This window comes from Candidatus Poribacteria bacterium (assembly GCA_026702755.1).
In the GTDB taxonomy this organism is placed as follows: Bacteria; Poribacteria; WGA-4E; order WGA-4E; family WGA-3G; genus WGA-3G.
Genome location: JAPPBX010000087.1, coordinates 1 through 57,671 on the forward strand (window position 1 = coordinate 1; position 57,671 = coordinate 57,671).

The window sequence follows — 57,671 nt, forward strand, 5'->3', positions numbered from 1 at the left end:
CACGCATCAAACTCAACAAATTATATCCAGCAATATAAATGTGACAGACTACTAGAAGTCTGGGCTGGTAATGTTGTCTTTTCAACCGATAACCAATACATTGCTGCGGCTCGTAATGGAGAGGGAATGGTTTATCTCTGGGCTGCTGAAACCGGAAAACTAAGTGCAACGTTATCACCTGATCCTGAAATCACCACAGGGCTGATTAGGGTTGTCCCCCGTCCACTCTGTTTTTCTTCTGATGGGCAGATGCTTGCTTGTGTAAGCGCGATAAACACAGACGGTACGACAGTCGGCACCTCGGATTTCATCTCAGTATGGGATGTGAAGAGTGGCAAACAGATTGCCACTCTCAAAGGGCCTACGGCAGTTGTGCATGCCCTCGATTTCTCACCTTGTGGGCAGTTGCTTGCCGCTGGCGATGCAGATGGGATTTTACACGAGTGGGATATTGCCACCGAAAAACAGGTTCAAATGTCCTCTAAATATGCTGAAAAACCTCGAGAGACGTATGTCCCTTTACCGGTGGTCATCCCTGCCTATTCGCCATCAGGTGTCCTGCACAACATTGCGAGGAGTCAAAGTAAAACGCGAATCACCTTATGGAATGTGGAACGCTCTGAAAAATTGAACACGCTCAAACACCATCAAGACATCCGGAACATCTACTTTGCAAAGGGCATCACTTGGAATAGAGATTCCCAAAAACCAATTGTGGTTTTTACAAGTGTCAGGGACATCAACGTGTGGACTTTGGATAAACCAAATTCTATTGTTACGACTTCTATTGATACTGACAGTGTAGAATCTGTTGCATTCTCACCGGATGGACAAACACTCGCCAGTGTTAGTCGCGGCGGTTTTTCCACCTGTTGGGAGGTTGCCAAAAAACAGGTACGGCAGCAGCATCTTCCAGCAAAAGTGCATACGCATTTCTTCTTACCCAATGGAAATATACACGCATTGGGCAGCATCGAAAACAGGGTCTACATCTGGGATGTTGAAACCAGCGAAAGAATTGCTACCCTTTCAGAACATTCAAAAAAGGTAAATACCGCCGCGTATTCATACATAAGCAAGGTTTGGGCGACCGGCGATATAGCGGGAAACTTATATGTGTCAGACGGAAAGGGAAAACAGATAACTTTGTCCGGACATAGGAATTCAATAGAATCTCTGGCTTTCTCACCGAATGGTAGTCAACTGGTGAGTGCGTCAGGAGACAAAACGGTGCGCGTATGGGACATTCCATCTGGCAAAAAAGTCGCCTCGCTCCCATTAAACCAGTTAGATCCAGAATGGTATCTTGGTAACTCACATCAAAAACAGCGTCTTAGGAAAACACAACGTGCTAGGTCCGAAAGAGGAGATACAACACAGCCGCCTGTTGAAATTAAAGCTATCGCTTTTTCGCCTCGCGGGGACATCATTGCTGGTGGCTTAATTTGGGAGATTCGGTTATGGGATGCCGCCACCTATGACATCCGCGCGGCGATCCTTCTACCAAGGGAATGTCGGTGTCCGTATGCGTTGGCATTTTCACCGTGTGGTAGGTATCTTGCCTCCGGCTCCTGGTGGGCTGGAACAGAGAAAGTGTCCATTCGGTTATGGGACATCGCCACTTGTGAAAATATCCACACGTTCTGGGGTCATCCCACCGATGTTCAAGATCTCGCCTTTTCACCGGATGGTGCGCTTTTGGCGAGTGGAAGTGCTGATGGTACCATCCTGCTCTGGGATATGAAACCTTATTTGTAAAGTAATCGTGCCTTTTGCTGTTCGTATCGCGCTGTTAGTTCTCTTTTTAATTTTCATGGGTATCACTTTCGGAGTGTATCCTACTATACGGGCAGCACGGATGACACCCATTGACGCACTCCGAACGGATGCATAGGCGTGTCTAAATTGCTTTCAAACCTGAGATTGGAAGGGTGGAAAATTGGAAGGGTGGAAGATTAGAAAGGGAAGTTTTTTCGGTTACGCAACTCAAAAACATAAGGAGGCTCCTCCTCGGTTGGCAATACGCCTTCCGATTGTAATCAACACAATGAACTTTTACCAAAAAATCCTTTTATGTGCCATTGTGCTACTTGCCTGTTGGATACGCGTCCAAGGCGTATCCAGACTTCCCGATGGGCAGTTCACCTCTAACGATGCCTATCTCTTCGCTTCACAAGCACAAGAGATTGCCGAGCACGGAGTCCTCTCCGCACGCGATATGCAGCGTTGGCTGCCACACGGCAGAGATAACGGACAGATATTTCCACTCTACGCCTACGCCATCGCCTACACCCACAAAGCCATCGGTTGGGTGTCTCCAAAACTCACGCTTTATCATATCCAAGTCTATATCTCCGCTATCTGTTTCACACTCGGACTCGGTGTGTTGTGTTTCTTCCTTGCTCGCGTCTACGGTGTCACCTTCGCAGCAATTGCTGCGCTCCTTCTGGCAACGCTGCCGGGGAGTATAGAACGGAGCGCGGCGGGTTTTGGCGACAGGGATGCATGGTGCTGGATGCTCGGCATATTTGCCGTCATCAGTTATCTCTGGAAAGAAGGTATGGCACCTGGGCGACGTAGATGGATTGCGACCGCGATCGCTGGCTTTACCGTTTTCTTGGGTGGGCTGAGCTGGGAAGGCTTCGGGTTTTTCGTTCTGATGATTGTCGGGATAGAACTCTGGAAATTCTGTAGCACGGACACGGAACACGATCCAACTATGGACGGAAACCGAACGGAGTCTGCTTATTACCTTAAAGTGAACGGAAACCGAACGGAGTCTGCCTACTACCTTAAAGAATATCTCCTTTGGATGCTGATGTTCGTTCCGTGGCTTTATCTCATCAGTCCTGCCTATCGAAGCGGGTCGGGTTTCTCAACGCATGTCGCCTCGCTGATGCTACTTCCACCCCTGATGGTCTTTGTCCTACGCGGGGTTCGGTATCTGCTTCTCAAGTACGTTGAACAACTTCGTCCACATCCCCGAAAACTCGCGTGGGGACTAACGCTGTTGAGCATTACTGTGGGAGTCGGGTATATCTTCATGCAAGCCGGTACCTTTGCTGAGACAGCCTACCCATTCCGTGAAAGTCAACTCATGCAGGGTATCGGAGAATTAGGAGACCCGAATTTCAGATATTGGGCAGGGCGATACGGGGCAGTGTTTGTGTTAGGGAGCCTTGGCTTGATAACTACCTGCTTGTACTTGTGGAAGTGGAAGAGCCTCCCTCTGGTCATCTCACTTGTGCTGTTTGTTGGCACAACTTTCTTTCGCACGCAGGTCAACGGGTGGATAAGTGAGGACACGTGCAATACGTTATTCTTCATTTCGTTAGGGTTAACAGTTCTATCAATCGGTATTGCCTGCCTCCAAAAAGAGATAACAGAAAATGAGTTGGTGACACTCGCGATGCTCACATGGTTTCTTTTATGGGTGGGACTCGCGCGCGGCGGCAAACGGCACGACTTCTTTATCGGGCTGCCGATCGCTTATGGCACCGCGTGGCTCCTCTATTTTTCTCCTGTACATCTCATACAGAGACTCAAGGACGTAAAGATTCTTTATCCATCCGTTAGGGAAAAATGGGCGACTGCTACCTTTGCTATTATTGTGTTGGTCCCCGTTCTTTTTTGGACACCGATCGGCGGACATGCGAACAGGTCTATTCACGCTGCTGCACGCATGCGCCCACCTATCCCAGGACAAAATAGCAGGTCAGAGGCGTTTAAATGGATGCACGATACGCTTCCCAGAGAATCCGTGATTGCAGCAAATTGGGACTATGGCACACAACTCAATGTTCTCAGCGGTGTCAGGACTGTTGTTGATTCCGACCATTTTCTGCCGCACTGGATACACCTCTATTACCGACACGTCTTCAGCGCACAAGACACACGCGAGGCACTTGGATTTCTCAAAACACACAACGCCACGCATCTGATGCTAACGGAACGGGGTGTGACATCCAGTGCTCGGAGATATTCAAGCATGGGTAGCGATGAAAACGCTAATAGGCAGTTTGAACTCTATCAACTGACGCGAACGGAGACACCTATTGGTAAGCCCTACCGCATGCAACCGCGGGGGACAGGTACACCGTTAGACTTCATTGAAATCATCCGTACCACACCTGACACATTATCTATCACCGCGCACTTTAAAGACGAAAATGAGGGAGTCGATGTAGGAGAGTTGGAAAAAATCTTGCCAGATATAACGGTAGAAAGAACTGTTAACACTCCGACTTCTCAAATATCGGTGGATATTGAAAAGGGTGGACTCGTTTTGGACTTTGACGCTGAAAGCCGTTTGAACAGAACCTATTACATCCCGCCGATAGGTTGGAACAGTCTTGCTGTCAAGTTGTTCCTGCGCGGTGAGCACACGGATATCTTTGTCCCTGTTTATTCGACAGATGACAGTGCCGCGAAAGACATCAAAGTGTGGGAGATTCGCTATCCGCCTGATATACAGACTGATGAGAAATATCTGGCAACGGAGCCAGAGGTAGCGGGTAAAAAGTGAGAATAATGTTTCAAAGAGGCGAGGATACAATCCTCGCCAGCAGCAGTACGGACATTAATTAATATTGCCACCGATTTTGGAATTGGGTGACCATGGCTTCGGGTGCGCCGTGTTGTGCTAAGAAGTCCAAAAATGCTTGGTAAAGCCGACGCGCTTCTGCTGTGTCCGATTCAAATCGGTTATTCATCTGTTCGGGATCGGAAGGTAAATGGAACAATTGCTTCGGTGCTCCCTTGTTTTCTAAAAGCAAAGACCAAGTGCCATCGGTGATGTTACCGTGTGGACTTCCGCCGTCAGGGCTCCATCCACCGACCCACGCACCGTGCGTCACAGTATATTCACGTCCTGTGTCGGTATCTCCCATAATAATTGGGAGAAGACTGTTGCCTTCCACTTGTGCCCCTCGGTCTGCGCCGAATACGTCAATGACAGTGGGCGGGATATCGACGATACTCGCAAGCGCATCCGTCCGACGCGGGGTCGCCTCTGGATGATAAACCAGCAGCGGAATGTGGATAATCTCTTCATACATGCTAAGATTCTTGGCGAGCAGTCCGTGTTCACCCAATAGGAAGCCGTGATCCGCCATGAAAATCACCATCGTGTTTTCCATCAAGCCCATGTAGTCAATTTTCCGAAGAAGCTGCCCGATCCAATTGTCAACCAGCGATGCTTCTGCCCGGTAGAGCGCGTTGAGACGTTCCGTCTCGCGTTCATTCATCGGATTTGGACCGTAGGGTGGATAGATCGGTTCCGGTCCGTCGTAATCGCTCGAATCGAAACGCTTTAGATACCATTCGGGTGCATCCCACGGTTCGTGCGGATCGAAGGTGTCTACCATCAAGTAGAAGTTTTCGTGCTGATAGTTCCGCTCTAACCAATCGCAAGCCGTCTGCACAGTCTGTGCGACGAAGGTATCCGCCTCTGTCTGCCGAAAGTCGGTATTTCTAATGTGGTTGCCGAGTCCAGAGGGTAACTTATTCGGATGGGTTCGTGTATACTCACGATACCGCAATGAATCCTGTGATTCATAATCGTAAGGATGGGTTTCTAAGCAATCGCCTTCCTGCCCGCGAATCCATTTCCACCCGGTGAACCCACGATTGTAAAAAAAGCCGTTGTTGATATGGTGGGGTGTATCTGCAATCATCATGCTGACAACACCCGCGTTCGTTAAATCGGTTGCGATGACCGGTACATCTCGTTTGAGGGGCTCCCATCCGCGTCGACAGATGCCGACCTGACCTGTCACCAAATCTCCTCGGATCGGCACAGTTGGATAACTACATACATACGCCTTGTCGAAAATGACACATTTTTCTGCGAAAGCGTTTAGGGACGGGGTGTACCCTTTGCCTCCATAGAGAGTGAGGTTATCGCGTCGAAACGTGTCTGAAATAATGTGGATGATGTTCATTTAATATCTCCATTGGAATTGGGCGATGAAACTCATTTATACCAAACGTTGGACAATTTTAAGATGCTTCTGAGCGGACTCTATCTTTTGTTATATAGGAGGCCAACAGTCTCCTATGCTACGATGCCACAGGCTAACGGTTTCCTATGCTACAATTTGTCCAAAGTTTAGTATATTATACACCGTCTTCAGTTTCTGATGTATTCTTTTCCCGGGCAGCCATCTGCACGACAGCTGGCAACAACCCATAAATGCCCCAAAAAGGAACACCAATGGCATCGCCGTTCAGGAGGTTGTTCACCGTGAAATGCACCATAAGCGAAATTTCTGCTGCCATCAACCCAATAACAATAGCACGGTAGAAACCATCGCTTAGCGTTTCGAGTGCACGGAAGCCGTAGCGCAAGAAGGCAAAATTCAGCCAGACCCACACGACTAACCCAACGATCCCCAATTCCGCCATAACCTGAAGATATTCGCTATGTGCACCGAGTTGATATTGCGCTGTATAACTCCCTACAAGCGCGACATCCTCTTCATACAGCATCGCAAATGCCCCATAGCCCTTCCCCAAAATAGGGTTTTCAACGAACATCACGAATGCCTGTCCCCACCGCAGGAGGCGCGCCCGGTTTGAAGCATAGCTGAGATCCACCGTGGACGAAATCCGTTCAACAAAGATGTTATAGATACTGGGTAAACTCAGACAGGCTAATAAGATGAGACACGCCGCGCCAACAAACAGAACCTTTTTATGTGTGACACCTCGTCCGAGTTGCAACAGCATAAAGCCGAGCGCGACAATAACAGAGAGCCAAACGCCGCGTGAAAAGCACATGAGGAGTCCTACACCGAAGCAGGCGAACCATACCGTCCATAACACGCGATCGTACTGACCATTGTCAAAGAGGAAGCGACTGAGGCACACAAGAAAGAAAAGTGCGGTGAATGCCCCGTAGACAGAGTAATTCGTAAACGGCGCGCTCCGATAAGCACTCGTCCACTGCCATGCATCAATGTGATAGACTAAGACAATAACTGTCCAAATAACGGCAACCGCTGCAGATGGAAAACTCGCAATAAAAAGTCGTTTCAGTGTAGTCCTATTTTGAACTACAGTGTACACGACGACACTAAACAGCACGTAAACTGTCGCCCGGAGTGTCCCTTTAAGTGTGCCAAACAGATCCGGTGTGTTGATTGCCGAGAGGAACATAACGAAGATATATAAGCAGATTGGTAAGAAAAAAGGGAAGGTGTTTTCCGGTTTATCCTTCTGGAGTGTCCGGTCAATTATTTTTCGCACACAATAAACGGCGGCAAGCATGCCTAATAGGGGTTCTGTCGGTGTTTGAATCTCAAAAAGACGACCGGGGAGAATGTAGCGAAATGAAAACGGTAGGGCAATCAACAGCAGATAAACTGCAATCTCCATGCCGAGGAAGACGAAAGCCCCCGTTGCGATCAATAAGCAGAGAAACAGGAGTGGTGTGTCCGAATAACCGCCGATAACGCAGCCGAACACGAGACAGACAACAAAGGGGAAAAATCGTTTGCCATGCTTTAAGAACATTCCTGAAGTGGTTATCGGTTTGTTAGTTATTAGTGGTCAGGCATAGTAAAGCCCACAATTACTTGGATTCCGACAGTGGGCGAGGTTACAAACCTCGCCAGCGGTTTGCGGACTGACAACCGATAACTGACGACTATTTTCTAAAATTTCATTTTGACACCCAGTCCGACAGCAGTCCCGTCTAAAATTACGTCAAGCGGGGTATCGCCTGTTGTTTCCACCGTTTTAAGTATCCGTTTCAACTCAAAGCTGAGTGAAAGATTATGGTCCCATTGGAAGAGTTCTGCCCCGATGAAGGCAAACCCGGTCGCACCTGAAGAACCGTCATCGAAACTGATGCCCTGCTGTTCAACCAAATCGACTGCACTACCGCTAAAACTCGCTCCTAAAAAGCCGATACCGCCGCCCACATAGATCGGTAGATATTCCGACAGAAGGACGGGACGATAGATAAACTGATAGGAAATTGGGATAAGGGTTGTAGAGAGATTTGCCGAGACAGGTGATGGGAGGTCAAGTTCCATCCGCCAATAGCCAAGTTCTAAACGTGAATCCAACGCCGGGCTATGTTCAAATACAACCGAAAACGTAGGTAACATTGCCCCTGGAACGTGCGATACCCCAACGCTCTGAAGGATATCAACCAAACCGCCTAACTCCGGTTTGTATGAAAATAGAGAGAGTTGGAAAGATGGGAATTGAAGGTACTCCGCTAAAAAATCTCGGACAGGTGATGGACGTAAGGGTTGCACATCAGTGGTATCCGCAAGTGTTAGACAGGGAATCAACAACAGAAGCAAGAAACTGGCAAATACCAAACGCATAACGATAATGTCCTTATCCGACCTGTACTATGACAACGATAGGCGGGTTCAGTGACCCGCCTCAACGTTGATACGACAATACTTGGGCTGCGTGCATTGGGTCAGGGGAACTCAGATAACTGCGACCCAATGAATCGTCAGGAATTAATGTGGGTGTTTATGACTATTTACGTTCAGGAACCAGAATGATTTCGGCTCGGCGATTCATAGCTCTGCCTGCAGCGGTATTCTGCGGGGCAACAGGATCGGTGTGTGCCTTACCAATTGTCTCAATTCTACCGGCATCAATCCCTTTCGATTGTAGATACTTTGAAGCGGAGTTCGCGCGTGCCTGTGAGAGATCCCAATTGCTTCTGTAACTTCCGCGCAGTACTGGCATGCCATCAGCGTGTCCAATAACCATGACTTTAGCATCTGAAGCTTCCATGAGCTGTTCAACGATACCATCAATTGTCTGTTTCGCGTCGCTGTCTAACGAGGTTCGTCCACTGGCGAAAGTGACGGTAGCCAGCGTTGTCGGCATTGAGGAGACTTCTTCCACCACCATTGACAATCCTTCCTCTATAGCCATCACTTTGGACGCGAGCTGATTTATCGCTTCATTTTGCGCCTTGTCGGTATCTTCAACAGCCATGAGCTGTTTTTGGACTTTTGCGTTTTCGCTTTTCGCGAAATCCATCGACTTCTGCCCTTGCATATCAATAGCCTTCGTCAGGTCGGCGCGGAGCTGCGCGTCCTGTTCTTTGGCTTTTTGTTCGGCAGCAGCCATAGTGTCAGCATCACCTTGCTGAGAAACGGCAATCGCCTCGTCCTTCGCTCTGGAGATTGCTTCTGTCGCATCTTTATTATTCTGATCGACTTTGCCCTCTAACATCGTGATTTTGTTTGACACGTCAGAATTGGTCTGCTCCATCTTCGAGACATGTTCATTCTTCCACATTTCAAACTCTTCCTGATTCAACTTACCGCAGCTACTCATAACAAGCGCAACGCCAAGAAGAGCGATAATTGTGAAAGCGGTTCTACTTAACATGGATTCCTCCTAAGTTTTAAACAACAATTTAGGGCATTGCTTGTGAACCGGTTTAAGGAGCCGGTCTTCAAGTTACGCCAAAAAAATTAATATACTTTATTTTCCACGGAATTCTTCTTAAATCCCGCCTTAAACGCATGTATGCAAACGCAATAACTAACTTACCCACGCAGAAAACAGTTTTTCAATGCCCGAAACTGCCTTGCGAACTTGTAAAATATGGGAAACCTGTAAGCAATTTATTCTCACAGGTACTTCTAATATCAATTATATCACTTTTCCGTAAAAAAAGTCAAAAGTTTTTTCACGTCCGCCTGAACAACGGGATTAGATTTCAAAACACCCTTGATTTTTGATGTGAGATGCGGTAAAATTCAGTACGCACGCTTCTCAGAAACCGGCGCTGATAGACGTATCGTTTAAGCACACCGAAATCACTGACTATGAATCAAGGATTATTGACGGTATGGGACAGATAAGCATTATCTTAATCACAGGACTACTCTTTCTTTTCTACTTTGAACCGCCGCAAGAAAGCACAAATGTCAGCGACATGCAGGTGGTTCTCTGGACAATTGTATTGACAGGTCTCCCTGTGCTCATCACATGCTTTGTGACCTCGTACGTCGCGCGAACCTTTTCTGCAAACAAAGAGGAAAACCTACCGAAACTTTATTCTTTACGACGCTTCATGGTTGTTTTCGAGTGTATTAGCTTAGCAGCGTATCTATGTAATCTATATCTATTGAATTTGCCTGCCCTGATTAATAAACACTTCGCATTCTTCCCGATGGAAAATCTACGCCAAATGCTCGCTTTGCTCCCGCTCCTGATTGGGCTCATCTGTATTCGGCTCGTGTTTTACCGGGTGAACCAATACCAACAAGGACACTATCGAGAAGTTGCCACGCTTCAATTCAAGTTTCTGCTCTTTCCGCTGCTGCCGATGTTTATTTACCTTATGACAATGGACGCTGTTTATTGGCTCCCGTATTCCGCGAAACTGTTCATTGTCGAACACCCGTACGTTCTGATCGGATTGATTTTACCCGTGATCGCATCCGCCTATGTTCTTGCCCCCTTACTCATGCAGTTTCTATGGAAAACCAAACCGTTGGCGGCGGGTTCAGCCCTGAAGGAAAAATTGGATCTGCTAACAAAACAGAGTGGTCTAAAATACCGGGATATTGTCGTGTGGCAAACAGGTTCACTGTCAATAGCCAACGCTGCAGTTGCGGGGACCTTTCCGTGGAACCGCCGAATTTTTCTGACAGATGCACTCCTTGAGTATTTTACAGATGAAGAGATCGAAACTGTGGTCGCTCATGAACTCGGACATATCCGCTACAGACACATTCCGACATACATGCTCTTTGCGCTCTTTTATCTGTTGAGTTATTGGTTTTTCTATGTCCTTGTTGAGGCACCGTTAGTCGCGCACTTCGGAGAATCACAAATTTTGCCAACGTTATGTTCGTTAGTTTTTCTAATCGTTTATTTCGTTTTCATCTTCCGATACTTGTCAAGACGTTGCGAACATCAGGCAGACCTATATGCGGCTTCGCTCACGAAGAAGCCGGAAGCATTCAAAAACGCCTTGATGAAACTCGCTGTGCTAAATTCAGTGCCAAAATCGATTCGAAGGTTTTTTGAAATCTTCAACACACACCCGTCTATTCACCGACGGATTGATTTCATCAACCAATGGATAGCGCACAACTTAGCAATTCAACGCTATAAAAGTTATCTACTTGAAGTCAAAATCTTAATCGTCTTGCTTCCAATATTTGGCATTCTCGCATTGTACGTCGCAAAGGTATTTTAATAACGTGAGGCGTGACGATTTGAAGATTGCTCCGCCGGTAAACGCTTCAATCGGAAGTCTACCGCTGTGTAGGGGCGAGGTTGCCTCGTTCCTACACAGTTGGGGTTTCCGCCCTTGTATCATCTTCAATCGCAAACTGTAGCCGCTCCACTATTCGGTATAATGGCAATTCATATTTTTCTTGAAGACGACGCTTTTCATCAGCAATGTGGAAAGCGACAAGCAGGGGAACCCTTTGCTCGTCAAAACCCTTTCTGAGATAGGACTCAACTAAACTTTTGACATAGTCAACGAGTTCGTTAATGGCTTCCGCTGTCAACTCCTCAGTTGGTTTGATGGTATAAGGTGTTCCGAGTATAACGAAGCGAATCGGCTTAGATTCTTGTTGTTCCATTATATTGTTATTGACCCCTTTCGTATTTTATTTAAGGGTTAGCAGTTGTCAGTTATCAGAATTGATCCTACGCGGTAAGTCCGGTGTGTAAACGTATCATAGATGTCAATTTTAGAAGAAAATGACAGCCTCGGTCCCAGGTCCGGTAAGCACAGTTTGAAACTGCACCGAATTTTAGGCACATACTTTGTATCGCCTAAAACCTTTTAGTCCGGTAGGAACGATATGTTTATAGTGCCTGATGCATTGTCTCCGTACACGGCGCGACCCCCGTCCATTTCTCAAAAGCGATCGCCCCCTGATGCACTAACATCCCGATGCCGCCAAGGGTTTGGCATCCGCGCTCGGCGGCGGCTTGCATCAAGGGTGTCACCGGAGGCGTATACACAATGTCGTAAACGATAGTATTCGGTTGAAGCCAATCGGCAGAAACCAGCAGAGGGATGTTTGTATCCATACTTGCTGTCGCCGTATTAATGAGAAGTGCGCTTTGAGCGACAGCAACAGGCAATCGAGTATCTGTAAGTCCCATTCCGTGCATGGAAACACCTGTCTTTTGACACATCTCTTCCGCTAAGGAAACGGCTTTTTCCACCGTACGATTGGCGATTGTAATTGATGCCACACCGGCAAGTGCCAATGCAACGACGACGGCTCTCGCGGCACCACCGGCTCCTAAGACGACAACACCTTCATCAACCGGTACAGACATGTCGCCACTCTCTTCCAGTGCCCTTAAGACTCCTGGAGCATCCGTATTATCGCCGTGTATACCTTCATCAGTAAAGGTGAGTGTGTTCACAGCACCGATAAGTTCCGCTTCCCGCGAGATGGACGTAAGGGACGGAATGACTGCCCGTTTATGGGGAAGTGTTACATTAATGCCAACGACGTTAATAGCTTTAAATCCAGCGATCGCCTGTGCCAAATCATCAGGACGGACATGAAAGGGGACGTATACATAATCAAGTCCTGCCTTAGCAAAGGCGGCGTTGTGCATCTGAGGTGAACGGCTGTGTTCAACCGGGTCACCAATAACGCCGACAACGCGGGTATGTCCTGTCAGTAAGTGTCGTGTGTGCATTGTTTTAATGGCTTTTGACGTAATGGCTGTCAGCCATCGGCAATCGGTTTCCAGAGACTCTTGTATGAAGGTATGCGCATTTTGCGTGCCACATACTGATGGTTTCCGATAGCCGACGGCTATCTCCCAAGTAGTTCTTCAACTGTCTGTTTCGCCACTTCCATTTTCGGATAGCGAATTTCTCGATAACCGCGGACTTCCTCCACACACTCTAATGCGTGGAGATGTTTTTTGTATGCTTCCGCATCGGTTGGTGCGAAGGTGTCAATCACACGGGTAATATACCACTCTCGGAATTCCTTTTCCTTCGCGTGCCATTTGGAGAGCCATCGTCTTAGAAACTTCATCCGTTTCATTAAGTTTAGTTGCCAGTTACGTGCGTCAATATCTGCCTCAAAGTCAAGTCCCATGACAGTGAAATGCGGTCGATTGAGATGGACATATTTAATCTTGTCGCCGTTTTTCGTATCAATCTTGTATAATTCCTTGTCGCGCGCTAACTTTTCTTCGCTCGTTAGCAAGTGTGCGACGTAAACCTCATCCTTAATCAGCATCACCTTATGAAGATACCTAACCGCTGCCTTTGTGGCGCGATAGTTGTAGGTTTCTGAATCACGGGCATTAACCTGTTTTATCTTTTCAACATATCGCCGCGCATAATTTATATCCTCGAACTGAACAAGATCGTATATATAGAGGGCTAACAGCCGATGGATGTCATCGGCATTAATGCTCAATGTCTCCACAATTTCGTCAACGAGTGCCACATACTTCTGTGATAAACGCTTTCCACCGCGTTTTCGTTCCAAAATTTGTCGTTTTGACTTGAGCATTTCGGCGTAAGTCCCTGACGCGCCTACGGTGGACTCAGACAGTTCAAGAGCAAGACGACGACCAACAGTGAATGCCTTCATGTTGGTATCCAAATCAGCGTGCGGTACCATCTGTTTGAGTGCCAATTGGAGTGGTTCCAATTCAACAGGTATCAACTGTCGTTGGAAGGCAGTACCGAGGAGCATCATGTTCGCATACAACTTATTGCCAAACAATTCCTCAGAGATCGCAAATAAATCAACGCCGAAATATGCGTCGGCGTTGGTATGTGTCTGAAGTGCTTCTTCAAGTGTGTCCGGGTCGAAATCGTCCTTACCGATAAGGGTGGATATCGTTTCAGTTTTCGCGGTATTCACCATAGCAGCGGTTCGATCAGGTGATGCGACACGGAAAAGCGATTGTGCTGTGATACCGCGGACTGCCTCTAAAATATCAAGCCCCAACAGAAGATCCGCCTTGCCATACGGAATCATCGGGGAAGCGTGAACATCGGGTTGGGCATAAGTGATGTGTGTATAGACACCACCGTTGCGAATCGCCAATCCTTTCCTGTCACAGAACGCCACATTGTAGCCTTGCAGATACCCCGCAACGACGAGAACTTTTGAAATCGTCCCAATACCCATACCACCGACCCCTGCAGCGTACATGTTCCAGTCCCGCTCAAACGTTAATGGTGGTGGCGGTGGTAAAGGTTCATCGCTCAAAAGTTTTCGATTACCGGATGCGATCACTTGCTCCTGAGGGGGACGCTTACGCGTTACGATAACCTCTTCAAAAGCAGGACACGCGTATTTAATCCTTGCACAGGCACCATCAGAAACGCAATTTGATTGATCAATGGCGATCTTCTCACCGTAATCGGTATCAACAATTTTTAGACCGGGACATCCCGTCGCAGTGGTGCATTCTCGACAAAATTCGCAGACTTCAGGGGTTATGTTGATATGCTTTTCATATTTAAGGAAACCGTCTTTGGCTATCGTTTTTCGCTGTTCACGACGGATACGACGATGATAGGTAATAGCGCACTCTTTATCAGCAATGACAATTTTGACCCCCGGTTTGAGAATCGTTTTTTCCAGATATTTTTTGTAGTTGACCCGGTCTTCGGGGTTGGTGCGCACAATGTCTATTTCAGAATCGCCAACGAGTCCTTGGGCAACTTCCTCGATGTCCTGTGCAAACGTCGGGTTGCCGAGGAGATCCAGTTCACCAGCAGGGGTCGGTTGGTGCCCTGTCATTGCTGTCGTTTGGTTGTCTAAAATGATGTAGGCAATGTCTTGATTGTTTTTGATTGAATCCGAAATCGCTGCCATTCCACCGTGAAAAAAGGTTGAATCCCCCATGAAGACAACCTGTTTATTTTCGATAAACGGATCGATGCCAGCACCTGACCCACCCCCTAAAGCCATCGCGGAGAGGTTGTGCATCAAACGAGGAAACGGTTCATATTTGAGCATCGAATAGCAACCAATATCCCCATGAAAGACGAGATCTACCGGACCTAAATCGTGATGCTTCTTCATATAATCCGCATCCATAAATTGCTCTGTGATTTCAAGAAAGACGCTCGAAGAATCACGGTGGGGACAGCCGGGACAGAAGGTAGGTGTGCGTTGCGGAATGTCAATTTGCTGTTCAGACACCTGCTTTTGGAGTGCCTCTTCACGCTCGAAGTGTTCCAAATCCACAGGCGTGCCATTTGCGCTAAAGCGGTGTTTGAGCAGTGGAATGAGTTTCTGAATGAGAATAGAGGCATCTAAACCGGAAACTGTCGGGATTCCTGCCAGATCGTCGGGAAATTGTTTTCCCCAGACGTTTACATACCGCTTAAGATCTCCATTCTGATAGGCATGGGTGAGGAGTGCTTTGATTTCGTTTTCTAAGAGCGGACGTTTCTCTTCAACGACGTATATCTCGTCAACTTTTTCAGCGAACTCCATGACCCTGTCCGCATCAATCGGATGGGTCATACCGAGTTTGAGAATAGGGATGTCGCCGTATAGGTTCAATTCTCCAAGTGCATGGAGGAGGCAGCTGTGTGCCAAGCCTGCACTGACAAATCCGAGGGCGTGACGCTTTTTGCTTGACGTTCCGTCTACAAACTGAATTTCGTTGAGTCCGAGATCTCTTGCCATCTCAAGAGCAGTGGGAAACCGTTCCCTCAACGTCTCCGTCTCAATCTGAGCAGTATGCGGCGGTAAGACAACCCGCTTATCGGCATTAATGAGTTGGGTATCCAAGTTAACCTGCTTCAAACCGGTAATATCAGGATAAATGTTCGGTTGAAGTTCAACGTTACCACCACCGCTCGCTTGATTTTCAGTTGTTAAATAGCAAACATAGAGGTCGGCTGCAGCGGAAATTTGGAAGGCGCAGTTAATCCAATCTTTGAGTTCCTGAAATGTACTCGGTTCAATAAGCGGCGTATAGACATGCCGTGCGAGAAATCGGGAATCGGCAGGGACTTGCGTGCTGTGGGACCACGTATCATCACCGACAACTACAACAGCACCACCGGTTGTGCCTGCGAGATTGCTAATCGCCAATGCATCAGATGCAACATGGAAGCCGACACTCTTCATAAACGTAATCGCCCGGACATCCGCCATCTGCGAACCGTTGAGACGTGCAATACTCAACGCCTCATTATTGGCTATCTGAGCGACAATGCCGTTAGTTTTTAACAACTCCGCATTGCGTTGAAGTATGTCAAAGACTTCAGCAATAGGAGAGCCGGGATAACCTGTAAGCAGACTGACCCCACTCTCCAAGGCACCCTTGACTAACAATTCACACCCAGTATAGACATGCGTCCCGCTGGCTTGTGTAAACCTTTCATCCATTTCTTTTTAGTTATCAGTTGTCAGTTGTCGTAGGGGTTGGGAATGTAATACAAGGAATGGATTTGGTCTATTCAAAGACCAAATCCCCCAACCTGTGCGGACGAGGTGATCTCGCCCCTACAAAAACCGAGAACCGATGACTCCTCCGCTGATAACTATTCCACTGACAACAACTCACGGGCATGGGCAAGCCCTATTTCGGTTTCTTTGCCGCCGTGCATTCGGGCGATCTCGTTAACCTGTTCTTCTGCTGTCAGCGGTTTTGCTGTAATTAGCGTGCGTTCGCCGACGACATCTTTATCGACTCGGAAATGGCTATCGGCAAAACGGGCAATCTGCGGGAGATGCGTAATACAGATAACTTGTGCAAATTCTGAAAGTTCCTTCAACTTCTTGCCGACGACATCCGCAACCTTGCCGCCGATGCCGCTATCAACTTCGTCAAAAAGCAGTGTCGGAACCTCATCAACCTGAACCAGTACTGTTTTTAACGCAAGCATAATGCGTGAAATTTCACCGCCTGACGCAATTCTGGCAATTGGACGTGCTTCGGAACCGACATTTGGTGCAATCAAGAACTCAACATCGTCCATTCCGTCGGAACGGAACGCATAGCGTTTCCCATCTATCTGAAATGGCCCGCGTTCGTCAGGTATATGCTGGACGGCTGCCTGAAACTCTGCCTTATCCATGCCGAGTGTCCGCAGTTCCTTCTCAATCCGTTCTGAAAGATGCTTCGCGACGTGAAGCCGTTTCGCAGAGAGCGCAGTAGATAAACGCTGCGCTTCTTGGATCGTTTTGTGAATTTCCTCTTGAAGCGCGCCCTGCTTCTCAGAACCGAGTTGTAGGGTCTCCAATTTCTGCTCGGCTTCGGCGTGGTAGGCTAATATCTCTGGAATAGAATTGCCATAACGCCGTTTGAGCTTCCCAATCAACGCCAACCGGTCCGTAATCTCTTCCAACCGCATCGGGTTGGATTCCACGGACTCTGCATAGTGACGGACCTGTAATGCAATGTCTTCCAATTCATAGAGTGATGATTCCAACCGATCTTGCAATTCAGAGAGGCTGTCATCAAATTCCGACAACTTTGTAAGTTCTTTCGCGGCAGCTTTTAAGCGTTCAACGGGACTACCAAAACCAGCTCCCCCATCGTCATCAAGTTGTCGATACGCAATGTTCGCCGAGTCACGCAATGCCTCTGCGTTTTTGAGGATCCGAGATTCATCCGCCAGTCTTTCGTCCTCACCTTCCTCCAGATTTGCTGAGGTGAGTTCTTTAATCTCAAACTCAAGGAGTTCCTTTTCCCGTTCCGATGCTTTCAACGTCTCTGTGAGAGCGGCTGCTTCTTGTTGCGAGGCTCGCAGCTGCGTGTATACTTTTCCAACGTGTTGACGCGCCTCACTGCTGCCCCCGAAATCGTCCAAAAGTTTGAGATGCGTCTGCGTCCTGAACAACGATTGATGTTCATGTTGGCCATGGATGTCAACAAGTAATGTACCGAGTGCTTGCAACTGCTTTAAATTCACCAAACGCCCGTTGACAAGGCAGCGGCTCCTACCGCTCGCCGTAATTCGTCTGGAGAGAATCACGACATCCGATGGATCTAATACGTCGCTCAAAGCGTCTGCCAATAAGGGATCATCAGTCTCATTCTGTGCCGTGTGCCAGATTGGATGCTTATCGTCAGGGGCGACACTCACCTCGACCTCTGCAAAATTGGCACCTTCGCGCACAACGTCGGCAGAGGCTCTCTCACCTAACACCAATCCGATCGACTTGAGGATGACTGACTTACCAGCACCCGTCTCACCGGTGAAAATATTCAATCCCGGCGCGAGTTCTAAGTCAAGTTCATCTATGAGGGCAATGTTGCGGATAGAGAGTGTTTCAATCATTATAGTTATCAGTTGTCAGTTGTCGGTAGCCATCAGTAGTCAGCCATCAGCAGTCAGGAGGTTGTCGTCTACAGGATGCTTTCTCAAGCAAGCAGATTGTCGCGCGACACAACACTGAAAACCGATTGCTGATAGCCGACGGCTATCTCTCTATGTGTGTTTGATTCTTTCACCCAACATTAGTTTTTCGCGCAAGGCTCTGTAGTAACTATGGTGTTGTGACCGTATCAGTTGAATTGTCCGTTCTGCTCTCTCCACTTTTATGACAGCACCTGCGGTGAGACTGTGTGTCTCCCGTTGACCGTCTACGAAAACATCTACATTCTGATATGCGGCGCGCATCTTAACGGTTATCTCCGCATTGCCATCTGCGATAAATGGACGCACCGTTAAACTATGTGGCGCAATCGGCGTTAGCAGAATCGCCTCCAATTGTGGTGAAATGATAGTGCCAGCACACGAAAGCGAATAGCCGGTCGAACCGCTCGGCGTTGCGATGATTAACCCATCGGCGTTATACGGTATAAAGAGTTCCCCATCAACATACGCATCTAATTCTATGAGACGTGTATAGTGCCGAATGACAACGTCGTTGAGTGCAAAAGCCCGAAAGGGTTGTGGAAACCCTTGCCTATCCACAACCACTTCTAACATCATCCGGTGTTCTACTCGATACGCTCCTGCCAAGGTCGCCTTCAAAGTCGGATAGAGTTCATCAAGGGAGGCGTCCGTCAGAAACCCAAGTGTCCCGATATTGATCGCCAAGATAGGCACATTTTCAATCTGTGGCGTATGGGCTGCGCTCAACAGTGTCCCGTCTCCACCAAGAACGAGAATCACATCTGCCTGTTCTACCATCGCCGTTTTGGAGATACCAGTTTGAGGATGCCCTAATTCAACGGCTTGTTCCTTGGGTAGAAGTGGCGTAATACCGCGCTCCTTCAGCCATACAGACACACCTTCGACGACACCCGCTGCGTTCTCTTTGGTGGTATTGACAAATAAGCCGACGTTTTTTATTTTTTTCATTTTTTTAATGGGTCGCCAAGCGTGAATGAAAGCATTTTGTATGATAATGTTTTTTGATTAAGTTCCGCCTGCCGCCGTTGTTGGCAGGCTACCAGCATTGATTTTCCACTTTGCTAATTCTCCAAACGGGTAAACAGAAAAATCACACCACAACCGATCAGAAAAGCCCCCATCGTAATCAGTAGATTCATGTCGAGGTGCGGTAAGATGTGGGCGGTATCTATCCGTTCCCCATCAACCATCGCAAATTCGCGAAAGGGCCATAACCCGTAAAGTGAACCGACCATCAAACCGATGAGAAAGGCGATCGTCAGGTTCCGGTAACGTTCCAGTAGATAGTTGAGTAACCGTGTGAATGCGAGAAGCCCGAACAAGCACCCAATCGCGGCGAAACCGAGTATCAGTAAACTTCCTAACATCGATTGGGATAAAACGCCTCTGAGTAATTTCGGCACACCCTCTATTAGCGTATTTATCGCCGTTAAGAGCGGAAAATAGACCCCCAATGCGAGCATCAGGAAAGAACCACTGATGCCGGGTAGAATCATCGCTGAGACAGCCAATGCCCCGCTTCCAAAAAAGAGTCCAAGTTCCCAATATGTTGGAAATCCAGTTGCGCTTTCGGCAGGACTCTCCATTGCTGCCGCGTCTCCCGACTTATACGCAACCCGCTCCAACTGTTTTTCACCCATACCGAGAGACAAGCCTAATATCAGCGCAACGGCAATTAACAGGACAATCGATTCCTTGACCCCAAACCCTTTCAGCATTCGCGCCGGTATCAGAATGGATGTCAAAATCAACCCGCTAAAGAAACCGTAAGTCGCATCGTGCTGATTGTTCAGCAGATAGACAATCAGTTTTGACGTAAGCAACAAGGCAGCGATCGCGCCAATTCCTAACAGTGCCAGAAAGCCGAAATCGATACGGCGAAGTTCGTCTCCTGCTTCCGTGAAGGCATGTTTCTTTAGTCGGACGACCCCAAGCAATTTTTTAACCGTTGAAAATCCGATACGCCGTAATGCGCCGATGAGTCGTTCATAGATGCCCAAAACGAGTGCGAGGGTCCCGCCACTCATGCCGGGGATAATATTAGCAATGCCTATCAGAAAACCGTTAACAAAAAGCCGGAGTGAATTCATGTATTATATTAGTTGTCAGTTACCAGTTATTAGTTGTCAGTTAAGAGGTGCTTTGGTTCGTCAAAACTCTCGTTTAACTGAAAACCAATAACGCATGCCCCTCGTCCGACTCTTTATAAACTCCGAAGTAACAATTTTGTAAAGAGCCATATCTCTCGAAGCGGTTTAATATGGCTGACTTCATCACCATACCGTGTTTGAATTGGTAAACTCTCAATCCGAAATCCGAGTCGTCCAGCTTTTATCAGAAGCTCGGATTCCGTTTCATAACGCTCGGTCTCCAGATGAACTTGCCGCAAAACATCAGCACGAATAAGCCGATACCCCGATTGGAAATCCGGTACCTGTTGCCCACACAACTTGGAGCCGACATAAGAAATTAGGCGGTTATTGACACGTCTATGAAACGGCATCAACACCCGCGAGTCACGCTTTGTCCTTACCCCGATGAGTATATCGGGACGTGTGTTATGAAAGTGTTCCAAAAAGCGCGGTATATCCGCGGGTTCATGCTGGCGATCACTGTCCATCGTGAATATTAATTCATAGCCGTGCGCGAGGGCATAAGCGAAGCCTTTTCGTAAGGCACTACCCTTACCGCAATTTGTAATGTTTGACAAACAGACAGCACCAGACGTTATCGCAATCTCACCTGTTTCATCTGACGAACCGTCGTCAATGACAACAATTTCGCTGATAAATTCAGATGATTCCTGAATTATCGCCCCAATTGTTTTGGATTCATTGTAAGCCGGTAGCAGCAGACATGTTTTCATATTTTTTAATTAGTATACTACAGAAGCGATTTTCTGTCAAACGATTATGTGCATCGGGGTGTATAAATATTTTGGCAGCGATTCGTCCGTTGATGCGGTTTATCAAATATATTAAAGCCTCTCGGATCGGGAGAAGAATTTTCTGCCCCTACAAAAACCCTTACGATCGCGTCTCAGACCGCATCGCGACTGATGTGTCTGTCCATTTCGGATAATCGAGAATTCTTCTCCTTTCTTCTCCTAAATCGTTGTTTCTGTGCCGAGTTGATTGATGAAAAGTCTCGTCAAGGCAGATAGATATATTGCTTGGGGAGACTTTTATGAGTCTCGCCGCCGGGTTGTGTGAACCATTCCTTGTCCTTTTTTGAAATTTTCAGCGTTTTCATTTTTTATCTCTTTAGATTTTCTGAGGCGTTGGGCATAATAACTATAAAAGTTTAGTTTCGATGAGAAGTGTTTGAAGAATCGTGTCCAGTCTCATATCCTACGATGCATGCCATAGGAAACCAACAGCCTATGCTACTATGACACAGTCTAACAACCTATGCTACAAAAGGAACATAGGAAACTAACGGTCTCATATCCTACGAAATGATCATCTTAAAATTGTCCTAACTTTAGTAGGTTATTATAGCATATCTATCAACATTAGTAAAGTTAAAATAAATTTAGTTGTTAAGTTGGGTTTTTTGGCTTCAATGCGTTTTCTGGTTTCATGGGCGTTTTTCTATTCCGTTCAATCTAATCTGAATGTCAAAATATTTACAGGACTTACGCAAATTGAGAAAATATCGGACATTCAGACGCAAAAAATCGATAATTTCCGTATTGAAACCCCCTAAATCCCCCTTATCAGGGGGACTTTAAAAGGGAATGCGTAAGTCCTAATTTATATACCCTTATGTGAGATTCCTAATTTTCACTTGCAATCTATTGCCAGTTTGTGTATAATAAATATACTTCACATAAATTGACGCATTAGGGAACTCACACAAGGATGCGAAACATCAAACCGACACATAAACCTATAAAGACCTTTTACGCAGAACTCAAACAATACGAAAGCCTGGGTGCGACAAATGAAACCGAAATCCGACTCGCCTTTGCAACACTCTTCCAACACTACGCCAGACAAAATAATCTGACGCTTATCTGTGAAAAATCGCTCCGAACACCGCAAAATACCACAATTTACGTCGATGGCATGCTGCCTGATAACGTCTTCGGCTTGCCGCGCGGTTATTGGGAAGCGAAGGACCTCCACGACAACCTCGCTATAGCGGTTAGGCAGAAATTTGACGCAGGCTATCCGCAGGATAATATACTCTTTACAACGCAAGAACGCGCCATCCTCTATCAAGATGGACAAGAGGTGATGGATGTCGGTATCGCTGACGCGGAGGCGTTTATTCGGGTGCTTCACGCCTTCTTCAGTTACGAACAGGCGGACGTTGCTAACTGGGAACGCGCTGCTGTTGAATTCAAGGACAAAGTGCCTGCTCTCGGTGAACGCGCAGCGATATTAATCCAAAACGAAGAGGCAACCAACGCTCGGTTTCAGGAGGCGTTTGCGGACTTCTATCGCCACTGTCAAGCGGCGATTAATCCGAACCTTTCAAAGTCTGCTGTCGAAGAGATGCTCATCCAACATCTCTTGACGGAACGGATTTTCCGCACTGTCTTTGATAATCCAGATTTCACTCGTCGAAATATTATCGCACGTGAAATTGAAAATGTGATTGATGCCCTCACATGGCAGGCTTATAACCGTTCCGAGTTCCTCCGCGAACTCAATCCGTTCTATGGTGCGATTGAACGCGCTGCTGCAACCTTTATAGACTTCTCGCAGAAACAACATTTCCTCAATACTGTGTACGAGCAGTTTTTTCAAGGCTTCTCGGTTAAGGTCGCTGATACACACGGCATCGTTTATACGCCGCAGCCGATCGTTAATTTCATGGCGAAAAGTATCTCACATCTACTTGCGACCGAGTTTGGACGTTCACTCTCGGATACAGGCGTTCACATCATCGACCCGTTCGTTGGCACGGGTAACTTCATCGTGCGGCTCATACAAGCGATTGATAAAACCGCGCTCAAGGCGAAATATAGCGATGAACTCCACTGCAATGAGGTGTTGCTGATGCCTTACTACATTGCGAGTATGAACATTGAGCATGAGTTTTATGTTGCTACAGAGCAGTATCAGCCTTTCGATAACCTCTGCCTTGTGGATACGTTTGATTTGACGGCGGAGCGTCAGTTGTCCTTGTTCGCGCCAGAGAATACGCGGCGGGTTGAGCGGCAGAAGGAGACAGAGATGTTCGTGGTTATTGGGAATCCGCCCTATAATGCACGGCAGATGGATGAGAACGATGCCAATAAGAACCGTAAGTATCCTGAGCTGGATAGGCAAATTCAGGAAACGTACGCCGAAGCCTCCACCGCGACGAACAAAACCGCGCTTTACGATCCGTACGTCAAAGCAATCCACTGGGCATTGGATAGAATTGAAACAGATGGGATCGTTGCGTTTGTGACGAACCACAACTTTATCGACGGTCAGGCGTTCGATGGAATGCGGAAACATCTGTCGGATGCGTGTGATAAGATTTATCTGCTGGATTTGGGTGGCAACATCCGTAAAGGTCACGCTGGGGATGCCAATGTCTTTGATATTCAAGTGGGGGTGAGCATTAACCTGTTTGTGAAAAAGGATCAGGATAGGGGCGAGGTTTTAAACCTCGCCAGCGAAGCGGTTGCAAACCCCGCCAGCGAAGTGAGAGCACCTGCCGATATTTTTTACAACGGTGAGACTACGGAGATGCCGAAAGAGGCAACGTTTGAATTTTTGGACACGTGCGAACACATCGGCAATGTCAACTGGGATTCTATCCAACCCGACGCGCGCCATACCTGGCTCACCGAAGGACTACGCGAGGATTTTGAGACCTTTGTGCCGATGGGGAGTAAGCAGGCAAAAGCAGCGAAGGGTGAGGTTTCGGGTGTGATTTTCCACCAGTTTAGCAACGGTGTAAAAACGAATCGCGACGCGTGGACTATTAACTTTGACCGAGAGGCACTCGCGGCGAACGTTCAGGGAATGATAGGATTCTATAATACACAAGTATTTAAGTGGCAAGGAATCGCGGATAAATCAAGCATAAACATTGATGATTTTGCAGAGTATGACAACGCGAAAATTAGTTGGAGCCGCGATTTAAAAGCGAAGTTGCGGACAGGTAGAATTGCTGAATACGATGAACGCAAAGTGAGAACCTGCCTCTATCGTCCATTTGGAAAAAGAAATATCTTCTTTGACAGAATTCTCAATGATGTTGTATATGTGTTTCCATCTATTTTCCCCACATCCGAGACTGAAATTGAAAATCAGGTAATTTGTGTCAATATATCACGAGAAAAACCATTTACTTCTCTCATGACTAATTGCATTCCTGAACATATTATGACAGGCGGTTTTGGCTCAGCTGGGCAGTACTTTCCTTTCTACATCTATGATGAAGATGGCACGAACCGACGGGAAAACATTACGGATTGGGCATTGGTACAGTTCAAAGTGCATTACAAAGACGCGAGCATCACCAAGTGGGATATTTTTCATTATACTTATGCGCTCCTGCATCATCCTGCGTATCGGGAACGGTATCAGGTGAATCTCAAACGGGATTTGCCGCATATTCCTTACGCACCCGAATTTTGGGAATTTGTTGAGGCGGGCAGACGGTTGGCAGATATCCACGTTCATTATGAAGACCAACCTCAGTATAAATTAGATCTGATTGAAGCACCGGATATGCCGCTGGATTGGCGTGTGACACAGATGAAATTCTCTAAAGACAAAACAGAGATAAAATACAACGATTTCTTGACGTTGGCGGGAATTCCTGCGGAGGCGTTTGCGTATCGGTTGGGGAACCGCTCGGCATTGGAGTGGGTGGTGGATCAGTATCGTGTGAAGACGGATAGGCGGAGCGGTATCAAGAACGATCCAAATCGCTTGGACGATGAAACGTATATCGTGGATTTGATTCGGAAGGTCATCGGTGTGAGTTTGGAGACGGTGGGGATTGTTGAGGGGTTGTTGGGGTTGAAAATCTCTGAGGAGAAATCATAATGGATAGGAAAATAAGGATTATAATGCTTGTAATGGCATTAGGCATGATGTGTGCCGAAGAGTTGATGATATTGTCTGCACAGGATTCAACGGGATCTGCAACTCAACAAACGCAAATTCCAAACGACACATCAAAAGAGCAAGTATCAACACACACTCCTCAGGATCCCCTTACCCAGCAAACGCAACCTTCAAATGATACAACAGGAGAAAATCCATCTACTGGTATCCGTATATTCGGTATCCATTTCGATCCAACACTTAGATTGGACATGTCCCTTAGTATTTTTCTTATGCTCCTTGTTTTCATTTTTGGCAGTAAAACACGATCCAAATCCCCTCCAGAATTGACAAGTGAAGAAGTAAGCAAACCGGAGAACGCCAGTGAGGTCGAGGAATACATCAAAGCAGTTGATCGGAATCCTAAAGCCACTCTTGTAGAAAAAGCTATCGCCGATGCTTATATGTTGCAACGAGGTGAAAGGATTGAGGAGGCAATCGAAAAGTGGCGTTCCATTGCTAACATTACTGAGGGTAACGATAATAGACTTGCTTCTCGTGGTTTGGTTTCAGTTGGTTACCTCTGTGTAAAAGAAGGCATGGGAGAGGACGCATTATTGGCTTTAAACAAGGCAATTAACTTGGAACCAGATTTCGTTGAAGCTTACAACAATCGGGGTGCAGCGAAGAACCTCCTTGGAAAACATCAGGATGCTATTGCTGATTATGATAAGGCGATTCGACTAAAACCCGAATATGCTGGAGCCTATGATAGTAGAGGTTCGACAAAGTACTTGCTTGGAAGGAGCCAGGATGCCATTGCTGATTACAATGAGGCAATCCGGCTAAAATCAGATGATGTCCAAGCGTATTATCACCGAGGACAGGCGAATAAAGCCGTTAAAAAATATGAGGAAGCTCTCGCTGACTATGATAAGGTGATTGATTTACAACCGAATTGTGCCGAGGTCTATAACCATCGGGGTTCTCTACAGGTTATGCTTGGACACTATAGGAAGGCCATCACCGATTACACCAAAGCAATTCAACTAATAAAATCTGGCGAGGTAAAACTTAACAACAGTCAAGAAAACTCCATTTCTTTCACTCTTAAAGAAAACACAAAATTTGGTGAGGCAGAAGTCTACTACAACCGCGGAGTCACAAGAGCTAGGATCGGAGAATATGAGGAGGCTTTTGCTGATTTCAATGAGGCACTTCGACTAAAACCTGATTATGCAGAAGCATACAATAATCGCGGTCAAATCAACACTCTGCTTGGGAAACACGAAGACTCTCTGACTGACTATAACGAAGCAATTCGGCTAAAACCCGATTATGTTGAAGCCTATAGCAACCGAGGTCCCACAAATCTTATCTTTGGTAAATACGCGGAGGCTCTTATGGATCTAAACGAAGTCATCCACCACCAACCTAATTCTGTGCTTGCTTTTGTCAATCGGGCGGAGGCAAAGGTGAATTTGAATCGCATAGACGAAGCGAGATCAGATTTCCAAACCGCTTTGGAATTGGCAGAGCAACAGCAGAACACTGATCTTAAAGCCTCTATTGCGACACGATTTCAGCAACTTGACAATTCAACATTACAAACCGATGAAACATGATATAGTAGAGCCCGTAATTATTTGCCCATGCAGGAACCGTAGGGATTGGGGAACCTTGGAGAAACACCATAGTCCTTACAAATGCCGCCCCTACGGGGCTTGGTTCCTGTCGGAGACATGTTTCTACACAGAGGCCGTCCCTACGGGACTAAAGAGGGTTGCTGGGGTGTACGAAGTTTATGGCTAAAACCCGGCGCAGTTGGAATGCAGGTCGCATTTGGGCGTGTACGCCGCAAAACAGCGCCTACCGGACCTGGGCCTACGACGGTTATTTGCTCTAAAATTGACACTTATGGGGAACCTTGGAGAAACACTGTACGAGCGTGTCGTGTGAACTGTGAAGTTGTATGTTCCGATGCCACAGGCTAACGGTTTCCTATGCTACAAATATAAACTTACTTTCGGAATTTACTATAAACAGAGGTAGGCGTAAATAATGTTAACATTCAGATTTGCGAAAAATAATCTTTTGCTCACGGATATGGTGCCGAGTATGCCCCAATTGTTGGATAACTCTAAACCGGTACAAACGCGCACATTGGAACCTGCTGTATGTCCCCTGTATCCCGAAACTGCCTACCAGTGGTTAGTAGAAGTATTAGATGGATTAATCGACTTCGGACAACGGCACGGACATTACGGTGTTATCAAGTTGAGTGAAGACGAGTATCAATGGCTTTTTGATGATGTATTGGAAGAATTAATCTGTTCCGTTGGTGAAGATGAAAACCACCCGTTAGACCCGCTGATGACCTGTATTTTTCGGATTATTGACAATTATGAGGATAAATATGTACCAGAACTGACAGAACTGTTTCCAGAATTGGCAGAGGAAACACCCGTAGAAATTGCAAGCGAAAACAATAACCTACCACCTTACGCCTCAGAACTGAGCGATGGCGAACTTGCTGCGCACGCCTTTTTCTCGATCGGTTGTCTCCTCTGGGAAGGAGGCAAGGCAGAAAAAGCACTCTCTGCTTACGACACGGCAATTCGGTTGCAACCGGATTATGCCGAAGTTTACAACAACCGAGGCAATATCAAAAATGAATTAGGTTCTCGCGATGCTGCCCTTGACGATTATGATGCTGCAATTCGCCTCAATCCACATTTCCCCGAAGCCTACTACAACCGAGGGGTTCAGAAAATCATAAGTGAAGAATTTGACACTGCTATTGTAGACTTTACCGAGGCGATTCGCCTAAATTCTAACTATACTGAAGCGTACGCTCATCGTGGTGTAGCAAAGACTGAGTTGGGAAATATTGATGAAGCAAGATCGGATTTCCAGACTGCCTTGGCATTGGCAGAAAAGCAAGGTAACCCTGATTTCAAAGCCCTCGTTGAAAAGTGGCTACAACGACTCGATCCAATAGTCCCAAAACAAGACAGCAAGCAACCACGGCGCGGTGGGCAGTGGAAGGGGAAAGTAAAGATAGCGGATGATTTTGATGGGCTCCCTGAATCCTTTACGGAAGTCTTCCGCGGGGACAAAGAATAAATTCGCTATTGGATCCTACTGTGCTGCTGGAGGTACAACTAACTATACACATATCGCCCCGCTGGGGCTAAAGAGGTGGGACATCGTATTGCTATAGACATTCCGCCCCGCTGGGGCTAAGATGTGAGCCGAAAATGTCTTTACTATAAACATACCACCCCCACAAGGCTGATGCTTCGTCACTAAGCGTCTACAATCCTGAAAATCCCGGTTCAGACAATCAATACCTATCATTACCCGATTAAATTCTTAACCTTCGTCAAACTTTATTTACCGAATAATTCTACACAGATACCGCCCCTACGGGGCTGCAGCTCTTGGAAACCGATGAGATGTTTTTTCTACGAGTTACGCTCGCGTAGAAACTCGAAAAAAATATCAAAGGTTTGAACATTGTGCATCAAACACACTTATGGTAAAGGGAGCGTATTATTTGGCGATTACGGGAAGGCGAGGATACAATCCTCGCCAGCGGCGATGAGCGTTTGCATTCCTGAAAACCTGTATACATGTTTCGATCCTTACTATAAATTGTCCAAACCTTAGTATAAAGGGACGACGAATAAATCCGCTATTGGATCCTACTGCTCTGCTAACTACACACATATCGCCCCGCTGGGGCTAAAAGATGGGGATATCGCGTTGCTATAGACATCCTGAAGAAATTTGCAGAAACACCCAAGCAAAGACACCCAGCAAAAACACTCTCGCCAGCAGCGGTGAGGTGTTTTGTGTTTTCCAAAGTGCCCTTTTATTTTCCTGTTTTACTATAAAAACCTAAGTTGCCACCTGTTTGTGCACATAGCACTCCGCTGGAGCAAGAGGTTGTGGACCCCGGTTTCTATAGATATACCACCCCGCTGGGGTGGGGAAAATACCTAAACCCCTCGTTGGAACGTTCAAAATTTGTTAGTAGCAACTTGGGTTATAAAACGTCCTAATATTTGTTAGTAGCAACTTGGGTGAGGTATAGGTTTTTATTCAAGCGTGTCGAAGGGGATTCGACAGACTCCGATTAAGTCTAAACCTGTGTAGAGTTGTACCTCGGTGACCTGAAAATCGGCGGTCGTGATGCTATGCGTCAAGTCGTCATGCGTGGCACTTATGAACGATTTTAATAACGTCCCCCCGACATCAGAACTCAGTCGTAAGAGTGGCTTGGGGAGCCAATACCGCATTTTTAGGATATCATAGTTGAAAATCTGTTGGAGGTGCTGTGCCCGGATCTCTTGAAATTGCTGCACTTTTGAACTCCCTTGGAGTGTATAGAGCGTCACATCTCTAAAATTCATTGAAAGAAGATTTCGGAACTCGCTGGCGTTGTATTCGCATTCGTGATGGGGCGATTGGAGACCTGTAGACTCCCGAAGTGGAGAATATCGATTCGGTGTTGAAATGAGAAGCACTGCTGCGGGGTGGACCAAGCGTTTGGCGACTTCCTCCAAGAAATACTCGGGAGTTCTTAGGTATTCAATGAGATGAAAACAGCAGACGACATCAAACGTATAAGGAAAATATTTGTGAAGTTGTGAGACATCTTGGATGTAGAAATCGAGATTGGGGAGATTGTATTTCTGCTTTGCTTGTTGGATGGTCTTTTTGTCTTTGTCAACGGCGACGACCTGTTTTGCGTGTTGTGCCAATAGGTGTGCGCCGTATCCTTCGCCACATCCGAGGTCCAAGACGCGCTGCGCTTGTGTGAATTGCGTTGCGTATTCATAGACGGCGCGATACTGATAGTAGAATGGATGATTCGCTTTTTGGGTTGGATCTGTTGTTTCTGCCATGAGAAAAGGTCTTAGGCACTCCTTCTGTAGGGGCTGGTCCCCATAAATAACACACAACGGAAACCCGTTATTTGCTATAATAGAAACCAGCGCTGCTATAGTGTACTTATGGCAGTGTTACGCGTGGCAGGTGCTTGGAACGCCTGCTGCGCACCCCGAAAACGGGGAGCTGCCCCTGACGCGATTCACACGATATTAGCAGATGTGCTTCAGCATGAAATCAGCGTCATATAAAATTTACCATAAAATGCAAAAATTGTCAAATTTTTTTAATAGGACTTTTAAATAGGACTTACTATAACCGTTACCGCGCGATTGGCGAAACACTTTCCAAATCCTGCCCAATCTTACCACTTTTTCAGGGGTACCTAATGAAGTTGCGCAAGTAAATCAGTCCTGCAGTGAACCCCAACGCTTTTCTGTGCGCTTCCTTGAGATGTAGCAGATGACGTGGATCCATTGATAACCGATAACTGAAAACTATAGTAAAACCCAAAAGTAAGAGGGGACTTTGGAAAACACAAAACGCCTCACCCCCGCTGGCGAGGTTTGATGAAGTTTCAATAAATAGCCCTGACTTGGGCTAATAATCAATTCCTATCTTTTTGTGGATGTGATATACTAAGGCAAATATGTATTTCACAAGGTCACATTGCTTATGAATTTTCCAACGCTGTCGGAGTCGAGACGTATTGAGATGCTCCAACCGCCGACGGGGCAAGTGCGCATGGTGCTTGACACTGACACCTATAACGAAATCGACGACCAATTTGCTGTCGTTCACGCGCTGCTCTCGCCTGAACATCTCAACGTTGAGGCACTCTACGCCGTACCTTTCCATAATAACCGCTCAAATAGTGCGGAAGATGGGATGGAGAAAAGCTACGATGAAATCCTGCGGCTTTTAGAGTTCCTCGATGTCTCCGCCGACGGCTTCGCCTACCGTGGCTCCAGAGCGTTTATTTCCGATAGAGAGACCCCTGTTCCGAGCGATGCAGCGACTGATATGATCGAACGGGCAATGGCAAGTAGTACAGAAGAGCCGCTTTACGTCGCCGCTGTCGGTGCAATAACAAATGTCGCCTCTGCTATTCTAATAGAACCCGAAATTATCGAACGCATTGTCGTTATCTGGCTTGGCGGCAATCCGTTGTACTGGCCACACACCCGCGAGTTCAACCTTATGCAAGACCTTCAGAGTGCGCAAGTGGTTTTGGACTGCGGTGTGCCTTTCGTTTGGCTACCAGCACGCGGGGTCGTCTCACATCTACACACGACGGTTGCTGAGATGGAACGCTATGTGCAGGGTAGAGGCAAAGTCGGAGATTACCTCGTGGAAATCTTCAAAGACTACTCAAGCGACCATTTCGCTTGGTCAAAAGTGATATGGGATATATCTGCGACAGCCTACCTCATCAATCCAACGTGGGTACCGACAGAAATCGTTCACAGTCCCATCTTGACGGAAGCAGCGACATGGAGTTTTGATAACAGTCGTCATCTTATGCGTGTTGCGTCGAGTGTGAATCGGGACGCTATTTTCAGGGATCTGTTTGAAAAATTGCAACACCATACCGCTTAAAGATATGACAACATTGAATAAACCGAAAAAGATCCCAGCGGGAACATCCTTTGAATTCGGAGCGCACCGTTTTCACTTTGGTGCGGAGATCGTCGAATTAGTAGATTCCAGCTCACTTCTCAACAATCCGAATGCATTGCACAGAAAGATGTGTGAGAATGGATACCTCTTTATTCGAGGGTTCCATCCGCGAAAGGATGCGGAGAAAGCAGCACATTGGACCTTGCAAGCGATTGCGCAAAACGGTGGGTTAAAGCCGGATACTTCGGTTGAAGAGGGTATCATCGGCAAAGCGAACCAGACATTTAGCTTCTTTCGGCAGACCGAGGTGGCGCATGCCAAACCGATTCTTGATGTTGTGGATAGCCAGCGAACGATGCAGTTCTACGAAGAATTTCTCGGGGGTCCCGTCATTACGTTTGATAAACGGTGGCTTCGCTGCATGGCGAAGGGTGGACATAACCATTTTCACTACGATAGCGTTTACGTTGGGCGCGGCACACAGAACCGGTACACGATGTGGAGCGCATTGACGGACATTGGTTTGGAAAATGGACCCCTCGTCATCTGTCTCGGTTCCCATCGGCACGATCGGTTAAAGTCCACCTACGGCGCGACCGATATGGACCGCGATTTGACGGAAGCCGTGTTTAGCACCGATCCACGTGAGATGGTTGAGAAATTCGGATTCACGTTGGCAACAGCGCATTTTCAGCCGGGGGATGTTATTATCTTTGGACTTTACATGATGCACAGCAGTGCCCCGAATCGCTCTGACCGCTATCGTATCAGCATCGATACGCGATACCAACTCGCTCGCGAAGAGAAAGATGACCGCTTCTTTTTCCGTGAAGACGGCAGTTGGCTCGGTAATTTCTACAACAAAGGCGCAAGTTACAAACCGATAGAGGAACTCCGCCAGGAGTGGGGATTGGAATAATGGGATTACAAGGAGGATTGGCATGGTTTACAAACAGTGGAGATTTGTGGCTTTAATCGCCATTTTGATTTTTTACGCAATTGGAAACAGTGTCGCAGAAAAGGCAACCGCAACTGGTACTGTGTTTCTGGATACAAACGGAAACCAAGTGAGGGACGATACCGAGAAGGGATTGCCTGGGGTTCGCGTCTCCAATGGACAGGATGTTGTCCAAACTGATGCTAACGGGCAATACTCGCTCGCAGTCAGTGACGACACCATTCTCTTTGTCATTAAACCGCGTGGATTTATGACACCGGTGGATGAAAATCGTCTGCCGAGATTTTATTACATTCACAAACCGCACGGTTCACCAGAAGGACTGAAGTATGCTGGCATCGCACCAACCGGTCCATTACCCGCATCAATTGATTTTCCACTCACTGAACAGCCCGAACCGGATACCTTCAAGGCACTCGTCTTCGGGGATACACAGCCCTATAATATGCAAGAGATTGAGTGGTTAGCACATGATGTCGTTGAGGAAATTATTGGAACTGATGCGGTGCTCGGAATCAGCCTTGGCGATTTGGTAGGCGACGATTTAGATTTATTTCACCCACTTAACGCAGTGATGGCTACCGTTGGGATACCGTGGTACAACGTCCACGGTAATCACGATATGAACTTTCTCGCTACGGATGACCGGTACGCCGATGAGACCTTTGAACGTGTTTACGGGCCGGCGTGCTACTCGTTTGACTGGGGACCTGTACATTTCATCAACATCGACAATGTGTACTTTCACCGCGATGAAGAAGACAACCCTCGCTACTTGAGTGAGGTGGGAGAACAGCAGTTGACCTTCATTCGGAACGACCTCGCTTTTGTGCCGAAGGATCAGCTTATTGTTATATCCCTACATATTCCGTTGACCGAGATGCGTGACGTGAAGCAATTGATGAATCTACTCGGCGACCGTCCCCATACGTTATCCCTGTCAGCACACACGCACATCCAACGGGATGACTTCGTTGGACCGGAGCACGGTTGGCACGGGGACACCCCACATCATCACCACAATCATGCGACGACATCAGGGTCTTGGTGGCGGGGCGCGCTTGATGAAATCGGGATTCCGCACACAACCATGCGAGATGGTGCGCCGAATGGATATGGTATTTTCACATTCAGTGGCAATCAGTATTCAATTCGGTTCAAAGCCGCCCGTCGTCCAGCGGATTATCAGATGAATATCTGGTCACCTTGGGAAGTTGCGTCAGCAGAAACCGGCGAAACAGATGTCATCGTTAACGTTTTTGGAGGCACCAAACGCTCAACAGTTGAAATTCGCTTGGGTGAAGTTGGGGAATGGAGACCGATGACCCATACGCCTCAGGAAGACCCCTACTATAAAGCACTCAAGGCACGGGACGATACGAACCAGCTTGAGCGGAGACTGCATACCGCCCTTCGAGAAACAATGAAGGCGCAGTTGAAGGAAGAGGGTGAACTGCCACAAAGGGGACGAGGGATTAGCGGAATCGTAAAGTCAACGCATATCTGGCAAGCGAAGCTCCCAACGAACGTTCCGAAAGGAACGCATGTTATCTACGTCCGTACAACTGATATGTTCGGTCAAATTTTCATAGGACGCAGAATCATCCGAGTGCAGTAGTCCGGTATCAGTATTCAACCATCATTATAGTGGGCACCCACAAGGGGTGTCCCTACACATTTTGATAATTCACCGATTGCGATGCCTTCATAGAAGTGGGACATTCCAGTCGTCAGCGCAAATAACTTCAAGCTGATCGTGCGGTTTGAAGTAATCGGTTGGATGGTGGTCTTCACCCATGTCGCCGAATAGCCTTCGGCGGCGTGGTGTCATCCGTGCGAGAACGTCCGCGGGTAGTTTGTCGTAGTCGTAAGGGCGGGACCACATCTGCCCGTAACGGAAGGTGACGCTTTTGCGGATACGATCCGTCCGATTCGGACCGACACCGTGCCACATCGCCCATGGGAAGATGACCGCGTCTCCAGCCTCGGCAAGGACTTGAATCGCACCGTCGGGATACTCGCCTTTTTTAAACCCGTTTTCAGGGAAATCTATCTTGTGGCTGCCGGGTACACACATAAAATTCCCTTGATTTGGTTCGGTCAGATCCGTTAGGAAAAACTGGATTTTGAATTGGAGGGGTAGACTATCCGGATGCGGATGAATCCGTTGAAGTGAGGGACCCGCATCCGTATGAAATCCCATCAAAGCGTCAACATCTGGGTGCCGAACGTAGATTTGCGTTCCCATGATTTGGAGATAGGGTCCCATCAGCGAAAGGATCGTGCCGAAGGTGTGTGGATGATCGGTGAGTGGATCGAGAGCATCTGTTCGCTCAATCGCACGGATAATCGTATAGGCACCTTTTCCAAACGGATTATCGCCTTGTAGACTCGGTGTTTCTTGGACATACGTCTCAATTGCTGAATCCACAGCCGTCAAAAGTGTCTCAATTTCAGCAGACGAAAGCACGTTTTTGATGATCAGAAATCCCTCTTTTTCCCATTCTTTTCGTTGGACATCCGTCAAGTATGGAGATACCATTTTTTCTTGCTCCTTGTTAATAAGCCAAACGTAACACGTCCGTTAATTTTAAGGAAATTATAGACAAATTGTGATACTGTGTCAAGCCCGTTTTGCCAATAAAACTCAACGTTTTCGCTGAATTTACGTCTAATATTAAAAAGGATGAGGTTAGAAACCTCGCCAGCGAAAATAACAATATTTAGCACCGATAGAGAAAGTATGGATAACTTCACAAAAATTCTTACTACCATCCGTCGCCCCTTCCAACAAGAACTTCGGAAGGGATGCAAGGATGATGTCGTTGTTAACGGGTTGGGCAGTTATGTTCAACTATGGGTAAAAAATGGAGATGCGTTTGTTCTGGACGCAACTCAGAAAGAGATGTTGAACGGTTTGGCGAACCTCTTTGAAAATTACAAAGGGTTATCGCCTACTGAACGGCAGCGCACACTTGAGGAGGCAACGAAACGGATTAATGATGCCCTTGGGCAAGCATCCCGAATCTCCAGTCTTGAAGAAAATCCACCAACACGTTCAGAGCCGACGACCCAACGCACAAGTGGTAAAAAGAATGGGCAGCAAACCGAGATGCTGCCGCTCTTTAAAAAAATAGAAAACCCGCCAGAAAGATTACCGATACAACAGGAACAGACAGAAGAACAAGCAATTGATACAAAGCAAAGGGAATCCCTGCCCCTTTTTCAGAATGTGGAGACTTCCCCACAACACGTAGAGAGTACTCCCACGGAAGAAGCCACCGCATCTGTGCCGATCCCCGACACGCCTGTTGGAACAGACATCACTTCACTCGATTTCTTAGGTGAACCGCTCCAGTATCTCAAAGGTATCGGGCCCCGCCGCGCCAGTATGCTTCGGGAAGAACTCAATCTTCAAACGGTTGGTGAATTCCTCGCATACTACCCTCGCGATTATATTGACCGCTCCAAGATGATAGAGATTTACAGAGTGGGAAGACGGGAAGACGATGAACCGGAGACCATCCAAGGTAAGGTCGTCAGTCATACCTCTTCTCCAACTGCAAAGGGAAAACGCATCGGTAAGGTCTCAATTTACGACGGAACGGGTGTCGCCATGCTCGTCAACTTCGGGAGACGCATCGGCGTTATGAAGGGATTGCTTCCAGTGGATACCGAAGTTGTCGTCAGCGGCAAATTCACGCGTCGTTACAATGAAATCCAAGCGACCGATTACGAGTTTGAACTGTTCGAGGAAAGCGATGAGACACAGGGTCTGATTCACACCAAACGGATTGTTCCGAAATATCCACTCACAGCGAAACTTACGGCGAAAATGATGCGTATGTGGATGCGTACCGCGCTTGATGAATATGGACAACAGATCCCTGAGATTTTACCGCTCGCGCTCCGCCAACGTCAAGGCTTGATTGACAGGCAATCGGCTATCAATGAGATTCACTTTCCGACATCAGAAGCGCATCGAAAAGCGGCACAAAAACGACTCGCCTTTGAGGAGTTTTTTCTGCTCAGTCTCGGCATGGAGATGAAAAAGGAACACCGGACCTCGGAGGACGGTATCGCGTTCCAAGTTGGAACGGAAACAGGAGAAAATGTTCCGGCACTGTTACGTGATTTCGTCGCATCGCTTCCCTACGAACTCACCAACGCGCAAAAACGGGTCTTCGCTGAAATCCAGGACGATATGCGGAAGAAAAACGTCATGAATCGATTGATTCAAGGGGATGTCGGTTCTGGCAAAACTGTTGTCGCAGCGATGGCGTTGCTCTGTGCGATTGAAAACGGGTATCAAGGCGCACTAATGGTACCGACTGAAATCCTCGCAGAGCAGCACTATTACAATCTTTCGGAGATGCTTGAGCATCTGCACAAAACAAACAAGGGGACTGCAGAAGAAGACGGTGGGAAAATAAACGTTGTACTTCTCAAAAGCGACCTCCCCAAAGCAGAACGTGAAGAGGCATTAGAAGCGATCACGAACGGTTCCGCTGACCTCATCGTTGGGACCCAGGCGTTGATACAGGAAGGTGTGGATTTTCAGAAACTCGGACTCGTCATCATAGACGAACAACACCGGTTCGGCGTGATGCAACGGGCAACACTTCGTAACAAAGCGCAAGCGGGAAACGGCGATTTGAAACAGCAGGTTACCCCTCCGCCAGCCCCAGATGTGCTTGTCATGACAGCGACACCAATCCCAAGAACACTCGCCTTGACACTCTACGGAGACCTGAATGTGTCCGTTATTGACGAGATGCCACCGGGTAGACAGAGGATTAAGACCTACTGGATAAAGGAAAAGGACCGAGAAAAGTTATACGGTAACCTTCGGAAGGAGATCCAACGCGGCAGACAGGCATACATCGTCTATCCGCTCGTCGAAGAGTCCGAAAAATTGGAAGAACTCAAAGCCGCTACAGAAATGGCAACGCACCTTCAAAATGAGGTGTTCCCTAACTTACGCGTTGGACTTTTGCATGGGCAGATGAAATCTGTCGAGAAACAGGAAGTCATGGCGAACTTCAACGCACGGAACATTGACATCCTCGTTTCAACGACCGTAATTGAAGTCGGTATTGATGTGCCGAACGCAACGCTGATGGTAATTGAAAACGCGGAACGGTTTGGGTTGTCCCAGTTGCATCAATTGCGCGGACGCGTCGGACGTGGCGAGCATCAATCGGCGTGTTATCTCGTTGCTATACCGAAAGGGGACGATTCCTATCAGCGCATTCAGGCGATGATTCGGACCAACAACGGCTTTAGGATCGCAGAAGCAGACCTAAATATCCGCGGTCCCGGAGAATTCTTCGGCACTCGCCAATCGGGTGTCCCGAACTTTAAGATAGCGAACATCATCCACGATGCCACACTTCTGGAGACAGCAAAAAAAGAGGCGGAATTATTAATCAAGGCGGATCCGGCGTTAGTCGCACCTGTACATCAATTGCTGAAACGGATGTTACAGAAACATTGGCGAGGGAATTTGGAGATAGCGTCGGTTGGTTAGCGAAAGGAGAATCCAATGACATACGACATAACAAAAATGACTCATGCAGAGTTCAGTGCTTGGCTTGTGCCGATAGTAGACCGTCCGCTCTTTGAATCCCGCGAACGACTTGTCACATTGCTTGCCGAGAATACAGATAGGGAGGCATTGGAAACTGAGTTCCAAGAGTTTTATGAAGGCTACTGTGGTCTGGCATTTGAGTTAGAGGAGCCTGAGGAGCAGCTGGTTTCAATATTGCGAGAGTGTGATACGTTTGCATCGCTACAAGAGCGCGTCATAGTCGTCGAAGCGGTGCGAAAGACATCGCCTGCAGGACGGATAGCACGACGGATGAGCGACAGACCGCTGATCACCGATCCGCAACCGGAGATAAAGGTATCGGCACTATCGGATGACGAATTCCGTGCGCTGATGGAAACGCTTACGAATTGGGAACTTTTTGCAGCGCGCGAGCGAGTTGCAAAACTACAGAAGGCAGCACCATCGGTTGCCATGACAGATCAGTTGAAATCTGCGTTTTTTGAGTTTTTCGTGTGCTATCTGGAGTTAGAGCAGTTTCTTGAGGATTACTATTATGATCCCGATGAGGGATTGGAATTGCGTCCGGAGGTGGCTGAGAGGTTAGAACGGAGCGTGGCAGAATATGAGTCTGGTGAAGTCAAATCGATTCCGGTAGAGGAAGTAGCAAAAAAATTAGGACTGAAGTGGTAATGTACAGTTTGGAAATTATGCCAAAAGCGGAAGCAGATTTTGCCCGTTTAGATGCTACGATTGAACAGCGAATTCTCGACAAACTGAGGGTATTATGCGAAAATTGCGATACACATCGCCACGAGGCTCTCCGAGGCCCACATAGAGGTAAGTTCCGTTTACGCGTTGCTGGTGCTTATCGAGTTCTGTATACTTTCAATAGACAAACAAGGACAGTTGTTGTTCACGAAGTTAGACATCGGAGCAGCGTTTATTAACATAGACGTGAAATGTGTAATTTACTTCAGAACAATGACCCAACAAATAACCCATTTACAGAGACGTAATTATCAAATGGTATAACTGCGGGACAGTCTCTGAGAAATCACCGGAGATGTGGTAGCCTTCACCGCCATCTTTCACTGTGCGGATGAGGATTGTCTTTTTGGGGCGGTGGTAGTAGTGGGCATCGGTGGTCTCCCCCTCGTCTTGGAAATCGGGGAAATCAATCAGGTCGAAGTTTGCAGTCGTGAAACGCCGAATTTCTTCACCGCGCTGGATTGCGATGTTGCGTGCCATTGAGAGGCTTTTGAGATAAACTTCGGGTCCCATGACAGCGGAACCCAGATTCAGAAAAACCCCGCCTTCTAATTGTGAGACACTGTGCGCAAACCTGAGAAAATCTTCGCCTGTCGTCCACCCCATTGCGGCGTAATCAGCGGAAGGATGCTGGTCGATGATGTCATAGCCGATGCCTTTGTGAACGGTGAACGGCACACCCAACCGATACGCAGCGGCGAACATGCTCACATCGCGATGCGGAAAAGAGATACCCTGTTCACCTTCTTGGATTAATCGACCGACCGCTTCCCCGAAACCGAGTTTATCTCGATACCCTCGAACAATTGCCTCGTTCAGGTAGCGTCCCGTCTCTTCCCAATTGCCGAACTTACCGTCCCAGATATAGTCTTCAACATCTTCGAGCGTTGCCCCGATGTGCGCGAGTTCAAAGTCGTGGATGGCACACGCGCCGTTGGCGGCAACATGCGTGATAATACCACGTTCCATCAAATCAATGATAAAGTGAGAGTTACCACGCCGCATGACGTGCGCGCCCATCATCCAGATGACCTGTTTTCCGGAGCGGTGTGCCTCAACAATACGATCAGCAACAGTATGGAGGTGTGGGTTTTCATGGGGTGGCGGTTCTGCATCTAACGCATAGACATCCGCCACCGTCATCTTGTGTCGGCGTTCAGTGAGCGGTAGGACTGTGAGTTGCTCACGATTCAGTTTGTTCATTTTAATAACGCAAGGGTACAGGGTAGGTACAAGACCTACCCCTACGGGATACAGGGTAGGCACAAGACCTACCCCTACGTTTAATAGTGAAGAAACGGCTACTCGGCAAACTTGGCAGAGACAATTTTCGAGATACCTGCCTGTTCCATCGTCACACCGTACATCGCGTCAGCGATCTCCATCGTGCGGCGATTATGCGTGATAATAACGAATTGTGTATTCTCGGAATAGGCACGGATAAGGTTTGTGAAACGGAGGACGTTTGCTTCGTCAAGTGCGGCATCAACCTCGTCAAGGACACAGAAAGGACTCGGCTTAATTTTAAAGACAGCAAACAGGAGCCCAATGGCAACGAGTGAACGTTCACCACCGGAAAGCTGCGTGATGCTCTGCGGACGTTTGCCCGGCGGACGCGCAATAATGTCAATCCCCGAGTCCAGCACTTCAGACGGATCTGTCAAAAGTAATTCCGTTTCGCCGCCGCCGAAGAGTTGTGCGAAAACCTCTTGGAAGTTCGCCTGCACCTTTTCAAAGGTCTCAAGGAATACATCCTTTGAGGTCTGGTTAATTTTCTGTATCACCTGATAGGTGGCTTGCATGGATTTTTCGAGGTCGGTGCGCTGGGAAACAAGGAAATCTTGGCGTTTCTTATGTTCTTCGTAAGCCTCGATCGCCTTGAGATTTACTGCGCCCATCGCGGAGATTTCAGCTTTCAACTTTTCGACGCTATCCAACAGATCAATCTCGTCCATTGCCTGTTCATTATCCGCCAAAGGTGGCAGTGCATCAATTGAAACCTGATATTTATCGTGGATTCGGGTTGAAACTGATTTTATACGCATTTCCAGCTGGGTCGTTGCGACCTCAAGTTTATGCCGCTCTCGGTTCTGTTTCTCGAAGTTTCTACGGGTTGCGCGCATTTCTTTTTGGAGAACGGTTACCTCTTGAAGGAGCGTCTCGCGTTCTTGCGTTAATTGATCAACGTGTGCTTCTGCTTCGGCACGGTCGCCCTCTAAACTAAGGAATTTGCGTTGCGCTGCGGCGACCTGTTCTCCAAGGTCAATCTTCGTCTGTTCATCGGAGTCAATAATTGCCTGCTGTTCAGCAATATCCTTTGTTGCGCGTTGGTATGTATCCTCAATCGTTTCTAACTCGGACATCAAACCCTGCAATTTCTGATGCTGCCCTGCCAAAAAGACTTCCATCTCTTGGCAGCTCCCGGCGACTTCAGCATGTTTCTTGTTTTCGCTCTCAATCTGTTCGGATACGCGCTCAATCCAGCGTTGCGTGCGAGTACTCTTCTGCGTCAATTCGGTGATTTCAGTCTCAAGTGCCTGCTGTTCCTCTCGTGATGCATCGACGGCTTTGCTTAAGTTTCGGTTTTCTGTCCGAACCCCGGCAAGTTGCTGTTCAAGTCGGACAACCTGAAGGTTCGCCTGCTCCATGTCCTTCGTCAGCGATGCTTTCTCAACGCGCTTATCTTGCCATTTTGCGGTGAGCGTCTGCCGCGTTTTTTGCAAATCCGCTATTTTGGCGGCGTACGCCTTACGCTTGTCAACCTTTCGATTTGAGCTCTGTGTCAATTTCCCGATCTCATTTTCGAGCGTTTCGAGTTCACGGGCGCGACGGAGTAACCCACTCTGTCTCTGATTCGTTTGACCGCCGGTGATAGCTCCAGACGTATCAATGATATCTCCGTCTAAAGTAACGAGACGTGCCCTCGGGCGGAATTGGCGGGTAAGAGCGACAGCAACATCCAAATCCTCAATGACGAGTGTATTCCCCAACAGATGTTGCATGGCAGGTTCATATTCATTGTCATAGTCAATCAATTCCTGCGCGATGCCGATGACACCGGGTTCGTTGAGCAGTGCCTCATCATAGAATCTGCGTTCGCGTATAAAATCGAGCGGTAGAAACTTCACCCTACCCGCGCGATGCTTTTTCAGGAAAGCCACACTCCTTTGTGCATCCTCAGCAGTCTCAGTAATAACACTCTGAATATCGCTCCCGAGTGCGACCTCTATCGCGACTTCATACTCAGTGTCCGTGGCGAGCAATTCAGCAACAACACCACAGACCCCCTGAAACTGCTCGGGATAGCGGGTTTTTGCCTGCATTACCGCCCGAACACCAGCGTAGTATCCTTCATAAGCAGATTGCAATTCCTGTAGCGATTTAAGCCGTGAGACGTTGCTGCCTAACGTATTCTGTAAACCTTGAATTTCGGTTTCAATCTTGCGGAGGGCATCCTGATTTTCCTGCAGATTCGTTTCGACGTGATTTCTCTCGGCTTCAATATGAACGAGTTCTGCTTTCAGCTGTGTTTCGGCGCGTTGGACCGCAGCGTGCACATCAATAGCAGTCTTGAGTTCGGTTTCCAAAGCCTCTGTATTTTCTTTGAGGCGATGGAGATTTCCCTCGTTACTATTCAAATCGTGCTCAATTGCGAGACGTTTGCGCTCGCGGTCTTCCAATTCGGTTGCGTTCTCCTGTAAGACAGTCTGCGCGTCTTGTACAGACTCTTTAGCGGCAGTGATACGTTCGGCGAGTTGTGTGAGCAGCTGCTGACGTGCTGTCAGTCGGCTTTCTTCTATTTTGTAGGATGCCTCAAGTTTTTGGTGCTCTTGGGTCCGCTCTCGCTTCTGTGTGAGCAGTGCGGTTTGCTGTGCTTTCAAGGACTCAAGCGTTTGCAGGGCGCGCTCGCGTTGCCTTTGGATGTTGAGTTGACGCTCTTTGTGAAGAACGATCTGACGCTCAATTTGCTCAATGTTGGTTTCAATCTCACGAAGTGCCGTCTGTCCGTCCCGGATGGCTTCATCCAATTCAGATTGGCGGTTTGTGGAATTTTCAATGCGTTCCTCGGCAGCTTTAAGCGTTTCAGAGGCACCGGCGACACTGGTGAGAATGTCATCCAAGTCCGCTTGGGCTTGGTTATAATCCATGCGGAGTTTATCGTATTCCCTGTGGGCAAGGTTTAACTCAAACTGCTTTAGTTGTGCTTGTTGTGTGTTATAGTGCTGCGCTTGTTCCGCTTGCTGTTTGAGTTCTTCAGTTTCACGCTGTAACTCCTGAATCACATCGTTGATACGGACGAGATTTTGCTCGGTCTGTTCAAGTTTACGGAGTGCTGTTTTCTTTCGGTGTTTATATTTCGTAATGCCAGCAACTTCATCAAATAGAAAGCGGCGTTCTTCCGGTCGCACGTTTAGGATTACATCAATCTTGCTCTGCTCCATGACGGAGTAGGCATCAACGCCGATCCCGGTATCCATAAAGAGTTCACTAATATCGCGGAGACGGCACGGGTTCTGATTAATCAGATAGCGGCTTTCGCCATCGCGTCCAAGGTGCCGACATACCTCAACTTCGGGAGCCTGAAGGGCAACGTTGGGAGGGTCTTGTGCGAGTGCATCTGTATTGGCAAGCCCATTATTTGAAAAACGGAGTGCTACCTCTGTTTTCTGTGCGGGTGCAAAGTTGGCACCCCCGTTGAAAAGTAGGTCGCGCATAGAGGAACACCGAAGGGCGCGGGCACTCTGTTCTCCAAGTACCCACCGAATGGCATCGGACACGTTGCTTTTTCCGCAACCGTTGGGTCCGACAATTGTAGTGACACCCGGTTCGAGTATCAATTCAACATCTTCGGCGAAACTCTTAAATCCACGAATTTTGATGCTGTTTAAGTGCAAAGGTTCAGCCTCCTTCACTACAAATTCAGGCAATTAGCTAAATGATAAGCAGTTTTAGGGTGCAGCTTTCAAAGGCGATGACCGCCTCATGCAGAACAGGCACGCCAGCAAACTTCGTCCGAGGGCGGACATTGTATAAAACGCAGCATAGGTGAAAAAAGTTTCACGATTTTCACGACCTTAGTGTTCTCGCCACTGTCAAAACGTCAATTTCAACGGGATCGGCAGTCCACAATTCGCTAACGGCTTCACGGATGGTAGCACCGGTCGTGAAAACATCGTCTATAATTAGAAGCCGTTTTCCACGGATAACCTCCGGGTTCCGGATGCCAAAAGCACCGATGATATTTCGCTGGCGGGCTTCTCTATCCAAACTACTCTGTGCCGCCGTATGCCGATGCCGAACCAGTGTGTCCGTGAGAACCGGTACACCCGCTGCTCCCGCAATCGCGTTGGCAAGGAGTGCCGCCTGATTAAAGCCGCGTTCTCGTAAACGCTTCTTATGAATCGGGATGGGCAGAACGAAGTCGTATTCTGCCATGTTACAGTCTGTAGGCATACGTGCGTTTATCAGTTGAATCAGATGTTGTGCAAGCACCTTCTTCTTCTCAAATTTGAAGAGATGTATTGCCTCTTGGAGCGTTGTCTGATAAAATGCTATAGACCTGAGTTTGCCGTAACGCGGCGGGGAGATCGCACACGGATCACAAAGCCCATCCACGCCCGGCGTGCCGCATATATCGCACCAAGGGGGTTCAAGGAATTGAATATCCTGCCAGCAGTCATTACAGATATAAGGCACGGATGTAACCCCAATAAATTCCTCACAGACCCGGCATTCCGCGGGGTAAAGGAAAACAACGGCAGTTTCAAATATGTCTCGTAACAGGGAAGGTACCTGTAATCCTATCGGTTTCGATCTCATCAGATTCAACACCTGAATGAAATTAGAAGTTATCATACAATAAGTTTAACATAAGTAGATTTTAATGTCAAGACAAAAGAGGAGAAAAAACAAGATGGAAAGACCGGTTGTATTTTACAATCAAGAACAACAGATAAACGGGATACTGCATTCACCAGTAGATTGCGATGCCCCGGGTCCAGCAGTTGCCTTCTTTCATGGATTCACTGGAACAAAGGTTGAACCCCACAGAATATTTGTTAAGACTGCACGGGAACTCGCCTCTATTGGTTTTTACGTGCTTCGCTTCGATTTCCGTGGTTCCGGGGACAGTGAAGGCGATTTTTCAGAGATGACCATTGGGGGCGAGATCTCCGATGCCATCAAGTCAATTGATGTCCTTAGTGCCATGCAAGGCGTAGACCCTGAACGCATCGGAATTTTGGGGTTGAGCATGGGCGGGTGCGTTGCGGCGTGTGTTTCTGGACAAGATGCACGCGTGAAATCGACGGTGATGTGGGCACCACTCTCGGACGACCCACCAGATCGGAAACAGGAAATCTTGGAGAGGTCCAAACATACACCAACACCAGAGGAGATCGCGCAGCTAAACCCAAATATCGTTGGGAAGGCGTTCTATGAAGAACTCCCCGAAATAAATCCTTCCACTCTCATTCAGCAGTTTAGGGGCGCGCTCCTCGTCATCCACGGTAGTGCTGACGATGTGGTGCCGGTCTCTCACGGCAAACGCTATTATGAACTCACGCGTGGACGCGACGCTCCGACAGCACTTGAGATTATTGATAAGGGCGACCATACCTTCAACACCGTTGCATCAGAGCAAACGGTCATCGCCAAATCGGTTGCGTGGTTTCAGCAGACGTTGGCATAGATTATTCAGATGCAAGACTAATGCGGATCGCCTCAAGGGCACCCCTCGCGTCTTCCAAATTCGGGGGTTGATCAGCGGTATCTCGGATTTCAGAGAGCCACAATTCCTGAAGCGTCGGTTGTGCGGAATCCGGTATAGAGATTGGCGTTACACCAACGGGTGTTGTGCAGTGCCATTCGCCACCAGCATCGCTTATCGTGCCTTCGGTGAGGACGTATCGCTCGTGTTCTTCAGCGGCGTTAATGGCTATGCCCCCTGCCCATGTCCACTGTCCAATGCCACCACGCTTGAATTCAACGGTGAGCGTGTTGACAAATCGGTCGTATTGCCCATTCCGCTTTAGTCCTTCATAGACAGCATTTTTTTTAACAGACGCGGCTCCACCGAAGAAATCCACAATCGGATAGATATGGTAGATGAAGAAGTGAGCGGGTGTACCTGACACGGGTAAATTGAAGAGAATCTCAGGACGGGCACCGCGCCCCGGCGTGAGACGCACAAACGAGGTGAGGAGTAAGTCGCCGAGTTCGCCTATCTTTTGCTTGAGTGCCTTGTGGGTGTTGGAGACAACTTCTGGATGTGAGACTCGCAGCACACGACCCCGCTCTTCAGCGATCCGAAGTGCTGCCTCTCCTTCACCGACATCACTGGCGAGCGGATATTCCACAAAGACGTGTTTATCCGCCTGTAACGCTGCGAGGATAATCTCACCGTGGCTGTCGTTGTGCGTACAGATAACGATGCCGTCTATATCTTCGCGTTGAATAAGGCGATGCCATTCAGGGATAAATTCGGCGTTATGTGCTGCAGCAAGTTGTGTTCCTGTCTGCTGATTTCTGGAGGCGATCGATACGATTTCAGCGGTCTCCATTGTTGCAAATCGGGCGAAATGGTGCCGTGCCATCCCGCCCGAACCGACAATTCCGATTTTAATTTTCGTCATATTTTCCATCAATGGTAGTGGGCACCCACAAGGGATGCCCCTACAACAGGTCTACATATTTTGTGGGCACCCACAAGGGATGCCCCTACAATAGGTAATTCCTTGTTATGCCCAGCCTTGACTCTCGCCACCGACGCGAGCAGCACTAATTTTTTCATAATAACCGCTTTTCCGATAAGCCACCAATGGGTGCGGGTCGCGTCCCATTTCTAAGCGGACCTGCTCTAAAAGTGGGTTCACATCCGTTTCATACGCGCGTTGGAGGATGGACTCCGCTTCAACGAGATCGGCGGCATCCTGCGCGGCTGCGAGTGCTTCACGGTCAACGAGCAGTGCCTTTGTGTATGCCTTTTGGAGATTACAAACAGATTGGATACTCGCTTCTACCTTTGGCTTCAGATTGTGGCTCTGATCAATCATGTACGCGATGTCGGTTTCCGTATCGGGGTCGAGTTCTGCGGCGACCAATTCGGTGTAAATCAGGAAGAGTTCCTGTGGATTGATAGAACCGACCGTCAGATCGTCGTCGGCGTATTTCCTGCAGTTGAAGTGGAATCCACCGAGTTTTCCTTCGTCAATTAGGTAAGCAACGATGAACTCAATATTCGTGCCTTGCGGGTGATGCCCCAAGTCGATGAGGACCTGTGCTTTCTCACCGAGTTTTGTTGCCATGAGGTAGGCGGTGCCCCAATCGGGGAGGTCGGTATGGTAAAACGCTGGCTCGAAGAACTTATACTCAATGAGCATACGGGTGGCATCTGGAAGGGCATCGTAGACTTCAGTTAATGCTTCCTCCATCCACCGCTTGCGCTTCCTGAAATTCGACTGACCGGGGAAGTTAGTGCCGTCTGCGAACCACAAACTGAGCAGATCGGAGCCTGTTTTCTCCATGATGTCAACACACTCCAGCATGTGATCAATGGCGAGGCGACGGATATCAGCATCCGGGTTGCAGACGCTCCCGAGTTTATACGCCTGATCTTGGAAGACGTTCGGGTTAATCGCGCCGATACCGATACCGACATCCGCGGCGTACTGCTTCAAGGCACCCCAATCGTCGGTTTTATCCCACGGAATGTGGAGCGCGACTGTGGGAGCGATACCGGTGAAGCGGTGAACGGTGGCAGCGTCTTCCAAACGCTCTGCTGCATTTCGTGCCGCGCCGGGTTGTTCAAAGACCCCAAATCGGGTGCCGGAGTTACCGTAACCCCACGATGGCGTTTCAATGTGCTGCGTTTTGAGGTGGTCTTTGACGGTTTCTATCTGGATTCCCCGTTTTTCTAAGGTTTCGGCTAAAAGATCATAAGCGAGATTGCTCATTATGTTCGTTCCCTTCTTGGAGAGTGGTTGTCAGTTGTTAGTTATCAGTCTTCAGTTAAGAGGTTCCTATCAGCAGTCCCGAAGTTTGCAAGTATATCTAAAGTTGCGAAGTGTACTAAAGTTGTTGACCACTTTACAGACTTTAGCACATTTTACGGACTTTAAAACTTTTCAACAACTGATAACTGATAACCGAAAACTATATTGCCAATTCCTGAAAGATTTGTACAAGTTTTTCCTGCGTCGCGTTCGGATCCTCAATGATGATGCGTGCGCCGCCGATAACGTCCATGAATCCCAATTCACGCGGGTATCGCGGGACAACATGCAAATGATAATGCGGGATGCTCGCACCGGAGGCATCGCCCATGTTATAACCGACGTTGAAGCCGCGCGGCTGATAGGCACTCGTCAACACTTCAAAACAGAGACACTGGAGTTCATGAAGGTCTTGAACCTCTTCCTGATTCAACTCCCGTACATCAACGATATGTCGATTCGGAAAGATTAAGAGGTGCCCCGGACTGTAAGGATAGAGATTAAGCGATATGGTAAAACGCTCGGTTCGATGGACCTCAAGTCGTTCGACTTTATCATTTTTTTCGACGATTGCACACAGAATACAGGGGACATCTGGGCGGTTTTTTCCTTTGGCATAAGGCATTTTATTCGGTACGAAGAGGTTGTGTCGCATGGAAGCGTTCCTATTTACAATAATATACAGACAAATTATCAGTTTTCTTGAAAAAGATTAAATTTTTGATACATCTATGATATACTATTTCAGTAAAGCATGCAAGCAGATAATTATTAGCAGTCGGCTATCAGCCATCAGCCATCAGCAAAGAGCCTTTAGCAAAGTCGTCGGTACACTCCGCTAAACTTAATATTTTTTGAAGAAAGAAAACTGGCGCAGGTTATAATGAATGTGGCAGTGTTAAACGACCCACCAGTTTTTACAAGTTGCGACGAAAACCACAGATGAAAACCTGATAATTCTGCCCGTATCAAGCATGTTCTGTTTCTTCTTATTTGTTTTTCCCATCAACAGTTTTGCCCACAACCTTCTTTCCAAATTATATAAATGCACCTTGCTCGCGATTTACAAATTGTGAGCATATTGTAGGAGATTTTTGATGGAAAATAGAAATTCCTTTGCTCCCGCGCCATGCAGTGTAGGGGGTGAAGATGTGACAACGTGGGCTCTTCCTGACGGGGCTGTTGTCCGATTGGGGCGGGGTAGTGTTCGGGATATGGCATTCTCACCCGACGGACAGTATTTTGCAGTTGGTACATCAATTGGACTCTGGTTATATGAACTCCCGACACTCTCCCCGATTGCTCTCTGGAATACGGAACGCGGAATGACCAGTGATGTCACATTTTCACCGGATAGCCGTCGGATTGTGATGCGCACGTTTGCTGGAAATTTAATAGTATGGAATATTCAAAGCGGTGCTTGTATAGCACAAATGGAGGAATTCGATAATCAAGAGATTTGCCCACCCGTTTTCTCTCAAGATGGGCAACACCTCATTGCTGCTGATTATCGCATGAAAAATAGGAAGATTTACGTTTGGAATTCATACACCGGCCAGCAAGTAAAAGAAACGGAAATACATCACTCCTACAATGTCTATTCGCTCTGCTTTTCCCCGGATTTAAGCTTGTTGGCAGGTAAAAACAGTGATCCAGATAACATCGGCAGAAATATTGGTGATGGCGATTCAATTACGGTCTGGCAGGTAGACACTGGAGAACAAATTGCCAACATCACAGGACATTCTGAGCAGGTGCGAAAGTTCTGCTTTTCGCCATGTGAACAGTTCCTTGCCGCCGGCGGTTGGCACGGCACAATACATGTATGGGACGTGGCAAGTGGACAACTGGAGACGAACTATACCGATTATGGGGAATCCCAAATGTATCCATATTTTCTCCCAGAGGGTGCACTGATTACTGCCGCAGTTTCTGAACGCAAGATTGAGATTTGGCATGTAGAAAAAGGCGAGAAACTGGATGAATTTGAACACCGCGGGAGCAGGAGCAAGGTTCATTTTTCTGATAGTGGAACACAATTGGCACTTGCAAACTCCTGCGAGATCCAAATCTGGAAAAAAGGTAATAATTCCGACGCGCACACGCCTTCAACCCTTCATGGACACATCTCCACGGTGGATACGTTAGTCTTTTCGGCAGACGAAAAGACGCTCGCCTCTGCGTCTTGGGGTGACAATGTTCTTTTATGGGACATCACAAGTAAACGCTCGTACCATCCACAGAGTGAGAAATTACCTGCAAGCTCACATAATGTCTACCGATCTCCGAGTGGAAGACTCATTTCCATCAACGTATATGGAGACAACTTAAATGTGTTGGAGGTTGGTAAACGTGAACCGCTTGCTGAACTGACCGGATTGGAAGGGCAGTTGGGACGCGCCAAAGCATTCGCTCCCACGGGACATCGGATCGCAAGCGCGGATCAAGACAACAACATACACATCTGGGAGTGCTCGGGCGGTGAAAGTTGGAAAAAGCATACCACGATCGTCAACGATGAGGAATTTACTTACGGGTTGTTGCACAGTCCAACTGGGTTGGCATTTAGTCCTGATGGAAAACGACTTGCAAGTATATCACGGTCACGGGATTGGAAAGCCTGTTTGTGGGATGTTGACACCGGAAAACAGATTGCTGAACTCCCTTTAAAACCGCTAAGCGGCAGAACGTATCGTGGATATGACACCGGAATAGCGTTTTCACCGCGTGGCGACATCATCGCTGGTGGTAAATGGGGTGAGATTGTGTTGTGGGACGCAACAGATGGTAAAACACTTAGAACACTCCCACAACCCGAAGAAAGTCAAAGACCGATTACTTTATGCTTTTCACCGTGTGGCGAGTATTTGGCTTCCGGTGCTTGGTGGCAAGGCGGTTTGCAAAAGGTGCCTATCCGCTTATGGGAGGTCGCAAGTGGTGAAAATATCGCAACTTTTTGGGGACATACTACTGATGTTCAGTGCTTCGCATTTTCGCAGGACGGCACCCTTCTCGTAAGCGGTGGACACGATGGGGCGATTTACCTTTGGGATCTGAAGCCTTATCTGTAGCACGTAAGGAGATGTCTTAGTGGAAGACCGAAAACTAACAATCCCAGCACCAGTCGGTGCCGGTGGAGATGATGTGACAACATGGGCACTTCCTGAAGGCGCGATCGCCCGATTGGAGCGCGGGGGTGTAGGTGACAAAGAATTCTCACCGGATGGACGCTATCTCGCTGTCGCAACGAAGATAGGGCTCTGGTGGTATGAAGTGGCGACGATGTCGCCTGTAGCACTCTGGGAAACAGAACGGGGAATGGTCTCCGGTATTGCCTTCTCAGTTAATGAAAAATGGATAGCCATTAGCAATTGGGATAAGGTTTTGAAGGTTTGGGACATTCAACGCGGGGTCAGTATTGTCCAGATAGAACTCTCGAACTTTCGGGATTCTTTTGCCTTTTCTCCCGATGCCCGTTGGCTTGCCATTAGCAACCGCGACACGGGTAACGTTGAACTCCGAGAGCCAGAAACTGGTAAGATCGTCTCAACGTTGATTAGTGAAGCCGAAAAAGGTGGTGTGTTTAGGGGGATTACCTTTTCGCCAGATACACGTCTGCTTGCGTCCACAAGTCGTGACGACGCAAATGACGAGGTTGAATTCATAACAGTGTGGGATGTTAAAAGTGGTGAACGAATTGCCTGTCTCACAGGACACACCGGTTATATTTATAACCTCTGCTTTTCACCATGCGGTAGATTTCTTGCATCCGGTGGTGAAGAGGATGGTACAGTCCTCACCTGGAATGTTGGGAGTTGGGAACACATAAAAGCGTATACAGGTTACGGCAAATCTGACATGGTTCCCTCTTATTCGCCGGAGGGAGTGCTCCGCGTCGCAGCAGTATCTTATGACGATGATACCGTCACAGTGTGGAACCTGGAAAACAACGAAAAACTTTACACTGCCGATTCTGAAGCATCTGTGGCGTTTTCGAGTGGTTCTCAACTGGCTTACCAATACGGGCACGAATTTTTGGAAGTGTGGACGCTGGGTGACGCAAACCCACGCCGAACCGTCCAGACGCATATTTCATTCGTGGATACCTCTGAATCGCTGATATTTTCGCAGGACGGAAAGATAATAGTGGCGGAGTACAGATACGGTAGCGTCCTATTATGGGATATTGCAAGTAGACAGGCACGCCCAGCGATCCCAACAGAATCAGCAGCGAAGAATCAGCACATTCATGTCTCTTCCGCAGGAGAACTCTACGTTACCGGTATTCACAAAAACACCGTCACACTCTGGAAAGTTGGTAGTTGCGAGTCTCCAATTGCCGAATTTACCGGGAACAAACCTGCGCGTGTGGCTGCATTTACACCGATAAACAGTAAGTTAGCATCAGCACACGAAGGCGGTAACTTAATAGTATGGGATGTGCGAAGTAGAGACAGGCTACATGCGTTCAGGCATCCACTCCAGACACCAACCGATGATTCTGATCAGGTTGGGAAACTGATGTTCAGTCCAGATGGAAAACTCCTCATAAGTGACGCTCAATATGGACCAAATGTCCGACTCTGGGATGTGGAACGTGGCGAAGAGATACAAGAATTTCCAAGCGATGAATTCTGGGACATCGAAATGTTTTCTCCCTGTGGACGGTACCTTGTTGGCAGTGCCGGGAAAAACATTATCTTGTGGGATGTCAAACGTCGCGAGGTTCTGACGAAACTCCCTTTTCTGTGGGCATCTGAGTTCGCCTATTCTCCGTGTAGTTCATATTTAGCGTGTGGTGGGGAAGACCCGGAAGGTATTTTGTTATGGGATCTCAAACGCTGTGAAATCTATAAGCGATTACTACTGCCGGAGGGGGGTCAGGATGTGCATTCGTTGAGATTTTCGGACTGAGGGCAATACCTGGCATTCGGGGCTGCTTGGAAAGCAGGGATGGAAAAGGTGCCTATCTGCTTATGGGAGGTTGGGACCGGTAAGCATATTGTCACATTCTGGGGGCATACAACAGACGTGCAAGCAGTCGCCTTTTCACCGCATAATGAACTTTTGGCAAGTGCGAGTTTTGATGGATCTATTCTTCTCTGGGATTTGACACCATATCTGTAGTCCATTTAGGAAGGTTAATATGAAATATAGTCACATCTACAATCATCCACATACCAAAGAAAGCACGATTGCCTGAAGATTAATAACTTAATTGGGTAGTGTGTGGTGTTAATTGTCTGAACCAAGATTTACAGGATTAGAGGATTTACAAGATTACAGATACGCCTTGATTGAAACTGTCCTTGATAGAATCATCAAAACCAGTCAGTGATAGAGGCATGACTAAATGTGTTTGGGTGTAAAAAACGTGACTTTTTTCTCGTTTCGGTGTATGCTATTATTTCAACGCCATAAAACCAACGCGTCCCGGTTAGATAATGACTGTGGCGCGCCCGATGAGGACATAAGAAATGCCGAACCGGCACCCACTTCTGGATGTCAGAGAAATTGATGTAGATATTGAAGTATATTTAGAACAGATAGGTGAAATCACATATCGGTTTCCGGTGTATGACTCAAGGGATCAGTCATTCCAGACAGTGGTGGACTCCCAACGTTGGTTCGTCAAACACGGTAACACGGCACAAAATGTCCCGTGGCTCAAGCAAGCTGTTCGTTTTCATGCCGCTGTCCAGCACGAAGCAGTTCCTCAATTGCACAACGCTTTCACTACACCCGATGGATTCACACTGGTCTACGACTGGATAGATGGCGAGGGGCTGCGTCCGGAAAGGGAACTCCGTGCCGATGAAGTCCATCCGCGGGACAGGTTTTGTGCGTTGCCAGCAGCTGAAATTATTGATGCGCTTAACGTCATATACGATGTCCACATCCTCATCGAAAAAAGAGGCTTCATCGCTGAAGACTTTTATGACGGCTCTATTATTTATAACTTTGAGAAGAAACAGGTCCATCTGTTCGATTTCGATTTCTATCATCCGGGACCTTTTATAAATGACCGAGGACGGTTATATGGCTCAAGCCGTTTTATGGCACCGGAGGAATTTCAGAAAGGCGAACGCATCGACGAAAGAACAAATGTCTTTATGTTAGGGCGTACAGCGTTCGTATTTCTTGCTAACAACAGCGATGTCCGAAATAATTGGAAGGGAAGCGATGCTATGTGGCACGTCGCGAAAAAAGCGACAAATGTAGACAAACAGTTGCGATACCCATCCGTCCAAGAATTTGCTTCGGCGTGGCACACCGCGATTGCTAATGACTCAATTCTGATGGCTTGATTTGATCCAGACAGAATAAGAAACCGAGTAGATTCCCAGAGACACTGCGACTTCACCGAACACCATCATGGAATGAAATGGAATGATGAACAGGAGGTCCATAGTTAAAAAAATGAAAAAAATTACTGACAACGAAATCCAATTCTTTAACGAAAACGGTTATCTTATTTTAAAACGGGTGATCCAGCCAGATGAACTCGCTGTTACACAAAGCGAAAGTCAACGGCTTATTGACGAAATTTTGGCAGGCGGACCGGCAGATGAATGGTGTAACCGTGGACCGGAACGGATTCCTTATTATCTGACCTATTTGCATTCCCATCCGAACGAATTCTCGCTGCGGTTACTTGGCCATCCGTTCATTGGGGATCTGCTGCACCGGATCATCGGACCCGATTTTATCCCATGCTATGAATCCCTTGTTTTCAAACTGCCGAAACACGGTTCTTCCGTCCGGTGGCACAGGGATGGCAACGCAATCCGTGAGAACCACCCGATCTTCAATGTTGACATATATCTTGATGATTCGACCGTTGATAATGGGTGCGTTTGGGTCATTCCGAAAAGCCATCTCTGGGGAATTGAAGAGGCACAGGAGGTTATTGAGAGAGGCGAAGTCAATTTTGAACGAGAAGACGCAGTGCCTGCAGAGGTGGAACCGGGTGATATTTTACTTCACCATACTAAAGTCTTGCACGGCAGTAAAATCAACACGAGTGATACACTTCGCCGAGTTATTTATTTCGATCAGCGGACACCACGGTGGAACGAGCAGTATAAATGGTGGCAATCGGAGTTTTTGACACAACGGTGCAAAATGTATCAACGCGCGCTTCATGAACGCCGCACAAACCCGTATTCCTCCGACACCGAGCAGTTCGCTTACGAGGTGCCATCCGACATGCCAACATGGGATCCAAACGACGATTTTGATCTGCGGATTCAGCACCGCGCTTATGCATATAAAGAATAACAGAAAGGTCTATGGTTAAAAATATGAACGTTCTACTGATAGGTGGTTCGGGACACGTTGGAACCATGACGCTTCCGTATATGAAGAGCCATCACAATTTTCGGGTGCTTGACCTCAACCCGCCTAAAGATACCTCTGTAGATTATATCCAAGGATCCGTTACCGATCCGGACATCGTTCAGGAAGCGTTGAAAGGAATGGATACGTTTGTCTACATGGTGATGCTGCAACCGACGAGCGATCGCTCCTCTGCCGCGGATTTCAGCGACATCGTCGCAAACTACGAGGTAAACGCAAAAGGGCTGCATATCGTTCTACATGCAGCAAAGGAAGCTGGCATCCAACACGCTGTCTATACAAGCACTTTCACTGTGCATGAACGGACGCGAAACAATTTTCCGTATGAAGATGTCGTGCCGCGGGATAATCCGGGTGTTTACGGATTAACCAAGGGTTTTGGTGAGCAGGTTTGTGAATACTTTGTGCGAGAACACGGCATGTCGCTCATCGCTTTGCGTATCACGGGTCCCTCTACACGTGAACAGTGGCTTGAGCGTTATAACCAACCGAAAGATTCGTCAGTGCATATCTGGTGGACGGATGAGGAAGACTTAGCGAATGCGTATCTCGCGGCTATCTCGGTCGAACATGAAGGTTTTGACGCTTTTTTCATTGCGGGAGATCATGAACAGAAGGAGATTAATCTCTCAAAAGCGAAACGCTTGCTCGGTTGGGAACCCTTGACGCATACACGTGTGTGAACAGTTCTATAAATAGAGAGCCTCACAATGAAAACGAAGTTACTTTCCATTTTTCTGACGCTTATTGTCATCCCAATTCCGCTTTTACCTAACACTTTCGCTCAAGACTATACGCAATGGGAGTTACCTGAGGGTGCTATCGCGCGACTGGGTAAAGGTGGAATCAATAAGATTCAGTATTCTCCTGACAACAGGTTTTTGGCGGTAGCAAGTACTATCGGCATTTGGATCTACGATGCAGTTACGCTTCAAGAGGCACTCCTCTTTGCAGGAAATACGAATGGGATTAATTGTGTGTCGCTGAGTCCGGATGGACGCATTTTTGCTGTCGGCACCGGTCAGGTGCTCCAACTCTGGGATACCATCCTCGGCGAGCATCAGGCAACACTCACTGGGCATACGAATGGGATATTCGATGTCGTGTTCAGTTCAGATGGACAGACTATCGTAACTGGCAGCAGCGATGGTACGATCCGCCTCTGGGACACACATACTGGAGAGCAGACAAAAACATTCGCAAAAGGTGTCAACTGGATTAACCGTGTCGCGCTGAGCCCGGATGGAAAAATAGTTGCCGGTGGCACCAATGATGGCTCCCTTAACATCTGGAACGTAACGACTGATGAACACAAGAAAACACTCACAGGGCATGAGCACTGGATTAATGCTGTCGCATTCAGTCTGGATGGGCAGACCCTCGTAAGTGGCGGCTATGACGGGAACATCCGAATGTGGGATGTAAACACAGGTGCACACAAGAAAACACTGACAATGGATGGAATTGGCGATAGCATTGTGTTCAGTCCTTCTGGTCATATCTTCGCGACTGGAACTGCCGCTGGGAATATTCACCTCTGGGACGCAGAAACCGGTGAATACCAGAAAACACTCACTGGGCATCCCTGGGGTGCCAGTAGCGTCGCGTTTAGTCCGGACGGCAACACTATCGTTAGCGGTGGGGCTGGTAACATCCGCTTCTGGGATGTAATGACCGGTGAACACAAGAAAACAATCTTCGGTCACAGTGGTATGGTAAGAAGCATCGCGTTCAGTCCCGATGGCACTATCCTCGCAAGTGGGAATTACGATAGTACGGTCCGCCTCTGGAATACGACGACCGGTGAACACAAAATGACGTTCACTGGAAATACTTGGGACGTTCAGAGTGTGGCATTCAGTCCCGATGACACCATCCTCGCAAGTGGGAATTATGATGGCAATATCCGCTTGTGGGACACGACGACCGGCAAACAGATAAGGATGCTTGAGGGTCATACTGAAGGCATTTATAGCGTGGTGTTCAGTCCGGATGGGAAAACAATTGCCAGCGGAAGTGAGGACGACACGCTTCGTCTGTGGGATGTCCATACCGGCGAACACAAATTGATCCTCTCTGGACATGATGTCCATATCGATAAACAGATGCAGGATCACCCTGAACATGCTGAAGATGTTTACAGTGTAGCATTCAGCCCAGATGGAAAAACCCTCGCAAGTGGGCATCA

The 57,671-nt window shown here is 47.7% G+C and carries 39 protein-coding genes (1 of these 39 running past the window's edge); 20 read left to right on the forward strand and 19 right to left on the reverse strand.

The window, feature by feature from the left end:
- The coding region (locus tag OXH39_16255) for a WD40 repeat domain-containing protein (protein ID MCY3552014.1) at positions 1–1,758 on the forward strand (1,758 nt) is incomplete at its 5' end.
- Between the two features lie 256 nt (positions 1,759–2,014).
- Positions 2,015–4,525, forward strand: a complete 2,511-nt coding sequence (locus OXH39_16260; protein ID MCY3552015.1) for a hypothetical protein — start codon at positions 2,015–2,017, stop codon at positions 4,523–4,525.
- Positions 4,526–4,583: 58 nt separating this feature from the next.
- On the opposite strand, the gene OXH39_16265 is transcribed toward OXH39_16260, so the two are convergent.
- From OXH39_16265 to OXH39_16280, 4 genes are all read right to left on the reverse strand, one after another.
- Positions 4,584–5,942, reverse strand: a complete 1,359-nt coding sequence (locus OXH39_16265; GenBank protein ID MCY3552016.1) for a sulfatase — start codon at positions 5,940–5,942, stop codon at positions 4,584–4,586.
- A 175-nt stretch (positions 5,943–6,117) separates the two neighbouring features.
- Positions 6,118–7,515, reverse strand: a complete 1,398-nt coding sequence (locus OXH39_16270) for an O-antigen ligase family protein (GenBank protein MCY3552017.1) — start codon at positions 7,513–7,515, stop codon at positions 6,118–6,120.
- Between the two features lie 140 nt (positions 7,516–7,655).
- Complete coding sequence (locus OXH39_16275) at positions 7,656–8,339, reverse strand: hypothetical protein (protein ID MCY3552018.1); 684 nt, start codon at positions 8,337–8,339, stop codon at positions 7,656–7,658.
- Positions 8,340–8,502: 163 nt separating this feature from the next.
- Complete coding sequence (locus tag OXH39_16280) at positions 8,503–9,372, reverse strand: OmpA family protein (GenBank protein ID MCY3552019.1); 870 nt, start codon at positions 9,370–9,372, stop codon at positions 8,503–8,505.
- A 466-nt stretch (positions 9,373–9,838) separates the two neighbouring features.
- Between OXH39_16280 and OXH39_16285 the strand changes: the two genes are divergently transcribed.
- Positions 9,839–11,197, forward strand: coding sequence for a M48 family metallopeptidase (locus tag OXH39_16285; protein MCY3552020.1), 1,359 nt, complete (start codon positions 9,839–9,841; stop codon positions 11,195–11,197).
- 91 nt (positions 11,198–11,288) lie between these two features.
- Here the strand turns inward: OXH39_16285 and OXH39_16290 are convergent, their stop codons facing one another.
- From OXH39_16290 to OXH39_16320, 7 genes are all read right to left on the reverse strand, one after another.
- Positions 11,289–11,591 (reverse strand): cell division protein ZapA, encoded by a 303-nt coding sequence (locus OXH39_16290; protein ID MCY3552021.1) that lies wholly within the window; start codon positions 11,589–11,591, stop codon positions 11,289–11,291.
- A gap of 229 nt (positions 11,592–11,820) precedes the next feature.
- Positions 11,821–12,675 carry a shikimate dehydrogenase gene (locus OXH39_16295; GenBank protein ID MCY3552022.1) on the reverse strand — a complete coding sequence of 285 codons (855 nt, stop codon included), beginning with the start codon at positions 12,673–12,675 and terminating at the stop codon, positions 11,821–11,823.
- A gap of 119 nt (positions 12,676–12,794) precedes the next feature.
- Entirely contained in the window at positions 12,795–16,358 is a 3,564-nt protein-coding gene (locus OXH39_16300) for a 2-oxoacid:acceptor oxidoreductase family protein (protein ID MCY3552023.1), read from the reverse strand.
- A gap of 155 nt (positions 16,359–16,513) precedes the next feature.
- On the reverse strand, positions 16,514–18,256 hold the full coding sequence (gene recN / locus OXH39_16305; protein MCY3552024.1) for a DNA repair protein RecN: 1,743 nt from the start codon (positions 18,254–18,256) through the stop codon (positions 16,514–16,516).
- A 150-nt stretch (positions 18,257–18,406) separates the two neighbouring features.
- Positions 18,407–19,285: an NAD(+)/NADH kinase gene (locus OXH39_16310; protein MCY3552025.1), complete on the reverse strand. Its 879-nt coding sequence runs from the start codon at positions 19,283–19,285 to the stop codon at positions 18,407–18,409.
- A 113-nt stretch (positions 19,286–19,398) separates the two neighbouring features.
- Positions 19,399–20,427: a DUF368 domain-containing protein gene (locus OXH39_16315; protein ID MCY3552026.1), complete on the reverse strand. Its 1,029-nt coding sequence runs from the start codon at positions 20,425–20,427 to the stop codon at positions 19,399–19,401.
- Positions 20,428–20,540: 113 nt separating this feature from the next.
- Complete coding sequence (locus tag OXH39_16320) at positions 20,541–21,203, reverse strand: glycosyltransferase family 2 protein (GenBank protein MCY3552027.1); 663 nt, start codon at positions 21,201–21,203, stop codon at positions 20,541–20,543.
- A gap of 997 nt (positions 21,204–22,200) precedes the next feature.
- On the opposite strand from OXH39_16320, the gene OXH39_16325 reads away from it, so the two are divergent.
- The 3 genes from OXH39_16325 (at position 22,201) to OXH39_16335 (ending at position 28,464) form a co-directional block, all read left to right on the forward strand.
- Complete coding sequence (locus OXH39_16325) at positions 22,201–25,338, forward strand: N-6 DNA methylase (protein ID MCY3552028.1); 3,138 nt, start codon at positions 22,201–22,203, stop codon at positions 25,336–25,338.
- Positions 25,338–26,963, forward strand: a complete 1,626-nt coding sequence (locus OXH39_16330) for a tetratricopeptide repeat protein (GenBank protein ID MCY3552029.1) — start codon at positions 25,338–25,340, stop codon at positions 26,961–26,963. Before OXH39_16325 ends, OXH39_16330 begins: the two co-directional genes overlap by 1 nt.
- Before the next feature lie 436 nt (positions 26,964–27,399).
- Complete coding sequence (locus OXH39_16335) at positions 27,400–28,464, forward strand: tetratricopeptide repeat protein (GenBank protein MCY3552030.1); 1,065 nt, start codon at positions 27,400–27,402, stop codon at positions 28,462–28,464.
- Positions 28,465–29,441: 977 nt separating this feature from the next.
- Here OXH39_16335 and OXH39_16340 read toward each other — a convergent pair.
- Positions 29,442–30,251: a class I SAM-dependent methyltransferase gene (locus OXH39_16340; GenBank protein ID MCY3552031.1), complete on the reverse strand. Its 810-nt coding sequence runs from the start codon at positions 30,249–30,251 to the stop codon at positions 29,442–29,444.
- 658 nt (positions 30,252–30,909) lie between these two features.
- Here OXH39_16340 and OXH39_16345 point away from each other — a divergent pair.
- From OXH39_16345 to OXH39_16355, 3 genes are read left to right on the forward strand one after another with little or no spacing between them, the layout of a single operon-like run.
- On the forward strand, positions 30,910–31,833 hold the full coding sequence (locus OXH39_16345; protein ID MCY3552032.1) for a nucleoside hydrolase: 924 nt from the start codon (positions 30,910–30,912) through the stop codon (positions 31,831–31,833).
- A gap of 4 nt (positions 31,834–31,837) precedes the next feature.
- Positions 31,838–32,773 carry a phytanoyl-CoA dioxygenase family protein gene (locus tag OXH39_16350; protein MCY3552033.1) on the forward strand — a complete coding sequence of 312 codons (936 nt, stop codon included), beginning with the start codon at positions 31,838–31,840 and terminating at the stop codon, positions 32,771–32,773.
- Between the two features lie 22 nt (positions 32,774–32,795).
- A complete protein-coding gene (locus OXH39_16355; GenBank protein ID MCY3552034.1) occupies positions 32,796–34,430 on the forward strand; it encodes a calcineurin-like phosphoesterase family protein in 1,635 nt (544 codons plus the stop codon).
- 87 nt (positions 34,431–34,517) lie between these two features.
- Here OXH39_16355 and OXH39_16360 read toward each other — a convergent pair whose 3' ends face one another.
- Complete coding sequence (locus OXH39_16360) at positions 34,518–35,354, reverse strand: phytanoyl-CoA dioxygenase family protein (protein ID MCY3552035.1); 837 nt, start codon at positions 35,352–35,354, stop codon at positions 34,518–34,520.
- Between the two features lie 201 nt (positions 35,355–35,555).
- On the opposite strand from OXH39_16360, the gene recG reads away from it, so the two are divergent.
- The 3 genes from recG to OXH39_16375 are packed head-to-tail and all read left to right on the forward strand — an operon-like array spanning position 35,556 to position 39,310.
- A complete protein-coding gene (recG, locus tag OXH39_16365) occupies positions 35,556–38,342 on the forward strand; it encodes an ATP-dependent DNA helicase RecG (GenBank protein MCY3552036.1) in 2,787 nt (928 codons plus the stop codon).
- Positions 38,343–38,357: 15 nt separating this feature from the next.
- The gene (locus OXH39_16370; protein ID MCY3552037.1) at positions 38,358–39,053 is read left to right on the forward strand and encodes a hypothetical protein; all 696 of its coding nucleotides are present in this window, start codon (positions 38,358–38,360) and stop codon (positions 39,051–39,053) included.
- Entirely contained in the window at positions 39,053–39,310 is a 258-nt protein-coding gene (locus tag OXH39_16375; protein ID MCY3552038.1) for a type II toxin-antitoxin system RelE/ParE family toxin, read from the forward strand. Before OXH39_16370 ends, OXH39_16375 begins: the two co-directional genes overlap by 1 nt.
- A 55-nt stretch (positions 39,311–39,365) precedes the next feature.
- On the opposite strand, the gene OXH39_16380 is transcribed toward OXH39_16375, so the two are convergent.
- The 3 genes from OXH39_16380 to OXH39_16390 all read right to left on the reverse strand — a co-directional run bounded on the left by OXH39_16380 (position 39,366) and on the right by OXH39_16390 (position 44,951).
- Positions 39,366–40,334: a hypothetical protein gene (locus OXH39_16380; GenBank protein ID MCY3552039.1), complete on the reverse strand. Its 969-nt coding sequence runs from the start codon at positions 40,332–40,334 to the stop codon at positions 39,366–39,368.
- A 98-nt stretch (positions 40,335–40,432) separates the two neighbouring features.
- A complete protein-coding gene (gene smc, locus OXH39_16385) occupies positions 40,433–44,026 on the reverse strand; it encodes a chromosome segregation protein SMC (protein MCY3552040.1) in 3,594 nt (1,197 codons plus the stop codon).
- Positions 44,027–44,198: 172 nt separating this feature from the next.
- Positions 44,199–44,951, reverse strand: coding sequence for a ComF family protein (locus tag OXH39_16390; GenBank protein ID MCY3552041.1), 753 nt, complete (start codon positions 44,949–44,951; stop codon positions 44,199–44,201).
- A 94-nt stretch (positions 44,952–45,045) separates the two neighbouring features.
- On the opposite strand from OXH39_16390, the gene OXH39_16395 reads away from it, so the two are divergent.
- Positions 45,046–45,822: an alpha/beta fold hydrolase gene (locus tag OXH39_16395; GenBank protein MCY3552042.1), complete on the forward strand. Its 777-nt coding sequence runs from the start codon at positions 45,046–45,048 to the stop codon at positions 45,820–45,822.
- A gap of 1 nt (position 45,823) precedes the next feature.
- On the opposite strand, the gene OXH39_16400 is transcribed toward OXH39_16395, so the two are convergent.
- The 3 genes from OXH39_16400 to OXH39_16410 all read right to left on the reverse strand — a co-directional run bounded on the left by OXH39_16400 (position 45,824) and on the right by OXH39_16410 (position 48,779).
- Entirely contained in the window at positions 45,824–46,765 is a 942-nt protein-coding gene (locus OXH39_16400; GenBank protein ID MCY3552043.1) for a Gfo/Idh/MocA family oxidoreductase, read from the reverse strand.
- 105 nt (positions 46,766–46,870) lie between these two features.
- Entirely contained in the window at positions 46,871–48,085 is a 1,215-nt protein-coding gene (gene rhaI, locus OXH39_16405; protein MCY3552044.1) for an L-rhamnose isomerase, read from the reverse strand.
- A gap of 199 nt (positions 48,086–48,284) precedes the next feature.
- Complete coding sequence (locus OXH39_16410) at positions 48,285–48,779, reverse strand: HIT domain-containing protein (protein MCY3552045.1); 495 nt, start codon at positions 48,777–48,779, stop codon at positions 48,285–48,287.
- Between the two features lie 442 nt (positions 48,780–49,221).
- On the opposite strand from OXH39_16410, the gene OXH39_16415 reads away from it, so the two are divergent.
- From OXH39_16415 to OXH39_16445, 7 genes are all read left to right on the forward strand, one after another.
- On the forward strand, positions 49,222–51,195 hold the full coding sequence (locus OXH39_16415; protein MCY3552046.1) for a WD40 repeat domain-containing protein: 1,974 nt from the start codon (positions 49,222–49,224) through the stop codon (positions 51,193–51,195).
- 19 nt (positions 51,196–51,214) lie between these two features.
- Positions 51,215–53,038, forward strand: a complete 1,824-nt coding sequence (locus OXH39_16420; protein ID MCY3552047.1) for a WD40 repeat domain-containing protein — start codon at positions 51,215–51,217, stop codon at positions 53,036–53,038.
- A gap of 39 nt (positions 53,039–53,077) precedes the next feature.
- The gene (locus OXH39_16425) at positions 53,078–53,251 is read left to right on the forward strand and encodes a hypothetical protein (GenBank protein ID MCY3552048.1); all 174 of its coding nucleotides are present in this window, start codon (positions 53,078–53,080) and stop codon (positions 53,249–53,251) included.
- A gap of 350 nt (positions 53,252–53,601) precedes the next feature.
- Positions 53,602–54,432: a serine/threonine protein kinase gene (locus OXH39_16430; GenBank protein ID MCY3552049.1), complete on the forward strand. Its 831-nt coding sequence runs from the start codon at positions 53,602–53,604 to the stop codon at positions 54,430–54,432.
- A gap of 112 nt (positions 54,433–54,544) precedes the next feature.
- Complete coding sequence (locus tag OXH39_16435) at positions 54,545–55,405, forward strand: phytanoyl-CoA dioxygenase family protein (GenBank protein MCY3552050.1); 861 nt, start codon at positions 54,545–54,547, stop codon at positions 55,403–55,405.
- A gap of 11 nt (positions 55,406–55,416) precedes the next feature.
- Positions 55,417–56,166 carry an NAD(P)-dependent oxidoreductase gene (locus OXH39_16440; protein ID MCY3552051.1) on the forward strand — a complete coding sequence of 250 codons (750 nt, stop codon included), beginning with the start codon at positions 55,417–55,419 and terminating at the stop codon, positions 56,164–56,166.
- Positions 56,167–56,193: 27 nt separating this feature from the next.
- On the forward strand, positions 56,194–57,671 hold the 5' portion of the coding sequence (locus tag OXH39_16445) for a WD40 repeat domain-containing protein (GenBank protein ID MCY3552052.1). 412 nt of this gene lie beyond the right edge of the window; the window shows 1,478 of its 1,890 coding nt (coding positions 1–1,478); the start codon lies at positions 56,194–56,196; its stop codon lies off the right edge, out of view.

Coding starts and splice junctions, on each gene's coding strand:
- OXH39_16265 (MCY3552016.1), bottom strand. CDS start 5,942: ATGAACATCATCCACATTATTTCAGACACGTTTCGACGCGATAACCTC.
- OXH39_16270 (MCY3552017.1), bottom strand. CDS start 7,515: ATGTTCTTAAAGCATGGCAAACGATTTTTCCCCTTTGTTGTCTGTCTC.
- OXH39_16275 (MCY3552018.1), bottom strand. CDS start 8,339: ATGCGTTTGGTATTTGCCAGTTTCTTGCTTCTGTTGTTGATTCCCTGT.
- OXH39_16280 (MCY3552019.1), bottom strand. CDS start 9,372: ATGTTAAGTAGAACCGCTTTCACAATTATCGCTCTTCTTGGCGTTGCG.
- OXH39_16285 (MCY3552020.1), top strand. CDS start 9,839: ATGGGACAGATAAGCATTATCTTAATCACAGGACTACTCTTTCTTTTC.
- OXH39_16290 (MCY3552021.1), bottom strand. CDS start 11,591: ATGGAACAACAAGAATCTAAGCCGATTCGCTTCGTTATACTCGGAACA.
- OXH39_16295 (MCY3552022.1), bottom strand. CDS start 12,675: ATGCACACACGACACTTACTGACAGGACATACCCGCGTTGTCGGCGTT.
- OXH39_16300 (MCY3552023.1), bottom strand. CDS start 16,358: ATGGATGAAAGGTTTACACAAGCCAGCGGGACGCATGTCTATACTGGG.
- recN (MCY3552024.1), bottom strand. CDS start 18,256: ATGATTGAAACACTCTCTATCCGCAACATTGCCCTCATAGATGAACTT.
- OXH39_16310 (MCY3552025.1), bottom strand. CDS start 19,285: ATGAAAAAAATAAAAAACGTCGGCTTATTTGTCAATACCACCAAAGAG.
- OXH39_16315 (MCY3552026.1), bottom strand. CDS start 20,427: ATGAATTCACTCCGGCTTTTTGTTAACGGTTTTCTGATAGGCATTGCT.
- OXH39_16320 (MCY3552027.1), bottom strand. CDS start 21,203: ATGAAAACATGTCTGCTGCTACCGGCTTACAATGAATCCAAAACAATT.
- OXH39_16325 (MCY3552028.1), top strand. CDS start 22,201: ATGCGAAACATCAAACCGACACATAAACCTATAAAGACCTTTTACGCA.
- OXH39_16330 (MCY3552029.1), top strand. CDS start 25,338: ATGGATAGGAAAATAAGGATTATAATGCTTGTAATGGCATTAGGCATG.
- OXH39_16335 (MCY3552030.1), top strand. CDS start 27,400: ATGTTAACATTCAGATTTGCGAAAAATAATCTTTTGCTCACGGATATG.
- OXH39_16340 (MCY3552031.1), bottom strand. CDS start 30,251: ATGGCAGAAACAACAGATCCAACCCAAAAAGCGAATCATCCATTCTAC.
- OXH39_16345 (MCY3552032.1), top strand. CDS start 30,910: ATGAATTTTCCAACGCTGTCGGAGTCGAGACGTATTGAGATGCTCCAA.
- OXH39_16350 (MCY3552033.1), top strand. CDS start 31,838: ATGACAACATTGAATAAACCGAAAAAGATCCCAGCGGGAACATCCTTT.
- OXH39_16355 (MCY3552034.1), top strand. CDS start 32,796: ATGGTTTACAAACAGTGGAGATTTGTGGCTTTAATCGCCATTTTGATT.
- OXH39_16360 (MCY3552035.1), bottom strand. CDS start 35,354: ATGGTATCTCCATACTTGACGGATGTCCAACGAAAAGAATGGGAAAAA.
- recG (MCY3552036.1), top strand. CDS start 35,556: ATGGATAACTTCACAAAAATTCTTACTACCATCCGTCGCCCCTTCCAA.
- OXH39_16370 (MCY3552037.1), top strand. CDS start 38,358: ATGACATACGACATAACAAAAATGACTCATGCAGAGTTCAGTGCTTGG.
- OXH39_16375 (MCY3552038.1), top strand. CDS start 39,053: ATGTACAGTTTGGAAATTATGCCAAAAGCGGAAGCAGATTTTGCCCGT.
- OXH39_16380 (MCY3552039.1), bottom strand. CDS start 40,334: ATGAACAAACTGAATCGTGAGCAACTCACAGTCCTACCGCTCACTGAA.
- OXH39_16390 (MCY3552041.1), bottom strand. CDS start 44,951: ATGAGATCGAAACCGATAGGATTACAGGTACCTTCCCTGTTACGAGAC.
- OXH39_16395 (MCY3552042.1), top strand. CDS start 45,046: ATGGAAAGACCGGTTGTATTTTACAATCAAGAACAACAGATAAACGGG.
- OXH39_16400 (MCY3552043.1), bottom strand. CDS start 46,765: ATGACGAAAATTAAAATCGGAATTGTCGGTTCGGGCGGGATGGCACGG.
- rhaI (MCY3552044.1), bottom strand. CDS start 48,085: ATGAGCAATCTCGCTTATGATCTTTTAGCCGAAACCTTAGAAAAACGG.
- OXH39_16410 (MCY3552045.1), bottom strand. CDS start 48,779: ATGCGACACAACCTCTTCGTACCGAATAAAATGCCTTATGCCAAAGGA.
- OXH39_16415 (MCY3552046.1), top strand. CDS start 49,222: ATGGAAAATAGAAATTCCTTTGCTCCCGCGCCATGCAGTGTAGGGGGT.
- OXH39_16425 (MCY3552048.1), top strand. CDS start 53,078: ATGGAAAAGGTGCCTATCTGCTTATGGGAGGTTGGGACCGGTAAGCAT.
- OXH39_16430 (MCY3552049.1), top strand. CDS start 53,602: ATGCCGAACCGGCACCCACTTCTGGATGTCAGAGAAATTGATGTAGAT.
- OXH39_16435 (MCY3552050.1), top strand. CDS start 54,545: ATGAAAAAAATTACTGACAACGAAATCCAATTCTTTAACGAAAACGGT.
- OXH39_16440 (MCY3552051.1), top strand. CDS start 55,417: ATGGTTAAAAATATGAACGTTCTACTGATAGGTGGTTCGGGACACGTT.